Below are 44,179 nucleotides of genomic sequence, written 5' to 3'. Positions count from 1 at the left end.
CTCAATGCGCGCCCATTCCTCCTCACTCAACCAAAACAGCTGCCTTGCCATTCAAGCCTCCTATCCTTGGAAACTTGAATCACAAATCCAACTCAACTGGAATCCCCTAATTGGGTACAGACCCTAGATCCCGTTCGCCGCACATGCCGCAAACCGCCACCTATGGGATCGGCGCCTGGATTCTCGCAATGCCCGGCCAAGCGCCTCAAGAGCCTGAAGAGTTAACGACGACGTTGCTCGATCTATTGCCCGAGGACGAGACGCTGTGGGTCGAGCTGGCCGCTCGCTATGACATCCGGCTGTCCTATGGTCTGTTCTTCGAGGCTTGGAATCGGGGCTTCACTCTGTCCCCTGAACTGTTGGCGCGCATTGCCCGAATGCGCGCATCAGTGGATTTTGATATCTACGCCAACCACGAAGACTAGAAGCCGTGAGATAGGGCTCAGGCCGCGCCCCGGCGGTCCTCGCGGATCATCGTGGCCGCCTTTTCGGCGATCATAATGGTCGGGGAATTGGTGTTGCCCGAGGTTATGGTCGGCATGATCGAGGCATCCACCACCCTGAGGCCGTGCAGGCCGTGGACCCGCAGGCGCGGATCGACCACCGCCCGCCCGTCGCTGCCCATCTTGCATGTACCCACGGGGTGGAAGATCGTCGTGCCGATGTCCCCCGCCGCCCTGGCCAAATCCTCGTCGCCCTCGATGGCGGCACCGGGCATGTATTCCTCCGGCTGAAAAGGCTGCAGGGCCGGTGCGGCGCAGATCCGCCGGGTCAGGCGGATGGCGGATGCCGCAACCGTCCGGTCGCCGGGGGCGGTCAGGTAGTGAGGCTTGATCGCCGGGGCATCGCGGAAATCGGCGCTGCGGATATGGATCGACCCGCGGCTTTCGGGCCTCAGGTTACAGACCGAGGCGGTGAAGGCCGGGAAGTCGTGCAGCGGGTCGCCGAACTTGTCGAGGCTGAGGGGCTGCACGTGGTATTGCAGATCGGGCGTCTCGCGCGCCGGGTCCGACTTGGCGAAGGCGCCGAGCTGGCTGGGCGCCATGGAAAGCGGTCCGCTGCGCGACAGCAGGTATTCCAGGCCCATGGCCGCCTTGCCGAGCAGGCTGTGGACCCGCTGGTTCAGGGTCACCGTATTCTGCACCTTGAAGATCATGCGCATCTGCAGATGGTCCTGCAGGTTCTCGCCGACGCCAGGCAGTTCATGGGCGACCTCGATGCCCTGGGCCTGCAGCACCCCGGCGGGCCCGATGCCCGAGAGCTGCAGCAACTGCGGCGAGCCGACGGCCCCGGCGGTCAGGATCACCTCACCCCGGGCGGCGGCGTGGCGCGGCCGGCCGCCCTGCTGAAAATCGATGCCGGTGATCCGACGGCCGGCGACTACGAGTTTTTCCGCCTGGGCATGGGTCAGCACGGTCAGATTGGGCCGTCCGGCGACCGGGTGCAGAAAGGCCTTGGCCGTGGACCACCTGACGCCCTTGCGCTGGTTCACATGGAAATAACCGCAACCTTCGTTGTCACCGCGGTTGAAATCCTCGCTCGGCGGAATGCCGGTCTCCGCCGCCGCCTTGCGGAATGCATCCAGAATTTCCCAGGACAGGCGCTGTTCCTCGACCCGCCATTCGCCCTTACCGCCATGAAAATCGTCGCCGCCCTGGAAGTGGTCCTCCGAGCGTTTGAAGTGCGGCAGCACGTCGCTCCACGACCAGCCGGGATTGCCGAGCTGGCGCCAGGTGTCGTAATCGCGCGCCTGGCCGCGCATGTAGATCATGCCGTTGATGGAGGAGGAACCGCCCAGCACCCGGCCGCGGGGATAAGCCAGCGCCCGGCCGTTCAGGCCCGTCTCCGGTTCGGTCTTGAAGCACCAGTCGGTGCGCGGCGTATTCATGGTGTAGAGGTAACCGACCGGAATGTGGATCCAGTGCCAAGAGTCCTTGCCACCGGCCTCCAGCAGCAGCACCGAGACATCGGAATCGGCGGAGAGGCGGTTGGCCAGGCAGCAGCCGGCCGAACCGGCCCCGACAATCACATAGTCAAATGTCCCGGCGTCCTGCCGATCCGCCCCCGGTGCCATAGAGAGTTCCTGCCTTAGTTCAGTTTTCTTGTTCCTTGGCCGAAACTATAACATCGCCGGGCAGGCAGAAAATGATCTCTCCTCAGCCCCCTTCGCCCGCGGTTTCGCGGCGCCGCGCCAGCATGGCGGTGATCCGCGGCACGATCATCGGAACAAAGAGGATCAAGGCCGCGAGGATGAGGATAGAGAGGGTCAACCCACGCTCCCAGAGGAACGACCAGCTCTCGTCGTGGATGGAAAGCGCGCGGCGCAGGTTCTCCTCCATCATGCCGCCGAGGATAAAGCCCAGAAGCATCGGCGCCATGGGGAAATCCAACAGCCGAAGCGCAATCGCCGCCACCGCGAAAAGCACCATCAGATGGATGTCGAAGGTGTTGAAGGAGACGAAGTAGACGCCGATCAGCGAGAAGAAGACGATCATCGGCAGCAAAACCGTGGAGGGAACCGCCAGTATCCGCGCGATATAGGGGATCAGCGGCAGATTCAAAACCAGCAGGATCACGTTGCCGATGTACATGGAAATGATGACCGACCAGAAGACCTCCGGATTCTCCTCAAACAACCGGGGACCGGGCTGAATGCCATAGGACAGCAAGGCGCCGAGCATGATCGCCGTGGTGCCGGAACCGGGAATGCCCAGGGTCAGCAGCGGCACGAAGGAACCGGAACAGGCCGCGTTGTTCGCGGTTTCCGGTGCGGAGAGGCCGCGGATCGATCCCTTGCCGAACTCGGCACCCTTTTTCGGCCCGGCCAAGCGCTGTTCGATGCCGTAGGCCAGGAAGGAGGCGATGGTCGCCCCGGCCCCCGGCAGCACGCCAACGAAGAATCCCAGAACCGAGGAGCGGCCGACCACCGGCGCCAGTTCCTTCACCTCGTCCCTGCTGACCTTCATGGAGCCGAGATTTTTCTGCGCCTCCATCTCGCGCAGGCGATCGGCATCCGATTTCGGTCTCAGGACCCCCATCAGGGCTTCCGAGAGCGCGAAGGTCGCCATCGCCAGCAACAGGAATGAGATCCCGTCCGCCAGATCGATGGCGCCAAAGGTGAAGCGTTGGACACCGACCCCCTTGTCGGTGCCGACCGTGGACAGCATCAGCCCGACGACGGTCATCAAAAGCGCCTTGATAATGTTTCCCTTGCCGGCGAAGGCTGCCACGGCGGTCAGGCCCAGGACCATGAGCGCGAAGTAGTCCGTGGATTGGAAGGCACGCGACACCACCGCCAGAGAGGGTGCCGCGATGAGCAGCAGAATGGCCGCGATGGTACCGCCGGAGAAAGAGGAGTAGGCGGCGATGGCCAGCGCCTTGCCGGCCTTGCCCTCGCGCGCCATGGGATAGCCGTCGAAGGCCGTTGCCACGGTACCGGCCACGCCCGGCGCGTTGATCAGGATCGACGAGGTCGAGCCGCCGAAGATGGCGCCGTAGTAGACGCCGGCCATGAGGATCAGGCCGGTCGCCGGATCGAAGCCATAGGTGATGGGGATCATCAGGGCGATGGCCGAGATCGGGCCGAGCCCGGGCAGCATGCCGATGAAGGTGCCGACAAAACAGCCGACCGACACCATCAGGATGTTGATCGGCGAAACCGCGGTCGACAGACCGGAGAGAATACCTTCCATCATCGGCTTAGATCCATGAATTCGGGCAGGGCCGCAATGTAGACGCCGAGCACCTGGGTCATCAGCGCCCAGAACAGAACGACCAGGGGAATCGAAGCGACCAGGATGACCCAGACCCGGCGCTCACCCAGCACCAGGATGCTGCATATCAGAAACAGGCTGGTGGAGAGCAGGAAGCCGGCGGGCCGCACGGTCAGCCCGTAGGCGATCATGAGAACACAGAGCAGCGCCGCCCGGCGCCAGTGAAACCCGGTTACCTCAAGCTTGGCATCGCTGCCCGGACGCAGCAGCAGAGCAACGGACAGGACCACCCCCATGACGGCCAGAATCTCCGGAATCGTCCGTCCGGTAAAAGCGGCGTCAGCCTGAAAGGCCAGCAGCTTGATGTCGCTGATCTGCAGCCAGTAGAAGATACTGAAGGCAAGCATCAGCAGGGCGCCGATGCGGTCGCGGGTCAACATGACAGGGTCCCCCAAAAACTGGGATAGACGCCCGGGCGGCCTTGCCCGGCGCCTAAGGAAAGCGGGGGGAGCCGAAGTCCTGGCTCCCCCTTTTTTTAGAGTTTCCTATGCGACGCGCCAGGCGGTCACAGGAAGCCCAGTTCCTTCATCAGGTCGCCCATCTGCTTTTCCTGGGTCTCCAGGAAGCTGACGAACTCCGCATCCGGATTGTAGATGTTGACCCAGCCGTTGCGGGCGCGCACGGCTTCCCACTCCGGGGTGTCGTACATCTTCTGGATCGCCGCGACATAGGCCGCCTTCTTGTCCTCGGAGAGGCCGGGCGCCGCGAAGAAGCCGCGCCAGTTCACGAACTCTGTGCCCTTGGAACCCGCCTCGTCGCAGGTCGGGGTATCCGGGGAGGCATCCAGGCGCTTCATGGAGGTGATGCAGAGGATGCGCACTTCGCCCTGCTTGGCGAGTTCGATGGCCTCACCGAAACCGGTGGAGAGCGCCTTGATCTCACCCGACAGCAGCCCGGCCATGGCCTTGCCGCCAGCGTCGTAGGGGATGTACTTCACAGCCGTCGGCTCGGCGCCCGTCCCCTTCATCACCAGGGCAGCGACCAGATGGTCCATGCCGCCGGCGACCGAACCGCCGCCGATGGCGACCGTCTTGGGATTGGCGTTGTAGGCCGCAACCAGGCCGCCGAAGTCCTGGATCGCCGAATCCTTGTTCACCACCATGGCGGCGTAATCGCCGATGGTCGAGGCGATCGGCGTCAGATCGCGGAACGACTGTGGGAAGACGCCCTGGAGCGAGCGGATGACGATCGGCGTGGAGTTCACCATCAAGGTGTCGCCCTGCTTACCGGCCGTCTCGATCAGGTGGGCGATGGCCTTGCCGCCACCGCCACCGGACATGTTCTCATAGGACGCGGTGCCCACCAGGCCCGCCTTGGTCAGCGCCTCACCCGTGCCGCGGGCCGTGCCGTCCCAGCCGCCACCGGCACCGCCGGGGATCAGGAAGTGGAGTTTGTCGAGTTCTTGGGCCTGCGCCGAGGCCAACCCGAGAGACGCGGCCATCGCCGCACCTGTAGCCGCCGCGACCAAAGCGCGACGGGTCATGGGAAACTTTCGCATTCTTTCCTCCCAATGCATTATTGACGGGTCGATTGCCCGTTTTATCCAGAATTACCATAACGCGGGAACCTGACGCCAACCTGTCGCGCCAAACCCGCGCGATATTTGGACAAAGACAACGAAGGACCCCGCTTTGAGGCTGCTCCTTGTGGAGGACAACGAAGATCTCGGCGATGCCCTGGAGCGCCACTTCCGGGCCGGCGGCCATGCCGTCGACTGGGCCCACAGTGCGCCGGAAGCCGACGACTATCTGCGTGCCGGGGCCCGGGGCTATGACCTTGTGATCCTCGACATCATGCTGCCCGGGGGCGATGGACGCGAAATCCTGCAGCGCATCCGCACCGAGGAAAGCGATCTGCCGGTGCTGGTGCTGACCGCACGCTCCCAGGTGGCGGACCGGGTTCACCTGCTCGATCTGGGCGCCGACGACTACATGACCAAACCCTTCGACGTAGCCGAACTGGACGCCCGCTGCCGCGCCGTCGTACGCCGGCGCCGCGGCCAGGCGCAAAGCCTCATCCAGTTCGGCGCTCTGGAACTCGATGCCGCCGCCGCCAGCGTGACTTCGGAGGGACGGCCGCTGGATCTGCGCAGCCGCGAGCTGCGCCTGCTGGAGGTTTTGATTTCACAACCCGGCCAGGTTTTCAGCAAAAGCCAGCTCATGGACAAGCTGTTCGGCCTGACCGAGGACGCCAGCGAGAACGCGATAGAAGTCTACATCGGCCGTCTGCGCCGCAAGATCCAGGACAGTGGCGTGGTGATCGAAACCGTGCGCGGGCTGGGTTATCGCCTGCGCGAGGGTCAGGAATGACGCTCAAACGGGAACCATCCAGCCTGTCGGGGACAACCTGGTCGCTGCGCCGCCGGCTGCTCGGCCAATTGCTGCTGGTCTTCGCCGGGCTCGCGGTTCTGCTCTATCTCTCCGTGCAGGCCGTCGCCGGGCGCGCCGCCGATGCAACCCAGGACAACATCCTCGGTGCCTCGGCCATCGCCATCGCCGAACAGGTCCGGGTCGTGGAGGGCGCCGTCGCCGTCGACCTGCCTTATGCGGCGCTGGAAATGCTGGGCCTGGCCGGCGAGGACCGGGTCTTCTATCGCATCGCCGGGGGCGGGGGCGCCCTCATCACCGGCTATGACGACCTGCCGAGCGGCGAGCTGCCCAAAAGCGAGGATACGCCCCTTTTCTTCACCGCCCAGTACCGCGGCGATACAGTCCGCGTGGCGACAACACGCCGGTCGATCCTCAGCGGCGGTTCGCGCCAGACCATCCTCATCACCGTCGCCCAGACCCGTGAGGCCCACGGAGCCCTGACCACCAGCATCGCGCTTTCCGCCGCCGGCGTCGGGGGCGGCTTTCTGGCCCTGGCCGGCCTGCTCGCCTGGATCGCCATCAGCCGGACCCTGAAGCCGGTTCATGAAATCGAGCGCGCCCTCGCGGCCCGCGCCTCCGACGACTTCTCGGCCTTGGAAACTGCCGCGCCCCGCGAAATCCTGCCCCTGATCGATGCGATCAACGACTTCGTGGAACGTCTGCGCCTGACCCTGGATACCAGCCAGCAGTTCATCGCCGAGGCGGCCCACCGTATCCGGACACCTCTGGCGGCCCTGAAAGCCCAGGCCGAAGTCAGCCTGAAGGCCGGCCCGGAAAAAACCAGTGAAGAAAGCCTGCGCCGTATGCTGCGCGCCGCCGACGAAACCTCGCAGCTGACCACGCAGCTGCTGGCCCAGGCGATGGTCGCCTATCGGGCCGAGCGGGCTGAGCGCCAGCGCCTCTCGCTCGCCAATCTGGCCCGCACCGCGGTACGCGATCTCGAAGTCGCTGCCGAGATGCGTGGCATCGACTTTCGCATGGACCTGACCGAAGACGTGGAGATACAGGGTGACGAAATCGCCTTGCTGGAGGCTATTCGCAATCTTCTGGATAACGCCATCAAATACGGACCGCCGGACGACTTCGTGCAGGTTTGCGTGCCCACCGGCCCGGCGCCGGAGATCTGCATCATCGATCACGGCCCTGGGGTACCGCGCAAGGACCGGGATCTCGTCTTCGAACGGTTTCGCCGGGGTTCGGTGGAACCGCAGACCGCCGGCTCCGGCCTCGGCCTTTCCATTGTCCGCCAGGTCATGCTGTCCCACCGTGGCCGGGTGCGGCTTGAGAACAACGAACCACAGGGCCTGAAGGTCCGCCTGATTTTTCCGCCGATCCGGGCAGCCGGCAAAACCACGAGACCCGAGACATGAGACAGCCTTTCCCCTGCGCCGTCCTTGCCATGCTGCTTATCTTCGCCCTGCTGCGGCCCGCAGCGGCGATCGAGATCGAACTGGCCCGCAGTTATCCCGCGCTGCGCGACGGCGATGCGCGCGCCGTGCTGCATGTCATCGGAACGACTGACGCCGACACCATGGACGGTCTGATCCGCGCCTATCGCGCGGTGCATCCCGATCTTGCGCTGGTCTATCATCAGGCGATCAGCGGCGACGTCTATCAGGCCGTGGAAGAGGCAGCGACCTTCGACGGCGAGACCTACGACCTCGCCATCTCATCCGCCATGGATCTTCAAATCAAACTGGTGAACGACGGCCATGCACGCCTCCACCGCTCGGTCGCGACGGCGCGCCTGCCGCGCTGGGCAAGCTGGCGCGAGCGCATCTTCGGCTTCACCCGCGAACCGGCGGTGATCGCTTACGATACCCGCGCCTTCGCCGCCACGCCGCCGCAGTCGCGCTTCGAGCTTCTGAACCTTCTGCGCAGCGAAGAGGCGCGCTTTTCCGGACGCATCGCTACCTACGACCCCAACCTCAGTGGCCTGGGCTATCTCTTCGCAACCCAGGACAGCCTGCAGTCGGAAACCTATTGGCGCCTGATGGAGGTTTTCGGCAATCTCTCCGCCCGGCTCTCCTGCTGTTCCGGCGAGATGCTGGACCTCCTGGAAAACGGCGAGGTCGCCGTGGCCTACAACGTCCTCGGGTCCTATGCCCAGGCCCGGCGCGATGCCGGGGCGCCCATCGGCATCGTCTATCCGGAGGACTACACCCTGTTGATGGTGCGCACGGCGCTGATCCCCCGAAGCAGCGACAACCCGGGCGACGCCGGAAGCTTCGTCGACTTCCTCGTCTCGCCGGAAGGCCAGCGCGTCATCGCCGGCGAGGTCAGCCTCGCCCCGGTGCTGCCCGAAGGTGACGAGGGATCGCTGATCCCGGTGCGCCTGGGCCCGGGCCTGCTGGTCTTTCTCGACGCCCTGAAACGCCGCGCCTTCCTGTCGGAATGGCAAAGCGCGGTCACCGAGAGGCGCTGAGCGGCGCTTGGAAGCCGGGCGGATGCGCCTAAATAGAGTCAGGACAACCGCGGAGCCAACGATGAGATACAGCCTGCCAAGCCTGAATCGCCGCCAGTTTGTTGGCGGCCTCGGCATCGCCGCTATCGGGCTCGGCCTGCCGAGGTTGGGGAATCCCGCCGCCGCTGCCACCATGCAGCAACTCACCGCCATTCCCGGCGAGGCCCATCTTCTGGAGCCGGGCCAGCCCGCGACGCGCATCTGGTCCTACGACGGCCTTTCCCCCGGCCCCATACTGCGGGTCCGCCAGGGCGAGGAGCTCGCCGTCCGGCTCCGGAACGATCTCCCTCAGCCGACCACGCTGCACTGGCATGGGATCCGCATCGACAACGCCATGGACGGCGTCGCGGGCCTGACACAGGAAGCCGTGCCGCCGGGCGAGAGCTTCGACTATCGCTTCAGGGTGCCGGATGCGGGTACCTTCTGGTACCACCCGCACAACCGATCCTGGGAGCAGGTGGCGCGCGGCCTCTATGGTCTGCTGATCGTCGATGAGCGGGAACCAAACCAGCACTTCGACCGGGATATCGCCATCGTCGCCGACGACTGGCGTCTGGGCGACGACGGACAGATCGACGAAGCCTCCTTCGGCCGGATGATGGATTGGAGCCACGCCGGACGCCTCGGCAACACCCTGACCTTGAACGGCCGGGATATGCTCGAAACGCAGGTGACGCAGGGTGAGCGACTGCGTCTAAGGCTCTGCAACACCTGCACCGCGCGCATCCTGGAACTGCGTATCGAGGATCATGTGGTCTGGCTGATGGCAGAGGACGGCCAGCCGGTCGCACCGCGCGAACTGACCGACGGCTACATCAGGCTATCTCCAGGCGAGCGCGCCGACCTCCTGATCGATATGGACCTGGGCCCGGGCAATACTGCGGCAATCACCGAAGTCAGCCGCGGCCAACGTCTGGTCGCAGGGCGGCTTGTGTACCACCCGACCGCGCGCCTGACCCGCGCCGCGCCCCTGCCGACCCCACCGCATCCGCTGCCGGCCAACCCGCTGCCGGCACAATTGGATCTCGCATCCGCTCAGGCCGTCGATCTGCTGATGGAGGGCGGCGCCATGGGCAACCTGGCCCAGGCCGTGCACAAGGGCGAAGCGATGGATATCCGCAGGCTGGTGAGCAATGGCCTCGTGTGGTCCTTCAACGGGGTCGCCGGCATGGCCGAAGCGCCCCTATTCTCGGCCGCGCGGGGCCGTACCGTGACGATGGACCTGCGCAACGACACCCGCTGGCCCCATGCCATCCATCTGCACGGCCACCATGTGCGCGTGATCGAAAGGAACGGCAAGGCCGGCAGCAGCGACGCCTGGAAGGATACCGTTTTGGTGGACCCGCTGGAGCGCGCCAAGATCGCCTTCGTCGCCGACAACCCCGGCAAGTGGATGATCCACTGCCACATGCTGGAGCACCAGGCCGCCGGCATGGCGACCTGGTTCACGGTTGAGGGTTAAACGACCGATCAGCGGTATTCCGGGTTCGGATGATCGAAGCGGCAACCGGCATCCCAGAGCGAGCGCTGATTGCCGTGCACCGGAAAGCCGCCGGCATCCTTCAGCATCCTTGCCAGATGCATCAGGTTCCACGTCAGGAAGGTCGTGTTGCGGTTGGTGAAGTCGTTCTCCGGCCCACCCGACCCGGCATCCAGATAGGACGGCCCGGGGCCGGCTTCGCCCAGCCAGGCGGCGTCGGCCTGGGGCGGGATGGCATAGCCCAGATGCTGCAGGGAATAGAGAACGTTCATCGAGCAATGCTTGGCGCCGTCCTCGTTGCCGGTCACCAGACAGCCGCCGACCTTTCCATAGTAGGCGTACTGGCCCGCCTCGTTCAGATCGCCGGAGGAGGAATAGAGCCGCTCGATCACCTTGGTGCAGACCGATGATTTCTCGCCCAGCCAGATCGGCGTCGTAATCACCAGGATCTCCGCCGCCTTTACCTTTTCGTAGAGTGCCGGCCAGTCGTCCTTTGCCCAGCCATGCTCGGTCATATCGGGGCTGACGCCATAGGCGATCTCGTGATCGACCGGCCGCAGCACCTCCACGCCGACCCCGTTCTTCTCCATGATCGTGCGGGAGATATCGATCAACCCCTGGGTATGGGACTGACCGGGGCTGCGCTTCAGGGTGCAGTTCAGGAACAGCGCCTTCAGGCCGCTGAAGTCCCAGGTTTTCTGCGCGCACCAGTTTTCCTGCAGTTCGTTCAACATGGTCCTTCGTTCCATCTCTTTTTGGTTGTCGCTTCGGATACATCTGCCGCTGGATGCCGCGATCCCCGTTGCGGTTACAACGCTACCGGCCGACTGCGCGGCAATCCACACCACCATAGCACCCTGTTTCCTCGGCCCTCCAGGCGCGCTAGGGTGTCCCTGCGGGAGTGCGACAAGCCGAATGGCAGAACAGGGCGTCTTGCAGGAAGAGCGGACTTTGTCCGAAACACCCTCTGAGGAAGAGGAACTGGTCGCAGGCCTGAGGGCCGGCAGCGACGCGCACGCGACCCGTTTCGTGCGCGCCAACGCCGGCTGGATGCGCGCCGTGGCCTTTCGCCTGGTCAGGGACGACGGCCTGGCCGATGACTGCGTGCAGGAAGCGCTGATCAAGGCGCTGCGCAACATCGGAAAATTCGAAGGCCGCTCCAAGCTGACGACCTGGCTGCACCGCATTACCGTCAACGAAGCACTTATGAAGCTGCGCAACCGCAAGCGGCTTCAGGAAGACCTGATCGACCCCCTGCTGCCGGACTTCGATGAAAATGCCTGTCGGATCGAGGCGCCCTGGACCAAACGGAGCACGGCCGAGGAAATTCTCAGCCAAGCCGAACAGCGCGAAGTCGTGCTATCAAAGATACGTGATCTGCCGGAAAGCTATCGTATCGTCCTGATGCTGCGTGACATCGAAGAGCTGGATACCGCGGAAGTGGCGGAAGCCCTGGGGATTTCGGAAGGCAACGTGAAGGTGCGCCTGCATCGCGCCCGCGCCGCCCTGAAAAAACTCCTCGAGCCGCTGCTGCGAGGAGATGCGCTATGACGCCAAGTTACGGCAGCAAAGCCTGGCGGTTCATGAAAGGGGCAATGCTGCGCAACCTGCCCCTGATGATCACCTGTCGCCAGTTCGAGGATTTCCTGCTCGACTATGTGGAAGGCAGCCTACCGGCCGGCCAACGCAGAGTGTTCGAGTTCCACATCAAAATCTGCCGCGAGTGCCGCGATTACCTGGCCGCCTACCGGGAAGCCACGAAACTCGGCAAGCAGTCTTTCGACGACCCCGCGGCCCCCTTGCCCGATGACGTACCGGAAGACCTGATCACGGCGGTCCTGGAGGCGCGGCGTTCGACGCCGGAGCCATAGTACGGAATGCCTGAAGCGAACTTGTAACCAAAGGCGCTGTTCGCCATCTGACCCCCAACCGCCATGGCGATGCATCGTTGCCGGCCGGCGGCACTGACGAGAAGCCCGTCGCAAAAAGAGGGGCCATGTCGGAGGAATGCACCAGACTGTTGTCACGCGGCCAAGCCGCGGGGCGCCGATGCATGACTTAAGAGGCCTCAGATGACCCCTGACGAGATCCTTGCCCTGCCCTCGATGCCGCCGGGCAACCCCAGCTATCCGGCCGGCCCCTACCGCTTCCTGTCGCGCGAGTACTTCGTGATCATCTATGAAAGCGATCCTGAGGCGATCCGGCGGCTGGTTCCCGAACCCCTGGAGCCCGACGGCTCCAACCAGGTCTACTACGAGTGGATCAACATGCCCGACAGTTCCGGCTTCGGGTCCTACGCGGAATCCGGTGTCGTGATTCCCTGCCGTTTCCGGGGCGAAGCGGTGAACTATACCGCGATGATGTTCCTCAACGATGAGCCACCGATCTCGGCCGGCCGCGAAATCTGGGGTTTCCCGAAGCGTTGGGGCGAACCGAACCTCAGGGTCGAAACCGACACCCTGACCGGCAGCCTGCACTACGCAGGCCAGTTGGTCGCCCTGGGCACCATGGGTTATAAGCACGAAAACCTGATCAAAGACCCGGCCAAGCGCAACGAGGCCCTGAAAAAGACCCAGGTGAACCTGAAGCTTCTGCCCTGCGTCACCGGCAAGCCTCTGGTCGCCCAGCTGGTTGCCTATAACCTGGAAGAAATCGACGTGAAATTTCACTATGGCGGCCCGGCGCGCCTGCATCTCGTCCCTCATGTGAACGCCCCGGCGGCCGACCTGCCGGTGCAGCGCATGATCGGGGGACGCCACTATAAAGCAGACCTGACGCTGCCCTTCGGACGCGTCCTTCACGACTATCTGGCCTGACGGCACAAGACATCTAGGAGACAACGCAATGACCCAAGGCAAGAATGCCATCATCACCGGTTCGACCAGCGGCATCGGCCTCGGCATCGCAGAAGCCATGGCCGCCGCCGGCATGAACGTGATGCTGAACGGCTTCGGCGACGCAGCGGAGATCGAGGCAATACGCAAGCGCCTGGCGGCGGACCATAGCGTCAAGGTCGCCTACAACGGCGCCGACATGACCAAGCCCGACGAGATCGAGGCCCTGGTCGCCCAGACCGACCGCGACTTCGGACAGGTCGACGTGGTGGTGAACAATGCCGGCATCCAGAACGTCCAGCCGATCGAAGACTTCCCGACCGCCAAGTGGGACGCCATCCTGGCCATCAACCTGACCAGCGCCTTTCACACCACCCGCCTGACCCTGGGCGGCATGAAGGCGCGCGGCTGGGGCCGCATCATCAATCTCGCCTCGGCCCACGGCCTGGTCGCTTCGCCCTTCAAGTCGGCCTATGTCGCGGCCAAGCACGGCATGCTTGGCCTGACCAAGACAGTGGCCCTGGAATCCGCGGAGCATGGCGTCACAGTCAATGCGATCTGCCCGGGCTACGTGCTGACCCCGCTGGTCGAAAAGCAGATCCCGGATACCGCCAAGGCCCGCGGCATCAGTGAGGAGGCGGTGGTCCGCGATGTTCTTTTGGGCGGCCAGCCGACCAAGCAGTTCGTCACCACGGAACAACTGGGCGGGCTCGCCGTCTTCCTCTGCAGCGACGCCGCAGCCTCGATCACCGGCGCGGCCCTGCCGGTGGATGGCGGCTGGACGGCGCAATGAGCGCTTCCGGAGGCAAAGGCCGACGCCCGATCAACCTGGCGCTCCAGGGTGGCGGTGCCCACGGCGCCTTCACCTGGGGCGTCCTGGACCGCATCCTGGAGGACGATCGCCTTCAGATCGAAGCGATCTCCGGCACCAGCGCCGGGGCCATGAACGCCGCTGTGGTCGCCGACGGTATCATGCGCGACGGCAACGAGGGAGCCCGGCAATGCCTGCGCCGTTTCTGGAAAGCGGTCAGCGATGCGGGCAAGAAGAGCCCGATCCAACGGACCCCCATCGATATCTTCATGGGCAACTGGAGCCTCGATGCCTCGCCCAGTTACCTTTTCTTCGATTTGCTGGGCCGTCTGGCATCGCCTTATGAGCTCAACCCGCTGAACCTCAATCCGCTGCAGGGTCTGGTGGAAGAGATGGTGGACTTTGAGCGGGTGCGCAGCTGCGACCGCATGAAGGTCTTCATCTCCGCCACCAATGTGGAAACCGGGCGCGTGAAGGTCTTCGACCGCCGGGAACTGACTGCGGATATGGTTATGGCTTCGGCCTGCCTGCCGTTGCTCTATCAGGCTGTGGAGATCGATGGCGTGCCTTATTGGGACGGCGGCTACATGGGTAACCCGGTGCTCTTTCCCTTCTTCAGAGGCTGCAGCTCCGATGACGTGGTGATCGTTCAGTTGAATCCCATCACCCGCAAGGGCTCCCCCAAGTCCGCCCGCGAAATCCTCAACCGGGTGAACGAGATCACCTTCAATTCCAGTCTGCTGCGGGATTTCCGTGCCATCCATTTCGTCTCCCGGCTTCTGGAGGAAGGTAAGCTGGACGAAAGCGACTACAAGAAAGTGCTGGTGCATAGGATCGAAGCCGAAGAGGAAATCAAACCGCTGGGTGCTTCCAGCAAGGTGAACGCCGAGTGGGCCTTCCTGGAACACCTCTTCGAGATCGGTTACCGCCGCGCCGACGCCTGGCTGGACGAGAATTTCCAACATCTGGGAAAACGCCCGACGGTCGACCTGAAAGCCATGTACCAGGGCGAAAACGAACACAGCCGACAGTAAAGAAAAGCGCCACGGTGCGGGCGGGAGCCGCACCGTGGCACAGGCTACCGAAGGACGGAATGCCGGGGGATCCTCCGGTGCCTTCAGAGTCCGCTTTAACCGTCGTTGCCGGAACGGTTGTTGCGGGGTCGGTCATCGTCGTCGCGATAGAACCGCTTGCCGCGCTTCATGTCCGACTGGTCGATCACACCGTCTTCGTTGCGATCCATGCGCTGCACCATCATGCCGAGCGGGCGGTTGACTTCGGCCATGGTGACCTGACCGTCACCATCGGCATCGAGCCGCTGGAAGCCGTCGACCATGCGCTCGCGCATGAAATCGAGCCAAAGCCCCTCGAACTCCGCCAGGCTCAGGGTTTCACTGCCATCGCCATCGAAAGCGGCAAACCGCTCGTCGCGCACCTGATCGATTTCCGCTTGGCTCACCGCGCCGTCACCGTCGCTGTCGAAGTAGCGCAGCATCGAGGCCATGCGGCCGCCATGGCCCCCGCCGTGGCCCTGGCTGAAGTGGGCAGAGCCGCCGTGGCCGCGCCAGCCACCGTCCGCCTGGGCGGCAACGGCGGCGGCACCGACACCGAGTACGGCAACGACGACAATCGCAATCTTGGTCGTTTTCTTCATGGGGAGTACCTCGCTATCTCAGGATCTTGGGGTTTGCTTTCGGTATCCCCTACTTAGGGTCTGCTTGTCGCAAAAGTTCACCAGCATCACCCGGCCTTTGTCATGACCTGTGCCAAGGGCGTGATCTGATACACTTCGATACACTTTTTCTGGTCGCCGAACGCGAAGCCGCCCTATAGATGAGACTGGACAGACGAGACTGGGCCTCGCCGCCGGCGGGCATCCCGAAAGGTTTTATGGATCAAACACCGCACATTCTGGTTGTCGACGACCACCGCGATATCAGAGACCTGCTTGGCAAGTATCTTGCCAAGAACGGGCTGCGGGTCAGCCTTGCCGAGAATGCCGCGGCGGCCCGCCGCGTGATGAAAACCGCCGCCATCGATCTGCTGGTCCTGGACATCATGATGCCGGGCGAGGACGGCCTGGCGTTGTGCCGCGACCTGCGGGCGAACAGCGAGATCCCGATCATCCTGGTAACCGCGATGACCGAGGAAACCGACCGCGTGATCGGCCTGGAAATCGGCGCCGACGACTACGTCACCAAGCCGTTCAACCCGCGCGAACTGCTGGCCCGCATCAAGGCGGTGCTGAGGCGCAGCACGGCCGTGCCCCGCCCCCGCGACGGCCTGGCGCACCACCGCCTGCGCTTCGACCGATGGATTCTGGATGCCGAACGGCGCGAGCTGTTGGACGAGGAGGCGGTTGCCGTCGCCCTCAGCACGGCGGAATTCAATCTGCTGTCGGCCTTTCTGAAGCGGCCCGGCGTGGTGCTTTCGCGCGAGCAACTGCTGGACCTGACCAGCGGGCGGGCGGCCCAGGTTTTCGACCGCAGCATCGACAACCAGGTCAGCCGCCTGCGCAAGAAGATTGAGACAGACGCCAAGCACCCGGTCTTGATCAAGACCGTCTGGGGCGGCGGCTATCTCTTCACCGCCGATGTGCGGGAGGAACCGTGATGCGCCTCCTTCCCCGCAGTCTGGCCGGACAGCTCATTGCCCTTCTGCTCACCGCCCTGGTGCTGTCGCAAGCCGCTACGGTTTTCATCTTTGCGGACGAACGCCGTTTTGCCCTGCGGGAGGCCAGCCGCGATCAGGTGCTGGCGCGGACCGCAACCTTGGTACGCCTGATCGAGCAGACCCCTACCGGGCTGCACGAGAACATATTGGCAGCGGCGCGCTCACGGCGCCTCGAATTCAGCCTTTCGCCGGAAAGCGCGGTTGGTCAGCCGTCGTCCGAGGCCTTGGAACAGAAACTCGCCCTCCGGCTGGGTGAGTTGATCGGCGATACCCGCGAAACCCGCGTTCGTCTGCTTACGCGTGAACCTTGGAGCCTGCGGGACTGGCATTCCCATCCGCGCCGAAGCGACGATGATGACGATGATGACGACGACGACGACAAGAAGCGCCGGCCTCATAAAAAACCGCGCGCGCCCATCAGCTTCCTGGCCTCCGTCCCCCTGGCGGACGGCAATTGGCTGAACGCCTCAACCGCCCTGCCGACCCCCTCGCGCGCCTGGGCCTGGTTTCCTCTGCTTTCCATGGGCCTCATGGCCTTGGCGATTCTGGCCATTGTGATCTTCTCGGTCCGGCGGATCACCCGGCCTCTGCGCGCTCTGTCCGGGGCGGCGGAACGCCTGGGGCGCGGCGAAAGCCAGATCCCCCTCGCGGAAACGGGTCCGGAGGAGATCCGCCGCACCACCAGGGCCTTCAATGCGATGCAGGAGCGACTGACCCGCTTCGTCCAGGACCGCACGAGGATGCTGGCCGCCATCGGTCATGACCTGCGAACCCCGATAACCGCGCTGCGACTGCGCGCTGAATTCGTGGAGGACGCGGAGACCAGACGGAAGATCCTGGAAACCCTGGAGGAGATGAGCCGCATGACCGAGGCGGTCATGAGCTTCGCCCGGGAAGAGGCGAAGGCTGAGCCGACCCGCCGCGTCGACCTGACGGCCCTTGTCGAAAGCCTGGTCGACGATCTTGCCGATCAGGGCCGGGATGTCGCCTTCGCCGCCGACGAAGCGGCAGCGAAGATCGGCTACAACTGCCGCCCGGTTTCGCTGAAGCGCGTCCTCCACAACCTGATCGAAAATGCCCTGCGCTATGCCGGCCAGGCGCGTGTCTCCCTGCGCCGCGAAGACGATGGACTTTACATCACCGTCGAGGACGACGGACCCGGCATTCCCGAAGACCAGCTCGAACAGGTCTTCGAGCCATTCGTGCGTCTGGAGGAATCACGCAGCCAGGATACCGGCGGCGTCGGCCTGGGCCTGGCCATCGCCCGCTCCATCGCCCATGCCCATGGCGGCGACCTGCACCTGGAGAACAGGCCCGAAGGCGGCCTGCGCGCCATCCTGACTCTGCCGCTCGATCCGCGCTAAGCTTCGGCCGTCGCCGGCAGGCTGCAGTCGAGATTGCGCAGCCGGCCATCGTTCAGCCCATAGACAAGACCGTGCACTTCCAGGGCCTGACCCCGGCCCCAGGCATCCTGGACGATCGGCGTTTCCGCCACCCGCTTCACCTGGGCCATGACGTTCAGTTCGCAGAGCCGGTTCATGCGCTGCGTTTGGTCGCCCAGATTCTCCAATTCCCCGGCGCAGAGCGCCGCAGTGTCACGGATCGGCTGCAGCCAGTGGTCGATGAGACCATGGCGCTGAGCTTCCACCGCAGCGTTGATACCGCCGCAGCCATAGTGCCCGCAGACAATGATCTGACGCACCTGCAGGGATTCGACGGCGTACTGGAGCACCGACAGGCCGTTCAAATCACCGGGGTGCAGCAGATTGGCTACATTACGATGGACGAAGACCTCGCCCGGCTCCAAACCGGCGATGACGTTGGCCGGTACGCGGCTGTCCGAACAGCCGATCCACAGATAGCGCGGATTCTGAATGTCCGACAGCCGCTTGAAATAATCCGGGTCCTGCTCGACCCGCTCGGTCGCCCAGTGAATGTTTCGCTGGATCAGGGTTTGAACCAAGAACGCCCCCTTTCTATCGAATCCGGAAAGCCGGCGATATGCGGCCCGCCCATGGGCCGACTGCCCAACGTTAGCCCTTCTGCCCCAGACTATCCAGCAAACGCAAGAGGTCGCGCTGATCCTCCGGGCTGAGGCCGGCCAGGGTCTCGCGGGAAATCACCGGCCCGATGGCCACCAGTTCGCCTGCCATCTCATGGCCGTCGCGGGTCAGTTGCACCAGACGGCGGCGTCCATCGGCCGGATCGGTGCGCACGGCAACGAGTCCGCGCTGCGCCAGGCGCTGCACCACGCCCAGGACGGTGGCCGGATCCATGGCGGCGATTTCGCCGAGCTTGGTCTGGGCCAGCTCGCGGTTCTTCAACAGGGTGACAAGCACCGAGAACTGCTGCGGCGTCAGGTTCCGGGCGCCCATGCGCGCCTGGAAAACGTCGCTGGCATACTGGTGCGCCCGGCGCAGCAGAAAGCCGATCTGCTGCTCCAGCCGATAGTCGTCGCCGTCGGCCTCGGTGGCCTGGGGCGGCGTGGGGACCTTCACCTCCGTCATCACACCAGCTCTGCCAGGGTCTCGGCGGGCGGCGTGTTGCGTGAACGCCGGCAGCGGATCACCCCGTCGATGATCACCATGGAGATACCGGGAATATCGCCCAGACGCACAGATTCCAGCAGGGTCTTCCCCGCCGTGTGCTGCGCGCGGTCCATAATCACCAGATCGGCGGCCCGGCCGACTTCGATCAATCCGCAGTCCAGGTCGCGCATCCTGGCGGTGTTGCCGGTGGCAAAGCAGAATACGGTTTCCGCCGGCACCTCCCCCACCGCCGACAGCAGCGCAATCATCCGCAGAATGCCGAGCGGCTGCACGCCGGAGCCGGCCGGCGAGTCGGTGCCCAGGATGATCCGCTCTGGCTGACCCAGCTCCATGGAGGTGCGCATGGCAAAGAGCCCCGCCAGTTCGTTGCCGTTATGGACGATCTCCACCGCCCGGCCGCAGCTCTCGCAGAGGCAGCGGATCTGATCCAGCGGCAGGGCCGTGTGTCCGCCGTTGATGTGGCCGATGACGTCCGCATCGGCCTCCAGCACCACATCGGCGTCGATCAGGCCCGAGCCGGGGATCGAGGGTCCGCCGGTGTGGATGGTGCTCTGGATGCCGTACTTGCGGGCCCAGGCGACCATCTGCTTGGCCTCCTCACCCTGCTTCACGCCACCCAGGCCGACTTCGCCGAGCAGCTTCACACCGGCCTCGGAAAGCTCCTTGAAGTCTTCTTCCACCATGCCTTTTTCGATGACCGGCGCGCCGGCATGAACCTTCACGCCGCCGGGCCGAAGGTTGGAAAAAGACCGCTGGGCGGTGATCGCCAGGGCCTTCAGGCCGACGATGTCCTTGGGCCGGCCCGGCAGATGTACCTCACCCGCGGAGATCATGGTGGTCACGCCGCCGTTCAGGAAACTGTCGATCCAGGAGATCTGGTTCTGGCGCGGCGTCCAGTCCCCGATGACCGGATGAACGTGACTGTCGATCAGGCCGGGCGCCACCGTGGTGCCCTTGGCATCGACGATAACAGCGGCATTGCCGGTATCGACCTCCGCCGCCTTGCCGACCTCGGCGATCCGGCCGTCCACCACGACCAGACAGTCGGCATCCAGGATCGGTTTTTCAAGATCACCGGAAAGCAGAAGGCCGATGTTCTTCACCACCAGCTTCTCGCCGCCTTGCTTTGCGCTCATGATATCACCCGTCCGTTCACGCGTTTTCCCGTTCGTCTAAACCGCCAGGTACTGCTGGCGGATCTCGGCGTTCTCTTCCAGTTCCCGCATCGTGCCCGAAAAGCGGATACGCCCGGTTTCGATGACATAGGCGCGGTCGCTGACCAGAGAGGCGAAATAGAGATTCTGTTCCGACAGAAGGATCGGCAGGCTCTGGCCCTTGATCTGCTGAATGACTTTGATGATCTGCTCCACCACAACAGGCGCCAGGCCCTCCGAGGGTTCATCCAACAGGATGCAACCGGGATTGCCCATCAGGGTACGGGCGATGGTCAGCATCTGCTGCTCACCGCCGCTCAGGGTGCCCGCCGCCCGGTGCCGCGCCTCGGCCAGATTGGGAAAGAGATCGAAGAGGTCGTCGACCTGCCAGCGCGGCGCCCCGTCGCGCGGCGGTTGGCGGCCGGCCTCCAGGTTTTCCTGAATCGTCAGGCGGGCAAAGACACGGCGTTCTTCCGGCACATAACCGATGCCACGCCGCGCGATGCGGTAAGGCGGCTCACCGAACAGCTCGTCGCCGCCGAACCGGATGCTCCCCTGGGTAACTTTCACCATCCCCATGATCGACTTGATCGTGGTCGACTTGCCGGCGCCGTTGCGCCCGATCAGCACCACGATCTCCCCCGGGGAAAGCGACAGAGAAACGTCGGAGAGGATGTGCGCCTGGCCGTAGTAGCTGTGGATCTTCTCTATGGTCAGCATCGCTTAGCCCTCCGCCCGGCCGTAAATCTGGCCTTCGCCGAGATAGGTCTTCAGGACCAGAGGATTGCTGCGGATCTCCTGTGCCGTGCCCTCGGCGATCAGCGCGCCGCGGCTGAGCACGATGATGCGGCCGGCATGACCGAAGACGATGTCCATGTCGTGTTCCGTAAACAACACCGAGAGGCCGAGGTCGCTCACCAGCCGGGCCGCCAGGCCCATCAGCTCGATGCGTTCGCGCGGCGCCATGCCGGCGGTCGGTTCGTCCATCAGCAGGACCCGGGGTTCGTTACCCAGCGCGACCGCCAGCTCGACCCGCTTCAGATCGCCGTAGGAAAGCACGCCGCAGGGCCGGTCGGCTTGCGCTGCCATGCCCACCAGATCCAACAGAGCCAGCGCCTTGTCCCGGTGGCGATGCACCGCCGTCCTGAACAACGAGAACAGCTCGCGCCGCTGGCTCATCAGCACCATGGCCACGTTCTCCGCCACAGTCATGGAGGGGAAGGTGGCGGTGATCTGAAAAGTGCGCCCGACGCCGCGGCGCCAGATATCCGCCGGGCTGCGGCCGATCAGTTCCTCGCCGGCCAGACGCACCGACCCGCTGTCCGCCCGGATTTGCCCATTCAGCATGTTGAAGCAGGTGCTCTTGCCGGCGCCGTTGGGGCCGATCAGCGCCAGCAGCTCGCCCTTAGCCAGATCGAAACTGACGTCGTTGACGGCCTGTACGCCGCCAAAGGCCTTGCTGAGGTTGCGGATCGAAAGGCTCGGTTGCTCCGCCGCCCTGGCTGTTGCGGTGTCGCTCATGCCGGGCGCCCCTCATCCGCCTGCTTCGCTCTCCCCGCCGACCCCGCCTCCAGCTTCAGGTAACGGCCGAGGTGATGCTTGGCCGCGCCTGCCAGCCCTTGCGGGAACAGCAGGACGAGGGCGACGATGGTCAGACCCAGCAGCAGGCGCCAATACTCGAAGGTGATCAACTCGTCATGCAGGTAGGTAAAGGCGGCCGCCCCGACAAAGGGCCCGGAAAGCGAGTCCACCCCGCCGAGCAGCACCATCAACAGCGCATCGAAAGAACGCGGGATGGACATTTCGTCGGGGAAGACCGAGCCTTTGGAAAAAACGAAGAGCCCGCCGGCCAGGCCGGCCATGGCACCGGCGAAGACAAAGGCCGCCAGTTGCTGGCGCTTGATGTCGATACCGATGGCGGCCGCCCGCAGGTTGGAGTCCCGCGTCGCCCGCAGACCGTAACCAAAGGGCGCGAAGACGACCCGGCGGATCAGGAAGATGCCGCCGGCAGAGATCGCCAAGGCCAGAAGATAATACACCTGGGTGCCGGAGGCCCAGGCGGACGGCCAGATCCCCAACAGCCCGTCATCGCCGTTGGTGAGATCCGACCACTGGAAGACGACCGACCAGGCAACCTGGGCGAAGGCCAGGGTCAGCATGGCGAAGTAGACGCCGGAAAGCCTGACGCAGAACCAGCCGATCACCAGGGCCAACAGCCCGGCCCCCAGGGGCGCCAGCAACAGCGCCAGCTCAAAAGGGGTCGCCGCATAGGTCACCAGCAGAGCCGCCGCATAGGCGCCGCCGCCATAGAAAGCGGCATGGCCGAAGGAAACCAGACCGCCGGTACTCATGAGAAAGTGCAGGCTGGTGGCAAAGAGGGCCAGCACCAAGACATCGGTGATGAGGACGAGATAGAACTCCTCGACGATCAAGGGCGCCGCCAACAGCAAAGCCAACAACAGACCGATGAAAATCTTGTAATGCGGGCCGGCAGGGCGCAGTGCCTGTTCAACACCGACTTCCGTTTTGTGACCGCCGCTTTCCGGCCGGCCCAGCAGGCCCGTCGGGCGCACCACCAGGATCACCGCCATCAGGATGAACATCAGCACCAGGGTGCCGCTCGGCCAGATCAGGATACCGAAGGTGTTCAACAATGAGATCAGGACCGCCGCCAGAAAGGCCCCGAAGATGGAGCCCATGCCGCCGACCACCACGACCACGAACATCTCGGCGAGAATGCCGAAGTCCATCAGCAGATCGGCACCGCCCTTGGGCAGCTGGATGGCGCCGCCCAGACCCGCGAGCATGGAACCGAGCACGAAGGCGCCGGTGAACAGCAGTGACTGGTTGACGCCCAGCGCGCCCACCATCTCGCGGTCTTCGGTCGCCGCGCGCACCAGGATACCCCAGCGCGTGCGGTTGAACAGCAGCCAGAGGGCAGCCAAAACCAGCGGCCCGACGCCGATCAGCACGAGATCGTAGACCGGCATGGGCGTGCCGAAGATACGCACGATACCGGTCAGGCCGGGCGCCCGCGGCCCCAGCAGATCCTCCGGGCCCCAGACCCAGAGCGCAGCGTCCTGAACGATCAGGATCACACCGAAGGTGGCGATGAGCTGGAACAGCTCCGGTGCTTTATAGAGCCGGCGCAGGATGACGAATTCGACCAGCAAACCGACAAGACCGACCGCCAGGGCGGCCAGCAGCAGGGCGACCCAGAATCCGATGGCCCCGCCGCCGACCTCGCGCACGAAAGTGTAGCCGAAGAAAGCGCCGAGCATGTAGAACGAGCCGTGGGCGAAATTCACCACCCGGGTCACGCCGAAGATGATCGAGAGCCCGGAAGCAGCCAGGAAAAGCGCCGAAGCACTCGCCAGCCCGCTCAGGAACTGTACCAGATAGACACCCATAAAAGACCTACTGCACCCGGTGGGAAAGCGACCGCCGCCGGGGCTCCGTTCGGCCCCGGCGGCGGCGCAGGCGTATCATCAGCTACCGTCGGCAGGGCGCAGCTTGCGCACTTCCTCGTCACTGGGCAGATAGGCCGCCCCGTCGCGATAGCTCCAATCGACCATGACCCCCTTGCCGTCGCGCACATCGGTCAAGCCGACGAAGGCACCCATGGTGGATTGATGATCGATGGCCCGATAGGTGATCGGTCCCACCGGCGTATCGAGGCTGAGACCCTTGAAGGCATCGACCAGGGCCTCGGTGTCGGTACTGTTAGCTTTCTCCAAAGCCGCCGCAATGGACAGCAGGGTATTGTAGCCGACCAGGGAGCCGACACGCGGATAGTCGTTGAACTTCGCCTGATAGTCATCGACGAACTGCTTGTGCGCCGGGGTGTCGATTTCGGACCAGGGATAGCCGGTGACGATCCAGCCCTTCGGCGCTTCCGCGCCCAGGGGGTCGAGGTACTCAGGCTCCCCGGTCAGCAAACCCAGGACCGTACGGTCATTGAACAGCTCCCGCAGAGTTCCTTCACGCACGAACTTGGTGAGGTCGCTGCCGAAGGTGACATTGAAGATGCCGTCGGGCTTGGCCGCCTCCAGCGCCTGCGATTCAGCCGCCGCATCGATCTTGAAGAGCGCCGGCCACTGTTCGCCGACGAATTCGACATCCGGCTTGCGGGCTTTCAGGATCTTCTTGAAGGCCGCCACCGCGTCCTTGCCGTAAGCGTAGTTCGGCGCGATGGTGGCCCAGCGCTTGGCATCGCTTTTCGCTGCGGCTTCAGCCAGCATGGCCACCTGCATATAGGTGCTGGGCCGCAGGCGGAAGGTGTAGCGGTTGCCCTTTGCCCAGACCAAGGCATCGGCCAGCGGTTCGGCGGCCAGGTAGAGCCGCTTCTTCTGATCGGCATAGGCGCTGAGCGCCAGACCGACGTGGGAGAACAGCGAGCCGGTGATCATCACCACGTCTTCCTTGGCGAAGAGCTCTTCGGCGTAGCGCACCGCCTCGCCGGGCTTGCCCTGGTCGTCGCGCGAGATCAGTTCCAGCGGCTTGCCCATCACACCACCAGCCGCATTGATCTGCTCGATGGCCAGCTCGGCGCCCTGACGGTAGGGAATGGTAAAGGCGGGCAGACGTTTGTAGCTGTTGATATCGCCGATACGGATCGTATCCGCCGCCCCGGCCGTCCCGCTAAACGTAACGGCGGCGGCAAGCGCCGCAAAGGTAACCAGTTTTCTCAACCCCATCTTGGCCTCCTTGTTTTTTGTGTCGTGTTGTTTCTTAGAGTTAGTCTTGGTGGACCACGGCTGTCAGCGCAGACCGTCCTCCCCCTTTACTTCGTCAGTCGTCAGGCCGCCGATCCGCGGCAGCGGCCGGCCGGAATCCGTCACCGCGATGGCCACCACGATTTCGCCATGGCGCGGCGCATCGGGCACCCGCACCTCCATGGCATCGAAATGGCTGCGCACGTAGGCGGCATCCTTGTGGCCCAGGGGCACATCGATGACGGTGCCGAGCCCACCCATCTTCTTCGCCGAAGGCACCAGCGCCGCGCCCTTCTCCACCGCCTGACGCAACGGCTTACCCATGCGCGGATGCAGGATCGCCGCGGCGTGTTCCAATTCACCGCCTTCGCCGACGATGGCCGCCTTGCCGTAGCTTTCGATCGCCGAAGGGGCGACGCCCAGAGCCGCGACCGCCTTCTCGCCCAAAACCCGGCCCAGTTCCTCCCCGGCCTGCATCAGTACTTCGAGATCGGCCTCGTAACACCCGGCAAAGGGATTCTCGATCACAGCCAGGGCGGCAGCCCGGCGCGTCGGCGGCGCGATGTCCCGGCCGATCTCCTTGCAGGTTTCCTCGACCGTGACGACAAACTTGCGCACCTTGACGCTCATCTGAGGCCATCCTCCCCTTTTACATCTTCGGCCCGCAGACCGCCCATGCGGTCGTGAATCCGCCCGCCGGTGGTCATGACCAGGATCAGCACCAGCTCATCGGGGCGCGGTCCGTCGGGCACCCCGACCTCCAGGGCGCTGAAGTGGCCGCGCACATAGGCGGCGTTGATGTGGGTGATCGGCACGTCGATCCGCGCGCCGACCGCACCGACCTTTTTGGACGAGGGGACGATGGCCTTGGCATCGCCCAGCAGTTCGCGCATCGCATAGCCGCCCGGCACATGCCAGAGCGCGCCGTGTTCCAGCTCACCGCCCGCGCCGACGATGGTCGCCTTGCCGTAGCCGGAAATCGCCGCCGCGTCGCCGCCCAGGGCATCGATCAGGCGTTGCGCCATGGCGAGGCCGAAAGGCTTCAGCTCCTCCATGAAAGGCTGCAGTTCCTCGACATAGCGCCCGGCAAAGGGATTGTCGATCACGGCCGAGACCGAACCGACGAGCAGCGGCGCCGCCGGCGGCGGACCGCCCTCGTGGAGAATTTCCTCCACCGTCGTCTGATACTTGCGCACATCCACAGACATGAACTCTCCTTCTTTCTCTTAAGCTGCCGCCAACAGACCGCCAGGGGCTTTTAGGCCGCCGCCAGCAGGCCGCGGGGCGCCGCAACCACCTCCACCTCGCCGCGCAGGAACAACACTGCCGCCTCGATCAAACCGCGAGACCGCATCTCTTCCGCCGCCGCCGCACCGCGGCCAAGCGCGGACCGCAATTCATCCAAACTCAAATCGCCGACCTCCAGCGTCACCATCTTACCCTGCAGATCGCTCTCCGGGTCGACTTCCTCCACGGGGCAGCGGCGGATCGCAGAATGTCCGGGCAGGTTGACGGCGTTGGCCAGCAAGGTCGCGGCGACATCGGCCGTCGCGGCATCCTGCGCAAAAACCGAAACCGCATCGGCGATGCCCAGGGAAAAGCTGCGCCCACCCTGACCCAGCGTCGCACGGCCCGAGGTTGCGATGCCGCGGACCGGCATATCGGCGCAAACCACCGCCCGTCCGGTCAGGCGCGGCACCTCAATCTCCGCCACCAGGCCGCAGGCGAGGCTTTCGCCCGGCGACAGGTGCAGCGCAATGTCGCCACCGTCGTTCACATAAGCCCGCCGCAGATCGGCAACCGCGGTCATGGCGGAGAGTATATGATCGGCCACCGCCCCCGCGACAGCCGCCATCGGCGTCACAAAAGCCGGGCGATGGGCGGCGCAGGCGCGCTGCATGCGCCGGGCGACAGCGCCCTTCAGGCCCGGCGGCGCCCCGCAGAGGGGATGCCTGAGCAGCGGCAGCTCGTTCACGAGATCCGGCAGCACATCCTGAAAAACCGCCGCCGCCGCCGCATAGGCCTTACGGATCTCGGCTTGATCGCCGAAAGCCTCGATGATCAGGTCGATCGGCCCCTCGTGCAGATGCAGGCGGCCGTCGGCCAGGTTTCGGGCCTGAATCGATTCGCGCATCACGGCTTTCCCCCAGCACTGCCGGGCCGCAGCGGCCAAGGGTTTTCCGCCCTGTGTTCGGTCATCTGAATGCGCGCGCCCGCCCCGCTTTCCCTCAGCACCTCTTCCAGCGGTTGGACGAAGTCCATATGCCCGCCCAGTTCCGCGTAGGTCTCGTAGGGCATGGTGAATTCGATGGGACCGACGATGGCGGGCGTCGGCACGTAGCCGAAGGCGTTGTCCGGCATGGCCAGGGCGTCGACCATGATGGTGATGCCTCCGCCGGGCCAGACGTAGACCGGCGCGCCGCCGGCGGTCACCCGGGTGAGCGAGTCTTTCACCGAGCGGGTCAGGCGCACCGGGTTCTCGGTCGCCCCGGCCCGCAGGCTGCCGCCGGCGCCCGCCATGAACAGCACGGAGGAGAGTGCCGGTTCGCAGTTCTCGCCGATGCGGTCCACCACGGTCTGGATCGGTTGCGGCATCTCGGCTTCGCGCGGCTTCAGGTCCTCGTCCAGTTCGAACCAGGCGGCATGTTCGCCGGTGGTGCTGACCATCAGCAGGCGCAGGCCCGGCCAGGCGATATTGGGATCGATCTTCTCGACGATGGCCAGGGGCTCGCTGATGTTGGTGCCGCCCCAGCCGGTCCCGGGCTCGGCCACCTGAAAGTAGCGCCCGGGGGTCGAGCGCCGGCCGCGCACGCGCAGGCCGCTGGCCGGCATATCGAGGAACTTGCCCGCCTGGTGCTCGGTCAGAACGCCGGTGATGTGATCGTCCACCACGATCACCTCGTCGGCATGGCCGAGCCACTGCTGGGCGAAGATGCCGATGGTGGCAGAGCCGCAGCCGACGCGCATGCGCTCCTCGGTCACGCCGTTGATCACCGGGGCCCTGCCGGCCTGAACCTCCACCCGCGCGCCGCCGTCGATCTCCAGCTCCACCGCCTGCTTGTTGCAGAGCGACAGCAGGGCCTGGCAGGTGACATTGCCCTCTTTCTTGCTGCCGCCGGTCAGATGGCGCACACCGCCTAGCGCCAGCATCTGCGAGCCATATTCCGCCGTGGTCACATGACCGACCTGCTCGCCCTTACAGCGCACCGCCGCCTGTTCCGGCCCCAGGTGGCGGTCGGTATCGATCTTCACCTTCACGCCGCAGTAGCTGAAAATCCCTTCGGTCACCACGGTGACCATGTCAACGCCCTCGGCCTTGGAGGAAACGATGAAGGGGGCGGGCTTGTAATCCGGGTAGGTGGTACCGGCGCCGATCCCGGTGACGAAAGCGTCACCGCCGGAGACCAGACTGCCGTCCCATTCGGCGCCCGCCGCCGGGCTGGCCAGAAAAGGCACCAACTCCTCATCGCGCTCAGCCGCCTGACGCGCCAGGACAAAGGGGTCCATGCGCACCAGCATATCGCCGACGTTGCCGTAGCGTCCGCAGGCACCGGTTTTGTCAGGCCGGATGCGGCAGAGCACCGGGCAGGCATCGCAGACCACGACATCCGCGCGGTCGCTGCGCCTGGTCTCGGTATTGCCCTCAGCTTCGCTCATATACCGCCTCTCATTAATACCACGATCCCTAAAACCCCGCCGCGCGCAGCGCCGCGCGCACCCGGTCGGGCGTCGCCGGTGTCTCGCGCAGCCTCACAGCGGTCGCCTGATAGACGCCGCCGAAGATCGCCGGCGCCGTGGCGATCAGCGAATGCTCGCCCACGCCCTTGGCGCCGTAAGGGCCCAGGGGTTCCGGGTCCTCGATCAGGATAGACTTGATCTCCGGCATGTCGCCGATGGTCGGGATCAGATAGTCGTGCAGATTCTCGGTGCGCCCGGGCAGGTATTCCTCCATCAGCGCCAGCCCCAGCCCCTGGGCGATGCCGCCGTGGATTTGCCCCTCCACCAGGGTCGGATTGACCGCACGGCCGACATCGTGGGCGGCAATCAGGCGCAGCACCTTCACCGTGCCCAGCTCGACATCGACCTCCACCTCGGCGATCTGCGCGGCGAAGCCATAGGTCGCGTAGGGGTCGCCCTGACCGTGTTCGTCGAGCGCCGTGCTCGGCGGATCGAAGGTGCCGCTGCCGCGGACCACATCACCGTTCTCGCCCAGAGGCAGATGGGCCAGTTCGATGGTCCGCACATCGACATCGTCGCTGACCAGGATACGGCTGCCGCTCAGCTCCAGGGTCGCGGCCTTGCCGGCATTGGCGAGGCGCAGGATCTTCTGGCGCAGATCGCGGCCGGCCAGCTCCGCCGCCTTGCCGGAGATAAAGGTCTGGCGCGAGGCCGAGGTCTTGCCGGCATCTGCCGTCAACGCCGTATCGCCCATCACGACGTGGATCAGGTCGGCGGGCAGGCCAAGGCCGTCGGCGGCGATCTGCGCCATCACCGTGTTACTGCCCTGGCCGATATCGACGGCGCCGTTGTAGAGCGTGATCTTTCCCTGGCGGTCGATACCCAGGGAAAGCGTCGAGGGGTTGGACATGGATGTGTTGCCGCAGCCATACCAGACACAGCCGATCCCCACGCCGCGCCGCAGCCGACCACTCTCTGCATTGAATTCCTCAGCGGCTTGGCGCAGGGCCTGCCAGTCCGGGCGCAACGCCTCGATGCATTTGTCCAGGCCGACGGAGGCCTGCAACACCTGACCGGTCGCCGTCGCCTGCCCGGCCCGGATGGCGTTCAGGTAGCGAAACTCCAGCGGGTCCATGCCGATCTGCTCGGCCAGATCGTCCATCAGACCTTCATTGGCCAGGGCCGCCTGAGGCACACCGAAACCGCGGAAGGCACCTGACGGCGGGGCATTGGTGAAACGCGCCTCGGTATCCGCCAGCACGTGGGGGATGACGTAGGGCCCGCTGCAGTGCACCGGCACCCGGTCGGAAACCGTGGGCCCCCAGGAGGCATAGGCCCCAGTATCGAAGATGCCGTGGAACCGCAGCGCCGTCAGTTTGCCGTCGCGGCGGCAGCCCAGCCTGGCGGTAATGCGCGAGGGGTGGCGCTTGGTCGAGGACATCATGGATTCTGGCCGGCTGTACTCGCCGCGCACCGGCCGGTCGAGCCGCCAGGCCGCCAGCCCGACAAGCGGTTGGATGGAGAGATCCAGCTTGCCGCCGAAACCGCCGCCGCAAGCTGAGGGAATGATCCGCACTTGTTCTTTATCCAGGCCAAGGACAAGCGCCGTCTCGTCGCGGTCCATGTAAGGGGCCTGGGTCGTCGCCCAGATTTCCAGTCGATCGCCGCGGCGCAGGGCATAACCGGCTTCCGGTTCGATATAGGCGTGCTCGATGAAGGGCGTGGCGAAGCTGCCCTCGGCCACCACCTCCGCCGTGGCCAGGGCCGCCTCGGCGTCGCCCTTGTCCACATGGCCACGGGCCAGAACATTGTCCGGGTGCTGGGCGTGGACCTGGCGACCGTCGACGGCATCGGCGACCCAGCAATCGTCCAGGGCGTCCTCGACCTGCCAAGTGATCGGCAGAGCCTCTTCGGCAAGCGCCCAGATGGCGGCGCGCTCCCCCACCAGCGCCAGAACAGCCTCGCCGCGATAGCGCACGACGCCGTCGGCCAGCACCGGCTGGTCCTTCAGGGTGGGATAGACGCCAAAGGCATTGCCGGGAACGTCAGCCGCGCTCAGCACCGCCGCCAGCCCCGGCGTATCGGCGACCAGTTTCGGAAGATCCCCCAGCGAGAAGGTTGCACGGGCGTGGGGTGAACGGATGACGCGCAGCCAAAGCGCATCCTCCGGCGCCGTGTCGGCGCCGTAAAGCTCAGCGCCGTTGATCTTGGCGGCACCGTCGGTCTTCACCATGCGTGCGCCGACCGCCGCCCCCGCTGGCGGCACAACGGCCTGTTGCGGCTGTCCCAGCGAACAGACCGCCTCGACGATTTTCTGGTAGCCGGTACAGCGGCAGAGCACCCCGCCCAAGGCGTCCTGCACCTGGACTTTATCGGGTTGCGGATTCTTTTTCAGAAGCGCCGCAGCGGCCATCAACATGCCGGGGGTGCAGATCCCGCACTGCGCCGCGCCATGTTCCAGGAACTCCTGCTGCAATGCCGCCATACGCGGCAGTTCCGAGAGGCCCTCGACCGTCGTCACCGCCTTGCCCGGAAGCTGGCCGCAGGGCAGCAGACAGGCGCAGAGCTGTTCGCCCTCCACCAGCACCGTACAGGCACCGCAGTCCCCGGCATTGCAGCCGACTTTTGTGCCGGTCAGGCCCAGGCGATGGCGCAGGGTTTCGCTCAAACGTTCGCGCGGATCGACCTCCAGGCTGACCTGCCGGCCATTGACCGAGAAAGCGACCGTCGCCAGTGTCATCTCGCCGTCTCTCATACTGCAGCACCGGTTTGAGATTGGCGGGCAAGCCGCTCCAGGCTGCGCCGCACAAGCTGGGCCGCCGCCTCCATGCGGTATTCGGCACTGCCACGCACATCGTCGATCGGCGACAGGGGGCTGAGATGAGCGGCCGTCACAACCGAGGGCAAGCCGCTATCCAGCGGCTTGCCGAGCAGCGCTTCCTCCAGCGCCGACAGGCGGTGCGCGGTGGCGGCGCAGGAGCCGACGGCCAGACGCGCCGTCGTGATCCGCCCGGCATCGTCGTGTTCCAACAGGCTCGCGACCATGACGATGGAGATCACCAGATACTTGCGGGCGCCGAGTTTCACAAAGTCGCTGCAGGCCGCGCCGGCGGGCTTCGGAAGATAAAGCGCGGTGACCAATTCATCGGGCCGCCGCGCGGTGCGGCGGTTGCCGAGGATGAAATCCGCCAGCGGCAGGCAACGGCTGCCGGCCTGGGAAGACAGCTCAACCTCCGCCGCCAGGGTCAGCAGCGGCGGCACGCCGTCGGCGGCGGGCGAGGCATTGCAGAGGTTGCCGCAGAGCGTTCCGGCGTTCTGGATCTGAACGCCGCCGACCTCTCGCGCCGCCAGCTTCAATCCGTCGAACATGGGGGGCAGCGGCGCGGCGATGACATCGCTCCAGGTGGTCAGGGCGCCGATGCGATAGCGATCACCGAGTTCGGCAATACCGCGCAGTTCGTCGAGGGCTGTGATATCGAGGACTTGATCGTCAATCGCGCGACCGACGCGCGCGGGATAGAAATCCGTACCCCCGGCAAGAACCGTATAGCCGCCGTCCGCCAAAGCGCCGACCGCTTCCTCAAGCCGCTGCGGGCGAAGGTAAGACCCCACCTGCCACACTCCCCGATCTGCTGAGCTTCTTTTTTTATTTAGTATGCAACATAAAGTTTCCCTGTCAAGAAAGCCCGGATCACTTGCGGAAACACGAATGATCGCCGACGTTTCATTAATTACTTTGTATACGAAATAAAAAGTAACCCGCCTGAAACCCGCGTTGCGCTACTCAGGGGAACCGAAGGCGGGAAATTTCTTATTGAACATCGTTCAATTAATGCTCAAATAAGTGAACACCGTTCAATTTTGAACCTATGCCATACAAACGGGGACCCAGCATAGCCGGCCGCAACGCGGGCTTTGCCCAGGAATACAGGGGAGCGATCATGTCTCAATCGATCTTACGCAGCCGGCGGTTTCTGCCGCTCTTCTGTGTTCAGGCCTTCGGGGCCTTCACCGATAATGTGCTGAAGAGCGCTTTTGCCTTTCTGGTCGCCTTTCACGGCCTGTCTCTCTTCGGAACCGCGCCCGGCGTCTCGCTGATGATCGGCACCGGCGCCTACGTGGTGCCGCTGCTGCTGTTTTCCGGCAGTGCCGGCAAGCTGGCCGACTGCAGCGACAAGACGAAGATCGTCCGCATCACCCGGCTGATCGAAATTCCCCTGGCCCTGCTGGCGGCGGCGGCCCTCTTCACCGGCCATAGCGGCCTGGTGCTTCTGGCGATGTTTGCCTACGCCACCCAGTCCGCCTTCTTCGGGCCGGCGAAGTACGCCATCCTGCCGCAGCATCTGCCCGAGGAGCGGCTGATCCAGGCCAACGCCCTGATCGAAACCTCGACCTTCGTCGCCATCCTCGCCGGCACCCTCTTCGGCGGCTTCCTGGCCGCCCAGGGGCTGATCGAAGTGGTCATGGCCTGTCTGCTGGTACTGGCCGTCACCGGTTATGGCGTTTCGCGTTTCATCCCCGCCGCGCCGCCGGCAAGCGATGCCGCGGCCTACGCCTTTGCCCCGCTGAAGAACGCACTGAACGCCCTTGCCGTTGTCAGCAAGAAAGTGACGCTGCTGCGCTCAGCCGTCGGCATCTCCTGGTTCTGGGCCGTTGGCCTGATCGTGATCTCCATCTTCCCCGACGTCGCCAAGCGCGACCTGGGCGTCTCGGCCAACGTCGCCAACGCCCTGATCGGCAGCTTCGTCCTGGGCATCGCCGCCGGCACGGCCCTGGTGACCAAGCTTCTGAAAGACGAAGTGTCGGCGCGCCACGTGCCGCTCGGCGCCCTGGGCATGGCGCTCTGCCTGGTCGATCTTTCCTTTGCGGTCAGCGCTTACGGCGCGGCGACAGCGAACGGGGCGGAGGCCGGCATGGCCGCCTTCTTCTCCTCCTGGCCCGGCCTGCGCATCGCCGCCGACATGATCGGCCTGGCGGCCTTCGGCGGCATGTTCACCGTGCCGCTCTACACCCTGCTGCAGGCGCGCTCGCAGTTGCAGACCCGTTCCTCGGCCATTGCCGGCAACAACATCCTGAACGGTCTGGTGATGGTCGCCCTGCTGGGCCTCACGACCCTTCTGCTGGCCCTGGGGGTCAAGGTGCAGGTCCTGCTGTTCTGCCTGGGCATCGCCAACTTCCTGGTGGCGATCTACGTTGTGAAGCTGATTCCCGACGAAGTGGTGAAGGCGATCGGCGCCACCCTGCTGCGCCGCTTGTTCGCCACCCGCGTGATCAACAGGGAGCACTACGGCGACGGGCGCAGCCCGGCGGTGGTGGTGGCCAACCACAGCTCCTACCTGGATGCCATCCTCCTGGGCTGCCTGCTGCCCGGCAAGCCGGCCTTCGCCATCAACGCCTTCGTGGCCAAGAAATGGTGGGTGCGCCCCGCCTTCCTGTTCTTCGATCTCATTCCGGTGGACCCCACCAGTCCGCTCACCGTCCGCACCATGGTGAAGCTGGTGAAGGAGCAGAAGCGCCGCCTGGTGATCTTCCCCGAGGGCAGGCTGACAGTGACCGGCGCGCTGATGAAGATCTACGACGGACCGGCCATGATCGCCGCCAAAGCCGGTGCGCCGATCATTCCGCTGCGCATCGAAGGCGCGCAGCACACCATCTTCTCACGCCTCAAGGGCAAACTGCGCCGCCGGCTGTTTCCCAAGATCACGCTGAACGTTCTGCCGGCGCGTTCCATCGAGGTGCCGGAAGATCTGCGCGGACGCGCGGCCCGGGCCTATGCCGGGGCCAGGCTGCACGACATCATGACCGAGATGGTCTTCGAAACGAGCCCGCGCGAGAAAACCCTGTTCCAGGGCCTGATCGATGCCCACAGCCTGCACGGCAAACGGCCGGTGCTGGAAGACATCGAGCGCAACCCCATCGGCTATCGCCGGATCATGACCGGCGCCTTTGCCCTGGCGGCGCAGTTCAAGGCCGCCGCGCCCAGCGAAAAACGCCTCGGCCTGCTGCTGCCCAACGCCAATGCCGCGGTGGTCAGTTTCTTTGCCTGCCATGCCTGCGGCAAAACCCCGGCGATGCTGAACTTTACTGCCGGTGCCGCCGGCATCCGCGCCGCCCTGGCCGCGGCCGAGATCCGTACCGTCATCACCTCCAGGCGTTTCGTCAGCCTGGGCAAGCTGGAGCCGCTGATCGAAGAGATCGGCCAGCAGGCAACGATCCTCTACCTGGAGGACATCCGTCCCAAGATCGGTTTCCTCGCCAAGCTCTCGGCCCTCACCAAGGCGTCTTTCCCCCGCCTGGCGCTGCGCCTGCAGAGCCTGCACAAAATCAGCCCCGACGACGAGGCGGCGGTCCTTTTCACTTCAGGCTCCGAAGGCCTGCCCAAGGGCGTGGTGCTGAGCCACGTGAACATCCAGGCCAACCGCTATCAGGTCTCGGCCATGGTGGACTTCAGCCATGAGGACACGGTGCTGAACGCCCTGCCGATGTTCCACTCCTTCGGTCTGACCGCGGGCACTCTGCTGCCGCTGCTGTCCGGCGTGAAGACCTTCCTCTATCCCTCGCCGCTGCACTATCGCATCGTCCCGGAGGTTGCCTACGACTGCAACGCGACCATCCTGTTCGGCACCGATACCTTCCTCAGCGGCTATGCCCGCATGGCCCATGCCTATGACTTCTACAGCCTGCGGCTGGTTTTCGCCGGGGCCGAGCGGCTGCGCCCGGAGACCCGCAGCGCCTGGGCGGAAAAGTTCGGGGTGCGGGTGCTGGAAGGCTACGGCGTCACCGAGACGTCACCCGTCCTGGCCGTCAACACGCCGATGAAAAACCGCCCGGGAACGGCCGGGCGCCTGCTGCCGGGCATGACGCTGCGCATCGACCCGGTTCCCGGCATCGACGAGGGCGGCCGCCTGCACGTGCGCGGCCCCAACGTCATGCTGGGCTACCTGCGGGCCGAGAACCCGGGCGTTCTGGAGCCGCCGGCCGAGGGCTGGCACGACACCGGCGATATCGTCACCCTGGACGACGACGGCTTCATCAGGATCTGCGGCAGGGCAAAACGCTTTGCCAAGATCGGCGGCGAGATGGTCTCTCTCGCGGCCATCGAGGCCCTGGCCGCCGAGGTCTGGCCCGGCGTGCTTGCCGTGGCCCTGGCCATGCCCCACCCCCGCAAGGGCGAGCAGATCGTCCTGCTGACCGAGGGTGAAGACTGCCGCCTTGAGGCCCTGACGGCGCACGCCAAAGCCAAGGGCGTCGCCGAAATCATGCTGCCCCGGGCGGTTCAACAGGTCGACGCCCTGCCGGTCCTGGGAACCGGCAAGCTGGACTACGTCGGCGCCGCCAAGTTGCTGGATCAGGCGGCCGCGGCCTAAACGAGCCCGGACCTGAGGGCCACCGCGGCCTCGATCAGAAGGTCGCGGCAACGGCGCTGGTGTCCAAGGGTGAACTGGGCTGCCAGGCCGGAAAGGCAGAGCGCGCCGTGCAGCCGCCCGGCGTGGTCGAGCAGCGGGACAGCCACGGCGGCGATGTGGGGATCGCGCTCGCCCAGGGAAAGAGCATAGCCGTCCCGGGCAACCCGCCGCAGAGCCGGATCACTTTCACCGGCGAAAGCCCGCAGCACCTTGCCGGCCGCCCCCAGCATCAGGGGAAGGCGCGCTCCCTCCTCCAGATGATGGCGCAGTTCCCGTTCGGCATTCTCGCGGTAGAGGCAGGTTCGCGTCAGGCCGCTGCGGACATAAAACGAGGCGGTTTCCCCGCTGTCATCGCGCAGACGGCGCAGCACGGGCCGCAAGACCGCTTCGAGATCGCTTTCGTCGCGATAGAGCGCCCCCAGGCGGGCCAGGCTCGGGCCCAGGCGATAGCCGCCCCCGGCCATGCGGACCAGATAACCGAAGCGTTCCAGCGATCCGATCAACCGCAGGATCGTGCTCTTGTAGAAGCCGGTTCTCGCCGCCAGCTCGGCCAGACTCAGGGATGCCTCCCCCTCGGCAAAGGCCTCCAGCACCGTCAAAGCCCGCTCGACCGCCTCAACCCGGTCCTTCGCCATGGATCAGACCCATCTTTAAATTCTGTCTGGCAGAACATATAGCCCAGTTTTATCATATTTTGTTGTTTCTATCAGAACTACATCGGAAAAACATAATCGTTACCAAGGAAATCAGAGGCACTGCCGATGACTGCCTGCCTGCAGGGAATCCGCATTCTGGATCTGACCAACGTGCTGGCCGGCCCGTTCTGTTGTCACCAACTGGCCCATCTGGGGGCCGAGGTCATCAAGGTCGAGGTGCCGGGCGGCGGCGACCTCGCCCGCAAACTCGGCGCCGATGCGGAATTGAACGCCAGGCACATGGGCGTGTCCTTCCTGGCGCAGAACGCCGGCAAGCGCTCTCTCACCCTCAATCTGAAGAGCGACAATGGCAAAGCGCTGTTCCGCCACCTCGTCGCAGGTGCCGACGTGGTGGTGGAGAACTTCCGGCCGGGCGTTATGGAGCGCCTCGGCCTCGGCTTCGACACACTGAAGCAGGACCGCGCGAACCTCATCTACTGCGCCATTTCCGGTTTCGGCCAGGACGGGCCCCTGCGCAACCTGCCGGCCTACGATCAGATCATCCAGGGCATGTCCGGCGTCATGTCGATCACCGGCGATCCCGACACCGCCCCCTACCGTGCCGGCCACCCCATTGCCGATACCGTCGGCGGCATGACCGCCGCCTTTGCCATATCGGCCGCCCTGGCGCGCCGCGGCGCGGCGGCAAAGGAAGCCTGCTTCATCGATGTCTCCATGCTGGAGGCCACGCTTGCCACCATGGGCTGGGTGGTTTCCAACTTTCTGGTCGCAGGGCGCGAGCCCCGGCCCATGGGCAACGAGAACATGACCGCCAGTCCCTCCGGCACTTTTCGCACCGGCGACGGCCTGTTGAACATCGCCGCCAACAAACAGGAACAGTTCGAAGCACTCTGCCGGATCGTCGGCCGCAGCGACCTTGCCCAGGACAGGCGCTTTGCGGCGCGACAGGACCGCCTGGCCCGGCGCGAAGAACTGAATGCCATCCTTGAAGAAGCCTTGTCCGGCAGGACGGCGGCAGAGTGGCAAACCGACCTGAACGCCGCCGGCGTGCCGGCCGGACGGGTGCTGAGCGTGCCCGAAGCCCTGGAGGAACCGCAGGTCCAGGACCGCGGCATGATCGCCACCTTCGCGCAGGCACCGGGGGTTGGACGGGACATTCGCCTGCTGCGCACCGGCATCAAGGTCGACGGCCAAGCACCGGCGGTCGCCGCCCCGCCGCCGCAGTTGGGCGAGCACACGAAGGAAATCCTCTCGGAGCTTGGCCTGAGCGAGACCGAGATCCATCAACTCGCCGAAGAGAAGGTCCTTTGACACAAGACTCTGACGAACAGGCCGAGTCCGCCTGGTGGTCGACCGCCATCATCGAGATGGAACCCGGCATCATCCGCTATCGCGGCTATCCGATTGAGGAGTTGATCGGCAAGGCTTCCTTCGCCCAGACGATCTGGCTGTTGCTGCGTGGCGAGCTGCCCAGCGACGATCAGGCCGCGCTGCTGGATATCGCCCTGATGTCCGCCGTCGACCACGGGCCCCAGGCGCCCTCCATCGCCATTGCCCGCATGGCGGCGAGCTGCGGTGTCGGCCTCAACAACGCCATGGCATCGGGCGTCAACGCGCTGGGCGACGTGCACGGCGGCGCCGGCGAACAGGCTTTGGCTTTCTATCAGCAGATTGCGGCGCGCATCGACGAGGGCGCGCCCTTGGAAGGCGCCACCGCCACGGTACTCGACAGCTTTATGGCATCCGGCACCACCTACCTGCCGGGCTTCGGGCATCGCTTTCACCCCGTCGACCCCCGGGCGCCACGCCTGCTGGAAATGGTCGACCACTATGCGGAAAAGGGCGCGGTGACCGGGCGTTTCGCCGCCATCGCCCGCTGCCTGGAAGCGGTGCTGGCCCGGCGCAAAGGCAAGGCCATACCGATGAACATCGACGGTGCGACGGCGGTAATCTACGGCGAACTCGGCTTTCCGGCGCCCCTCGCCCGCGGCCTCTTCTGCCTGTCCCGCTCGGTCGGCATCCTGGCCCACGCCTGGGAAGAGACGCAGTCCGGCCGGCGCAACAAGGGGCCCCTGCCCCGCGAACGCCTCTGGCGCTACGACGGGCCAGCCAAAAGACCGCTGCCTTAGAGCAAATCCCGGTCGGATGGAATCGCCGGAGGCGATCCATCGACCGGGTGAATCTGCTCTAACTGTTTGATGGCGATCGGATTCACATGTTTTGGCGCAACCACGAAGTGGTTCCGTCAAAATATGGTCCGATCTAGTCGATCAGATAGTGGTCGAAGAACGCCGGCACACGGCGAAGCGCGTCCTCGCGCGCCGCCGGGTCGGTGCCCACCAGGGGGACGACGCCACCCGGCTTGCGGTTTCGGGGTCTCTCCCGCCGGGCCAGGTTGGGGGCGTCGAAGGAATGCAGGGCGCCGGGATAGAGCCTGATCTCCACCGGCTGTCCACGCTGCCTCAGGCCGTCAATGAAGGCCGCGCAGGGAGCGGCAGGGGTCCAGTTGTCGGCCGTGCCTTGCAACACAAGCAGGGGGATTTCGGTCTTCCAGCTGCCGGTTGTTACCTTGGTGTAAGGTTCCGACTGGCGCTCCGCGCTGCAAGCGCTGGGGTAAAAGGCGGCCGCGGCCTTGAAGTCGTACAGCGGCGGCGGCCGGGGCCTGCCGATGCTCTCGGTCACCACCGACAACAATACGATCCCACCACCCTGGGACCAGCCCAGCAGACCGATACGATCCGACTGCACAAAGGACTGCACCTGAAGAAAGGTGAGCGCGCCATAGGCATCCTTGGGCCGGTCACGGTACATCACTGTCCGGCTGGAACTTCTGCCGCAGGTCTCACCGAAACCGCGCGATCCCGCCGAGTCGACCAGCAGCACGACATAACCGCGCGCGGTCAGAACCCGGGTCCAAGCCGAATAGGTAGCGGCAATTCCACCGCCCGGCCCCAGACCGCTGCAACCGTGCAGCAAAACGATCGCCGGGAAGGGCGGTTGGCCGCTGGGTTTGAAAAGGAAAGCGGTCAGTGCCGTCTCTGCGTCAAGCGAAGGGAACCTGACCCGCTCTTCGGCCGAAACGATGCCTTGGCCGGCACAACCGAAGGCCAAGGCGGCAACAAAAGCAGCCGCCGATATCTGGCTTGACGCCCATTCCGGTCTGGCAGTCATTGTCCTTATGACTGTACCTGTGCAGTTCGAAGCTCCGAGAAGCGACTATAGCATCGTCTTCGGCGGATTAGAGACTGTGTCGCAGTGGCTCAGAAAACCGCCACGACGACCATCAGGACAGCCCAGAAGGCCAGGCCAGCCAGGAAATGATCCACCGTTACCCGCGTCGCCGTCTCGTTCATCTGTTCCGACATGGTGCTCATCCGCCATCGTCCGTGATCTGTTGATAGATATATAGGGAGCCCGCGGCGGGAAGGTTGTGCTGTTTGTCACACAATTCGCTTAATAGTGCCCGAATTCTGACTTTTTCTCGGCCAATCGGCAGCCAAAAACCCTACAAATCTTCGATTTATCAGCGCTCAAGAGACTGTGTTCAAGCGTGAGTCGATCCGCGCCGGCAAAGACCGCAAATGTCATGAGATGATTTTCTTATAGGGAAAAGCCTGTCATGCCGCTGCGCCGCCCTGCCCTCTGTGCCAACTTCCTTGTCTCCGCCGGCCTCGCCCTGGCAGCCGGCCTGCTGGCGGTGGAAGCCAGGGCCGAACCCGACGAGGAGATGCTGGGTCGCAGCCTGGCCCTTTTTGCCGCCCAGTCGGACGTTCGCCAGGGCGCGGTTGAGGAAATCCGCCAAAGCGGCCGCAAGGACGCGATCCCGGCCCTGATACAGGCCCGCCGCTTTCTGGGCGATATACCGGGAATCGAAGAGGCCCTGGCGGAGCTGACCGGGAACACGGAAAACGATTCCTGGTACGAATGGATGCTCTGGCAGCAGGCCCACCCTGAGATCGTTCCCTTCGAGGGCTTCGACACCTTCAAGGCCATCGTCTTTCAGCGCATCGATCTCAACTTCGGCCTTTTCCTGCAGCCCGGCGTCGATCACGAGATCCGCCTGGAGGAAATCGTCTGGGGCGGCGTCATCAAGGACGGCATCCCGGCCCTCACCAACCCTGCGCTGCTGGAAGCCGGCGCCGCCGACTACCTGACGGACGAGGAACTGGTCTTCGGCGTAAAAATCAACGGCGACGCCCGCGCCTACCCGCTGCGCATCCTGGATTGGCACGAAATGTTCAACGATGTCGTCGGCGGCGTGCCGGTCAGCCTGGCCTACTGCACGCTCTGCGGCTCCGGCATTTTGTTCGAGACCACGGTGGAGGGCCGTGACGCCCCCTTCGTCTTCGGATCTTCCGGCTTCCTCTACCGCTCCAACAAGCTGATGTACGATCAGGAAACCCACTCGCTGTGGAACCAGTTCACCGGCCGGCCGGTGGTGGGGCCGTTGACGGGATCGGGCATTGAGCTGAAAACCCGCCCAGTGGCGATCACCTCCTGGTCTGCCTGGCGCGATGCCAACCCGGACACCAAGGTGCTGTCGCTGGAAACAGGCCACCAGCGCGACTATCGCCCCGGCGCGCCCTACGGCACCTATTTCTCCAGCCCCAACCTGATGTTCCCGGCCCTGGTGGAAGAAGAAAAGCTGCAGGCCAAGGACTACGTCTTTGCCTTGCGCTCCAGCGGCACGGAAAAAGCCTGGCCCCTGACCCGCTTTACCGGCGGGCAGGTGATCAACGACGAAGCCGGCATCCTCGATCTCGTCCTGATCGGCGATGAGGCAACCCGCACCGTGCGCGCCTACCGCCGCGACGGGCAAACCTTCGAGCAGGGCGAGTCACCTGCCGAACTTCGGTCCGGGGAAACCGTCTGGAAGGTTACCGAAGAAGCGCTTGTCGGCCCTGACGGGGAACAACTGGCCCGCCTGCCCGGCCACATCGCCTACTGGTTCGCCTGGAGCGGCTACCTGGGCGACGAAGGCGAGGTGGCGGCGCGGTGACGCCGGGCGACACCGGGGCCGGTGGCGCCGCTATTGATCCTGGCCCTCATGCCCCCGGAAGGGCGCTGCGGCGGGCTGGCCCGCGAGCGTCCAAAGGCGGAGGGTCCGGTCAAAGCCGCCCGATACGATGCGATCACCGCCGGGGCTGAAGACGACGCTGTTGACCCCAAGCTCATGTCCCTGGAAGGGTGCGGCGGCAGGCTGGCCCGCGAGCGTCCAGAGGCGGACGGTATCGTCTCTGCCGCCTGAGACGATGCGATCGCCGCCGGGGCTGAAAGCAACGCAGTTGACCCCGCCCCTATGCCCCTGGAAGGGTGCGGCGGCAGGCTGGCCCGCGAGCGTCCAGAGGCGGATTGTCGCGTCACTGCCGGCGGAGACGATGCGATCACCGTCAGAGCTGAAAGCGAGACTGTTGACCCCGCCCGCATGCCCGCGGAAGGGTTCGGCGGCGGGCTGGCCCTCGAGAGTCCAGAGGCGCACGCTACCGTCACTGCCGCCCGAGGCGACACGGTCGCCATCGGGGCTGAAGGCGACGCTATAGACCCAGTCCTTATGCCCCCGGAAGGGCGCGGCGGCGGGCTCGCCCGCGAGCGTCCAGAGGCGGACGCTACCATCATCGCCGCCCGATGCGATGCGTTCACCGCCGGGGCTGAAGGCGACGCCAAAGACCCTGCCCTCGTGCCCCGGGAACGGTGCGGCGGCCGGCTCGCCCGCGAACGTCCAGAGGCGAAGGCGACCGTCTTTGCCGCCCGAAACGATATAGTCGCCGCCCGGGCTGAAGGCGGCGTCATTCGCATTGGCTTGAAGCTCACGCAGCTTCATGGGGCGGTCAGGGTTTGAGACGTCCAGGAGATCGATGCGGCCGCTTCGATTGACGACCATGAGCGTTTCAGAATCTCCCGGCCGGAATGCAACCTTGACCGGATTGAGCCCCGTCAGACCAGATTGCGGGACAGGACGGCTTTCCTCGGCAAGAACGGAACCCGCAACCGCGATGAGCAGTGCGGCGCAGGCGAGTCCGGTCAGTACGGCCCACCCCTGCACCGCCTGCCCCTGCGCGCACCACCGAACGAAAAACCCACGAACCATGCCATATCCCTTCGCCCAGAGCAGATCCGGATTGTGCCCCAAGTCTCAAACATGCGCAAAGCAGCCTTCCTTAGCGCAACGCTTCGATCTGAACCTTCCCATCGTTCAGAAAACAGGTTTTGTTGAAGAGCGTGAGATCCAGGGGATTCGGCAGGCGGACATCTTTAAGGTCGGGGCAGGGCCTTGCCGAAGCATCGTAGGACCGGTCAATCTGGGAGATGAATACGATGATCAGTCCCCTGGCGCTTGCGAATGCCTTCAGGGCGCGCACCTGGACCATGAGTTCCGGATTTTCCCGTTTCTGATCCAGAAGCTGCAGGTAGTCTACGACCGCCACGCTGCCTTGTGGCGCGGATGCCAGCCGGTCGATGATGTAGCCGGCGCTGATGGCGTCGGAGGTATCGAACGCGAAGCGGTCGCCGAAGACCGCAGGGTCCCCGCCGATGCTTCGGAGTCGATCCAGGACATCGTTCTCGCTGTACTCGAGGGTAAAGAATACGCCCCGGCGGCCCAGCTTTAGCGCTTCCATGATGAGTTCCAGACCCATCAGCGTCTTGCCATGACCGGGGCGCGCGCCCAACAGCACGAGGTCTCCCGGATTCAACCGGGCCAGCAGCGCACGCGAGGGGGCGGTGGCGGATGCGCGGGCGGCAAGCAGGCTCCAGCTGGTGAAACCCTCCGCCACGGCGACACGGTCCAGCGCCTCGTTCAGCGGTATGCGTTCCGCGCGGGACAGAACCTTGGCGCGACGCTTCAGGCGATAGATGGGTGCAGACAGTCTCATGGAAAAACCTCCCATTGCGGGCGGTCGTTACAATCCCTCCTTATGCGCGGTGCCCGAACAGTCGGTTCGATGAGAATACAGCCCCGTATGTCGGATACTTTCCCAAATGAAGGGGGGAGGCCCGGGCCGTGGCCTGCGGGAACAGTATGGACCAGCGGCGGACGATAGAGAATACCCGGATTGGTTTCTGTTCGAAGACTGTCCGGGATACCCGCCGAAGCCCTAACGCCCGGCGCAGGCGGCGCAGCGGCCGTGGAGTTCCACGGTCATGTGGCGGGTTTCGAAACCGGCCTTGCCGACCTCGGACCTCAGGCCTTCCTCGCTGGCGGGAAAGGCGAACTCGGCAACCTCGCCGCAGTCGTCGCAGATGGCAAAGCCGGCCGCCGCCTGATGGTCGTGGGCGCAGCAAGCGATGAAGGCATTCATGCTTTCGATGCGGTGGATCAGGCCGCGCTGACCCAGGGTTTCCAACGCGCGGTAGACCTGTACCGGTGCCCTTAGGCCCTCCCCGCGCAGTTGATCCAGCAGGTCATAGGCCGTCAGCGCGGAACCGCTGGCGGCCAGGCGGTCCAGCACCAGTTGCTGATTGCGGGTCAGTTTGCGCTCGCTCATCGGCTTTTCTCCGGTGCCTGCCCGGTGCCAGGCGTGAAAACATGCGACAGCAAAGACACCACAAACAGCAGCAAAGCGGCAACCACCACCGAGGGGCCGGAGGGGGTGTCGAACTCCAGTGAACCGAACAGCC

General features: G+C 64.9%; 41 protein-coding genes (1 of these 41 running past the window's edge). 16 read left to right on the top strand and 25 right to left on the bottom strand.

What is annotated here, in order from left to right; all coding sequences use genetic code 11:
- Positions 1-110: 110 nt before the first annotated feature.
- On the top strand, positions 111-425 hold the full coding sequence (locus HBA54_RS15650) for a DUF4279 domain-containing protein (RefSeq protein ID WP_205944686.1): 315 nt from the start codon (positions 111-113) through the stop codon (positions 423-425).
- A gap of 17 nt (positions 426-442) precedes the next feature.
- On the opposite strand, the gene HBA54_RS15645 is transcribed toward HBA54_RS15650, so the two are convergent.
- From HBA54_RS15645 to HBA54_RS15630, 4 genes are all read right to left on the bottom strand, one after another.
- Complete coding sequence (locus HBA54_RS15645; RefSeq protein WP_167226224.1) at positions 443-2,074, bottom strand: GMC family oxidoreductase; 1,632 nt, start codon at positions 2,072-2,074, stop codon at positions 443-445.
- 82 nt (positions 2,075-2,156) lie between these two features.
- Positions 2,157-3,695: a tripartite tricarboxylate transporter permease gene (locus tag HBA54_RS15640; protein ID WP_167226222.1), complete on the bottom strand. Its 1,539-nt coding sequence runs from the start codon at positions 3,693-3,695 to the stop codon at positions 2,157-2,159.
- Positions 3,692-4,153: a tripartite tricarboxylate transporter TctB family protein gene (locus tag HBA54_RS15635; protein ID WP_167226220.1), complete on the bottom strand. Its 462-nt coding sequence runs from the start codon at positions 4,151-4,153 to the stop codon at positions 3,692-3,694. Before HBA54_RS15635 ends, HBA54_RS15640 begins: the two co-directional genes overlap by 4 nt.
- Before the next feature lie 125 nt (positions 4,154-4,278).
- Positions 4,279-5,271 (bottom strand): tripartite tricarboxylate transporter substrate binding protein, encoded by a 993-nt coding sequence (locus tag HBA54_RS15630; protein WP_167226218.1) that lies wholly within the window; start codon positions 5,269-5,271, stop codon positions 4,279-4,281.
- Positions 5,272-5,404: 133 nt separating this feature from the next.
- Between HBA54_RS15630 and HBA54_RS15625 the strand changes: the two genes are divergently transcribed.
- From HBA54_RS15625 to HBA54_RS15610, 4 genes are all read left to right on the top strand, one after another.
- Positions 5,405-6,082 carry a response regulator transcription factor gene (locus HBA54_RS15625; protein ID WP_167226216.1) on the top strand — a complete coding sequence of 226 codons (678 nt, stop codon included), beginning with the start codon at positions 5,405-5,407 and terminating at the stop codon, positions 6,080-6,082.
- Positions 6,079-7,512 carry a sensor histidine kinase gene (locus HBA54_RS15620; protein WP_167226214.1) on the top strand — a complete coding sequence of 478 codons (1,434 nt, stop codon included), beginning with the start codon at positions 6,079-6,081 and terminating at the stop codon, positions 7,510-7,512. Before HBA54_RS15625 ends, HBA54_RS15620 begins: the two co-directional genes overlap by 4 nt.
- Positions 7,509-8,567, top strand: coding sequence for an ABC transporter substrate-binding protein (locus HBA54_RS15615; RefSeq protein ID WP_167226212.1), 1,059 nt, complete (start codon positions 7,509-7,511; stop codon positions 8,565-8,567). The genes HBA54_RS15620 and HBA54_RS15615 overlap by 4 nt, the downstream gene beginning before the upstream one ends.
- 61 nt (positions 8,568-8,628) lie before the next feature.
- Entirely contained in the window at positions 8,629-10,068 is a 1,440-nt protein-coding gene (locus tag HBA54_RS15610) for a multicopper oxidase family protein (protein WP_167226210.1), read from the top strand.
- An 8-nt stretch (positions 10,069-10,076) separates the two neighbouring features.
- Here the strand turns inward: HBA54_RS15610 and HBA54_RS15605 are convergent, their stop codons facing one another.
- Entirely contained in the window at positions 10,077-10,820 is a 744-nt protein-coding gene (locus HBA54_RS15605) for a flavodoxin family protein (RefSeq protein WP_167226208.1), read from the bottom strand.
- Positions 10,821-11,001: 181 nt separating this feature from the next.
- Between HBA54_RS15605 and HBA54_RS15600 the strand changes: the two genes are divergently transcribed.
- The 5 genes from HBA54_RS15600 to HBA54_RS15580 all read left to right on the top strand — a co-directional run bounded on the left by HBA54_RS15600 (position 11,002) and on the right by HBA54_RS15580 (position 14,765).
- Positions 11,002-11,637, top strand: coding sequence for an RNA polymerase sigma factor (locus tag HBA54_RS15600; protein ID WP_167226206.1), 636 nt, complete (start codon positions 11,002-11,004; stop codon positions 11,635-11,637).
- Positions 11,634-11,957, top strand: coding sequence for an anti-sigma factor family protein (locus tag HBA54_RS15595; RefSeq protein ID WP_167226204.1), 324 nt, complete (start codon positions 11,634-11,636; stop codon positions 11,955-11,957). The genes HBA54_RS15600 and HBA54_RS15595 overlap by 4 nt, the downstream gene beginning before the upstream one ends.
- A 201-nt stretch (positions 11,958-12,158) precedes the next feature.
- Positions 12,159-12,902, top strand: a complete 744-nt coding sequence (locus HBA54_RS15590) for an acetoacetate decarboxylase (RefSeq protein ID WP_167226202.1) — start codon at positions 12,159-12,161, stop codon at positions 12,900-12,902.
- Positions 12,903-12,930: 28 nt separating this feature from the next.
- Positions 12,931-13,713 carry a 3-hydroxybutyrate dehydrogenase gene (locus tag HBA54_RS15585; protein WP_167226199.1) on the top strand — a complete coding sequence of 261 codons (783 nt, stop codon included), beginning with the start codon at positions 12,931-12,933 and terminating at the stop codon, positions 13,711-13,713.
- A complete protein-coding gene (locus HBA54_RS15580) occupies positions 13,710-14,765 on the top strand; it encodes a patatin-like phospholipase family protein (protein WP_167226197.1) in 1,056 nt (351 codons plus the stop codon). The genes HBA54_RS15585 and HBA54_RS15580 overlap by 4 nt, the downstream gene beginning before the upstream one ends.
- Positions 14,766-14,860: 95 nt before the next feature.
- Here HBA54_RS15580 and HBA54_RS15575 read toward each other — a convergent pair whose 3' ends face one another.
- A complete protein-coding gene (locus HBA54_RS15575) occupies positions 14,861-15,385 on the bottom strand; it encodes an EF-hand domain-containing protein (RefSeq protein WP_167226195.1) in 525 nt (174 codons plus the stop codon).
- A gap of 236 nt (positions 15,386-15,621) precedes the next feature.
- Here HBA54_RS15575 and HBA54_RS15570 point away from each other — a divergent pair, with 236 nt between their 5' ends.
- Together HBA54_RS15570 and HBA54_RS15565 are read left to right on the top strand one after the other, a co-directional pair.
- Complete coding sequence (locus tag HBA54_RS15570) at positions 15,622-16,344, top strand: response regulator (RefSeq protein ID WP_167226193.1); 723 nt, start codon at positions 15,622-15,624, stop codon at positions 16,342-16,344.
- Complete coding sequence (locus HBA54_RS15565; protein WP_167226191.1) at positions 16,344-17,768, top strand: ATP-binding protein; 1,425 nt, start codon at positions 16,344-16,346, stop codon at positions 17,766-17,768. The genes HBA54_RS15570 and HBA54_RS15565 overlap by 1 nt, the downstream gene beginning before the upstream one ends.
- On the opposite strand, the gene HBA54_RS15560 is transcribed toward HBA54_RS15565, so the two are convergent.
- From HBA54_RS15560 to HBA54_RS15500, 13 genes are all read right to left on the bottom strand, one after another.
- Complete coding sequence (locus tag HBA54_RS15560) at positions 17,765-18,367, bottom strand: carbonic anhydrase (RefSeq protein WP_167226189.1); 603 nt, start codon at positions 18,365-18,367, stop codon at positions 17,765-17,767. The two genes, HBA54_RS15565 and HBA54_RS15560, sit on opposite strands and share 4 nt — an antisense overlap.
- Positions 18,368-18,437: 70 nt before the next feature.
- The gene (locus HBA54_RS15555; RefSeq protein ID WP_167226187.1) at positions 18,438-18,911 is read right to left on the bottom strand and encodes a MarR family winged helix-turn-helix transcriptional regulator; all 474 of its coding nucleotides are present in this window, start codon (positions 18,909-18,911) and stop codon (positions 18,438-18,440) included.
- Positions 18,911-20,089: an amidohydrolase family protein gene (locus tag HBA54_RS15550; protein WP_167226185.1), complete on the bottom strand. Its 1,179-nt coding sequence runs from the start codon at positions 20,087-20,089 to the stop codon at positions 18,911-18,913. The genes HBA54_RS15555 and HBA54_RS15550 overlap by 1 nt, the downstream gene beginning before the upstream one ends.
- A gap of 36 nt (positions 20,090-20,125) precedes the next feature.
- Positions 20,126-20,827, bottom strand: a complete 702-nt coding sequence (locus HBA54_RS15545) for an ABC transporter ATP-binding protein (protein WP_167226183.1) — start codon at positions 20,825-20,827, stop codon at positions 20,126-20,128.
- Between the two features lie 3 nt (positions 20,828-20,830).
- A complete protein-coding gene (locus tag HBA54_RS15540) occupies positions 20,831-21,628 on the bottom strand; it encodes an ABC transporter ATP-binding protein (RefSeq protein WP_167226181.1) in 798 nt (265 codons plus the stop codon).
- Complete coding sequence (locus HBA54_RS15535; protein WP_167226180.1) at positions 21,625-23,517, bottom strand: ABC transporter permease; 1,893 nt, start codon at positions 23,515-23,517, stop codon at positions 21,625-21,627. The genes HBA54_RS15540 and HBA54_RS15535 overlap by 4 nt, the downstream gene beginning before the upstream one ends.
- Before the next feature lie 78 nt (positions 23,518-23,595).
- Positions 23,596-24,804: an ABC transporter substrate-binding protein gene (locus HBA54_RS15530; protein WP_167226178.1), complete on the bottom strand. Its 1,209-nt coding sequence runs from the start codon at positions 24,802-24,804 to the stop codon at positions 23,596-23,598.
- Between the two features lie 63 nt (positions 24,805-24,867).
- A complete protein-coding gene (locus HBA54_RS15525) occupies positions 24,868-25,452 on the bottom strand; it encodes an amino acid synthesis family protein (RefSeq protein ID WP_167226176.1) in 585 nt (194 codons plus the stop codon).
- Positions 25,449-26,030: an amino acid synthesis family protein gene (locus HBA54_RS15520; protein WP_167226174.1), complete on the bottom strand. Its 582-nt coding sequence runs from the start codon at positions 26,028-26,030 to the stop codon at positions 25,449-25,451. The genes HBA54_RS15525 and HBA54_RS15520 overlap by 4 nt, the downstream gene beginning before the upstream one ends.
- 50 nt (positions 26,031-26,080) lie before the next feature.
- On the bottom strand, positions 26,081-26,956 hold the full coding sequence (locus HBA54_RS15515; RefSeq protein ID WP_167226172.1) for a UPF0280 family protein: 876 nt from the start codon (positions 26,954-26,956) through the stop codon (positions 26,081-26,083).
- Positions 26,956-28,479, bottom strand: a complete 1,524-nt coding sequence (locus HBA54_RS15510) for a 6-hydroxynicotinate reductase (RefSeq protein WP_167226170.1) — start codon at positions 28,477-28,479, stop codon at positions 26,956-26,958. Before HBA54_RS15510 ends, HBA54_RS15515 begins: the two co-directional genes overlap by 1 nt.
- A gap of 28 nt (positions 28,480-28,507) precedes the next feature.
- Positions 28,508-31,240: a molybdopterin-dependent oxidoreductase gene (locus tag HBA54_RS15505; RefSeq protein WP_167226168.1), complete on the bottom strand. Its 2,733-nt coding sequence runs from the start codon at positions 31,238-31,240 to the stop codon at positions 28,508-28,510.
- A gap of 11 nt (positions 31,241-31,251) precedes the next feature.
- On the bottom strand, positions 31,252-32,112 hold the full coding sequence (locus tag HBA54_RS15500; RefSeq protein ID WP_167226166.1) for an FAD binding domain-containing protein: 861 nt from the start codon (positions 32,110-32,112) through the stop codon (positions 31,252-31,254).
- Between the two features lie 329 nt (positions 32,113-32,441).
- Between HBA54_RS15500 and HBA54_RS15495 the strand changes: the two genes are divergently transcribed.
- On the top strand, positions 32,442-35,867 hold the full coding sequence (locus HBA54_RS15495) for an acyl-[ACP]--phospholipid O-acyltransferase (RefSeq protein WP_205944685.1): 3,426 nt from the start codon (positions 32,442-32,444) through the stop codon (positions 35,865-35,867).
- Here the strand turns inward: HBA54_RS15495 and HBA54_RS15490 are convergent.
- On the bottom strand, positions 35,864-36,541 hold the full coding sequence (locus tag HBA54_RS15490; RefSeq protein WP_167226164.1) for an IclR family transcriptional regulator: 678 nt from the start codon (positions 36,539-36,541) through the stop codon (positions 35,864-35,866). The two genes, HBA54_RS15495 and HBA54_RS15490, sit on opposite strands and share 4 nt — an antisense overlap.
- Positions 36,542-36,667: 126 nt before the next feature.
- Between HBA54_RS15490 and HBA54_RS15485 the strand changes: the two genes are divergently transcribed.
- Positions 36,668-37,873 carry a CaiB/BaiF CoA transferase family protein gene (locus tag HBA54_RS15485; protein WP_167226162.1) on the top strand — a complete coding sequence of 402 codons (1,206 nt, stop codon included), beginning with the start codon at positions 36,668-36,670 and terminating at the stop codon, positions 37,871-37,873.
- The gene (locus HBA54_RS15480) at positions 37,870-38,691 is read left to right on the top strand and encodes a citryl-CoA lyase (RefSeq protein WP_277345384.1); all 822 of its coding nucleotides are present in this window, start codon (positions 37,870-37,872) and stop codon (positions 38,689-38,691) included. Before HBA54_RS15485 ends, HBA54_RS15480 begins: the two co-directional genes overlap by 4 nt.
- Positions 38,692-38,824: 133 nt before the next feature.
- Here the strand turns inward: HBA54_RS15480 and HBA54_RS15475 are convergent, their stop codons facing one another.
- Positions 38,825-39,733: a dienelactone hydrolase family protein gene (locus HBA54_RS15475; protein WP_167226160.1), complete on the bottom strand. Its 909-nt coding sequence runs from the start codon at positions 39,731-39,733 to the stop codon at positions 38,825-38,827.
- 448 nt (positions 39,734-40,181) lie between these two features.
- On the opposite strand from HBA54_RS15475, the gene HBA54_RS15470 reads away from it, so the two are divergent.
- The gene (locus tag HBA54_RS15470) at positions 40,182-41,561 is read left to right on the top strand and encodes a DUF3179 domain-containing protein (RefSeq protein ID WP_167226158.1); all 1,380 of its coding nucleotides are present in this window, start codon (positions 40,182-40,184) and stop codon (positions 41,559-41,561) included.
- Between the two features lie 30 nt (positions 41,562-41,591).
- Here HBA54_RS15470 and HBA54_RS15465 read toward each other — a convergent pair whose 3' ends face one another.
- From HBA54_RS15465 to HBA54_RS15450, 4 genes are all read right to left on the bottom strand, one after another.
- Positions 41,592-42,443 carry a WD40 repeat domain-containing protein gene (locus HBA54_RS15465; RefSeq protein WP_167226156.1) on the bottom strand — a complete coding sequence of 284 codons (852 nt, stop codon included), beginning with the start codon at positions 42,441-42,443 and terminating at the stop codon, positions 41,592-41,594.
- A 277-nt stretch (positions 42,444-42,720) separates the two neighbouring features.
- Complete coding sequence (locus HBA54_RS15460; RefSeq protein ID WP_167226154.1) at positions 42,721-43,434, bottom strand: DNA helicase; 714 nt, start codon at positions 43,432-43,434, stop codon at positions 42,721-42,723.
- Positions 43,435-43,656: 222 nt separating this feature from the next.
- Complete coding sequence (locus HBA54_RS15455; protein WP_167226152.1) at positions 43,657-44,046, bottom strand: Fur family transcriptional regulator; 390 nt, start codon at positions 44,044-44,046, stop codon at positions 43,657-43,659.
- Positions 44,043-44,179, bottom strand: the 3' end of a protein-coding gene (locus HBA54_RS15450; protein ID WP_322096048.1) for a metal ABC transporter permease. Its footprint extends 700 nt past the window's final position; the window shows 137 of its 837 coding nt (coding positions 701-837); its start codon lies beyond the right edge, outside the window; it ends in the stop codon at positions 44,043-44,045. Before HBA54_RS15450 ends, HBA54_RS15455 begins: the two co-directional genes overlap by 4 nt.

Origin of the sequence: Pelagibius litoralis, from assembly GCF_011683915.1 — a bacterium.
In the GTDB taxonomy this organism is placed as follows: domain Bacteria; phylum Pseudomonadota; class Alphaproteobacteria; order Kiloniellales; family Kiloniellaceae; genus Pelagibius; species Pelagibius litoralis.
Note: the sequence above shows the minus strand (reverse complement) of the source record. Positions and strands in the feature narration are given on the sequence as shown.

Bases quoted from the DNA above. Each gene is read 5' to 3' on its own strand.
- HBA54_RS15645 (WP_167226224.1), bottom strand. From the start codon at position 2,074: ATGGCACCGGGGGCGGATCGGCAGGACGCCGGGACATTTGACTATGTG.
- HBA54_RS15640 (WP_167226222.1), bottom strand. From the start codon at position 3,695: ATGATGGAAGGTATTCTCTCCGGTCTGTCGACCGCGGTTTCGCCGATC.
- HBA54_RS15635 (WP_167226220.1), bottom strand. From the start codon at position 4,153: ATGTTGACCCGCGACCGCATCGGCGCCCTGCTGATGCTTGCCTTCAGT.
- HBA54_RS15630 (WP_167226218.1), bottom strand. From the start codon at position 5,271: ATGCGAAAGTTTCCCATGACCCGTCGCGCTTTGGTCGCGGCGGCTACA.
- HBA54_RS15620 (WP_167226214.1), top strand. From the start codon at position 6,079: ATGACGCTCAAACGGGAACCATCCAGCCTGTCGGGGACAACCTGGTCG.
- HBA54_RS15615 (WP_167226212.1), top strand. From the start codon at position 7,509: ATGAGACAGCCTTTCCCCTGCGCCGTCCTTGCCATGCTGCTTATCTTC.
- HBA54_RS15610 (WP_167226210.1), top strand. From the start codon at position 8,629: ATGAGATACAGCCTGCCAAGCCTGAATCGCCGCCAGTTTGTTGGCGGC.
- HBA54_RS15605 (WP_167226208.1), bottom strand. From the start codon at position 10,820: ATGTTGAACGAACTGCAGGAAAACTGGTGCGCGCAGAAAACCTGGGAC.
- HBA54_RS15600 (WP_167226206.1), top strand. From the start codon at position 11,002: ATGGCAGAACAGGGCGTCTTGCAGGAAGAGCGGACTTTGTCCGAAACA.
- HBA54_RS15595 (WP_167226204.1), top strand. From the start codon at position 11,634: ATGACGCCAAGTTACGGCAGCAAAGCCTGGCGGTTCATGAAAGGGGCA.
- HBA54_RS15590 (WP_167226202.1), top strand. From the start codon at position 12,159: ATGACCCCTGACGAGATCCTTGCCCTGCCCTCGATGCCGCCGGGCAAC.
- HBA54_RS15585 (WP_167226199.1), top strand. From the start codon at position 12,931: ATGACCCAAGGCAAGAATGCCATCATCACCGGTTCGACCAGCGGCATC.
- HBA54_RS15580 (WP_167226197.1), top strand. From the start codon at position 13,710: ATGAGCGCTTCCGGAGGCAAAGGCCGACGCCCGATCAACCTGGCGCTC.
- HBA54_RS15575 (WP_167226195.1), bottom strand. From the start codon at position 15,385: ATGAAGAAAACGACCAAGATTGCGATTGTCGTCGTTGCCGTACTCGGT.
- HBA54_RS15570 (WP_167226193.1), top strand. From the start codon at position 15,622: ATGGATCAAACACCGCACATTCTGGTTGTCGACGACCACCGCGATATC.
- HBA54_RS15565 (WP_167226191.1), top strand. From the start codon at position 16,344: ATGCGCCTCCTTCCCCGCAGTCTGGCCGGACAGCTCATTGCCCTTCTG.
- HBA54_RS15555 (WP_167226187.1), bottom strand. From the start codon at position 18,911: ATGACGGAGGTGAAGGTCCCCACGCCGCCCCAGGCCACCGAGGCCGAC.
- HBA54_RS15550 (WP_167226185.1), bottom strand. From the start codon at position 20,089: ATGAGCGCAAAGCAAGGCGGCGAGAAGCTGGTGGTGAAGAACATCGGC.
- HBA54_RS15545 (WP_167226183.1), bottom strand. From the start codon at position 20,827: ATGCTGACCATAGAGAAGATCCACAGCTACTACGGCCAGGCGCACATC.
- HBA54_RS15540 (WP_167226181.1), bottom strand. From the start codon at position 21,628: ATGAGCGACACCGCAACAGCCAGGGCGGCGGAGCAACCGAGCCTTTCG.
- HBA54_RS15535 (WP_167226180.1), bottom strand. From the start codon at position 23,517: ATGGGTGTCTATCTGGTACAGTTCCTGAGCGGGCTGGCGAGTGCTTCG.
- HBA54_RS15530 (WP_167226178.1), bottom strand. From the start codon at position 24,804: ATGGGGTTGAGAAAACTGGTTACCTTTGCGGCGCTTGCCGCCGCCGTT.
- HBA54_RS15525 (WP_167226176.1), bottom strand. From the start codon at position 25,452: ATGAGCGTCAAGGTGCGCAAGTTTGTCGTCACGGTCGAGGAAACCTGC.
- HBA54_RS15520 (WP_167226174.1), bottom strand. From the start codon at position 26,030: ATGTCTGTGGATGTGCGCAAGTATCAGACGACGGTGGAGGAAATTCTC.
- HBA54_RS15515 (WP_167226172.1), bottom strand. From the start codon at position 26,956: ATGCGCGAATCGATTCAGGCCCGAAACCTGGCCGACGGCCGCCTGCAT.
- HBA54_RS15510 (WP_167226170.1), bottom strand. From the start codon at position 28,479: ATGAGCGAAGCTGAGGGCAATACCGAGACCAGGCGCAGCGACCGCGCG.
- HBA54_RS15505 (WP_167226168.1), bottom strand. From the start codon at position 31,240: ATGACACTGGCGACGGTCGCTTTCTCGGTCAATGGCCGGCAGGTCAGC.
- HBA54_RS15495 (WP_205944685.1), top strand. From the start codon at position 32,442: ATGTCTCAATCGATCTTACGCAGCCGGCGGTTTCTGCCGCTCTTCTGT.
- HBA54_RS15490 (WP_167226164.1), bottom strand. From the start codon at position 36,541: ATGGCGAAGGACCGGGTTGAGGCGGTCGAGCGGGCTTTGACGGTGCTG.
- HBA54_RS15485 (WP_167226162.1), top strand. From the start codon at position 36,668: ATGACTGCCTGCCTGCAGGGAATCCGCATTCTGGATCTGACCAACGTG.
- HBA54_RS15475 (WP_167226160.1), bottom strand. From the start codon at position 39,733: ATGACTGCCAGACCGGAATGGGCGTCAAGCCAGATATCGGCGGCTGCT.
- HBA54_RS15470 (WP_167226158.1), top strand. From the start codon at position 40,182: ATGCCGCTGCGCCGCCCTGCCCTCTGTGCCAACTTCCTTGTCTCCGCC.
- HBA54_RS15465 (WP_167226156.1), bottom strand. From the start codon at position 42,443: ATGGTCGTCAATCGAAGCGGCCGCATCGATCTCCTGGACGTCTCAAAC.
- HBA54_RS15460 (WP_167226154.1), bottom strand. From the start codon at position 43,434: ATGAGACTGTCTGCACCCATCTATCGCCTGAAGCGTCGCGCCAAGGTT.
- HBA54_RS15455 (WP_167226152.1), bottom strand. From the start codon at position 44,046: ATGAGCGAGCGCAAACTGACCCGCAATCAGCAACTGGTGCTGGACCGC.